Origin of the sequence: Chromobacterium indicum (assembly GCF_039708975.1) — a bacterium.
Lineage (GTDB): Bacteria > Pseudomonadota > Gammaproteobacteria > Burkholderiales > Chromobacteriaceae > Chromobacterium > Chromobacterium piscinae.
The window spans coordinates 1-53972 of the sequence record NZ_JAYFSJ010000014.1 but is presented as its reverse complement, the minus strand read 5'-3'; the positions used below and the strand labels follow the sequence as shown (position 1 = coordinate 53972).

At 64.7% G+C, this 53972-nt stretch carries 63 protein-coding genes and 1 pseudogene (1 of these 64 running past the window's edge); 44 read left to right on the top strand and 20 right to left on the bottom strand.

Annotated elements, in window-relative coordinates:
- A protein-coding gene (tal, locus tag VA599_RS18380; RefSeq protein WP_346789917.1) for a transaldolase crosses the window boundary here: on the top strand, positions 1-258 show its final stretch. The gene continues 804 nt to the left of window position 1, outside the view; only the last 258 of its 1062 coding nucleotides appear in the window; its start codon lies beyond the left edge, outside the window; its stop codon occupies positions 256-258.
- An 81-nt stretch (positions 259-339) separates the two neighbouring features.
- Here tal and VA599_RS18375 read toward each other — a convergent pair whose 3' ends face one another.
- Positions 340-870, bottom strand: a complete 531-nt coding sequence (locus VA599_RS18375) for a hemerythrin domain-containing protein (protein WP_021475526.1) — start codon at positions 868-870, stop codon at positions 340-342.
- 196 nt (positions 871-1066) lie between these two features.
- Between VA599_RS18375 and VA599_RS18370 the strand changes: the two are divergent.
- Both VA599_RS18370 and ampD read left to right on the top strand, forming a co-directional pair.
- Positions 1067-1483: pseudogene (locus tag VA599_RS18370) on the top strand (GNAT family N-acetyltransferase); the annotation flags it as partial.
- 81 nt (positions 1484-1564) lie between these two features.
- Positions 1565-2086 carry a 1,6-anhydro-N-acetylmuramyl-L-alanine amidase AmpD gene (gene ampD / locus VA599_RS18365; RefSeq protein WP_234004538.1) on the top strand — a complete coding sequence of 174 codons (522 nt, stop codon included), beginning with the start codon at positions 1565-1567 and terminating at the stop codon, positions 2084-2086.
- A 4-nt stretch (positions 2087-2090) separates the two neighbouring features.
- Here ampD and VA599_RS18360 read toward each other — a convergent pair whose 3' ends face one another.
- From VA599_RS18360 to VA599_RS18345, 4 genes are read right to left on the bottom strand one after another with little or no spacing between them, the layout of a single operon-like run.
- Entirely contained in the window at positions 2091-2546 is a 456-nt protein-coding gene (locus VA599_RS18360; protein WP_346789915.1) for a hypothetical protein, read from the bottom strand.
- Entirely contained in the window at positions 2543-3871 is a 1329-nt protein-coding gene (locus VA599_RS18355) for a chorismate-binding protein (protein ID WP_021475529.1), read from the bottom strand. Before VA599_RS18355 ends, VA599_RS18360 begins: the two co-directional genes overlap by 4 nt.
- The gene (locus VA599_RS18350; RefSeq protein ID WP_346789913.1) at positions 3868-4611 is read right to left on the bottom strand and encodes a queuosine precursor transporter; all 744 of its coding nucleotides are present in this window, start codon (positions 4609-4611) and stop codon (positions 3868-3870) included. Before VA599_RS18350 ends, VA599_RS18355 begins: the two co-directional genes overlap by 4 nt.
- Positions 4608-5135, bottom strand: a complete 528-nt coding sequence (locus VA599_RS18345; protein ID WP_346789911.1) for a helix-turn-helix domain-containing protein — start codon at positions 5133-5135, stop codon at positions 4608-4610. Before VA599_RS18345 ends, VA599_RS18350 begins: the two co-directional genes overlap by 4 nt.
- A 452-nt stretch (positions 5136-5587) precedes the next feature.
- Between VA599_RS18345 and VA599_RS18340 the strand changes: the two genes are divergently transcribed.
- A complete protein-coding gene (locus VA599_RS18340; RefSeq protein ID WP_021475533.1) occupies positions 5588-6154 on the top strand; it encodes a hypothetical protein in 567 nt (188 codons plus the stop codon).
- Positions 6155-6215: 61 nt separating this feature from the next.
- Here VA599_RS18340 and kup read toward each other — a convergent pair whose 3' ends face one another.
- Positions 6216-8081 (bottom strand): low affinity potassium transporter Kup, encoded by a 1866-nt coding sequence (gene kup / locus VA599_RS18335; protein ID WP_021475534.1) that lies wholly within the window; start codon positions 8079-8081, stop codon positions 6216-6218.
- Positions 8082-8383: 302 nt separating this feature from the next.
- Between kup and VA599_RS18330 the strand changes: the two genes are divergently transcribed.
- The 3 genes from VA599_RS18330 to VA599_RS18320 are packed head-to-tail and all read left to right on the top strand — an operon-like array spanning position 8384 to position 12080.
- Positions 8384-10090 carry a proline--tRNA ligase gene (locus VA599_RS18330; RefSeq protein WP_021475535.1) on the top strand — a complete coding sequence of 569 codons (1707 nt, stop codon included), beginning with the start codon at positions 8384-8386 and terminating at the stop codon, positions 10088-10090.
- Positions 10090-10731, top strand: coding sequence for a lytic transglycosylase domain-containing protein (locus tag VA599_RS18325; RefSeq protein ID WP_104945538.1), 642 nt, complete (start codon positions 10090-10092; stop codon positions 10729-10731). The genes VA599_RS18330 and VA599_RS18325 overlap by 1 nt, the downstream gene beginning before the upstream one ends.
- 41 nt (positions 10732-10772) lie before the next feature.
- Positions 10773-12080: an Nramp family divalent metal transporter gene (locus VA599_RS18320; protein ID WP_104945537.1), complete on the top strand. Its 1308-nt coding sequence runs from the start codon at positions 10773-10775 to the stop codon at positions 12078-12080.
- A 182-nt stretch (positions 12081-12262) separates the two neighbouring features.
- Here VA599_RS18320 and VA599_RS18315 read toward each other — a convergent pair whose 3' ends face one another.
- A complete protein-coding gene (locus tag VA599_RS18315) occupies positions 12263-12760 on the bottom strand; it encodes a MarR family winged helix-turn-helix transcriptional regulator (protein WP_021475538.1) in 498 nt (165 codons plus the stop codon).
- 251 nt (positions 12761-13011) lie between these two features.
- Here VA599_RS18315 and guaD point away from each other — a divergent pair, with 251 nt between their 5' ends.
- Positions 13012-14322 carry a guanine deaminase gene (guaD, locus tag VA599_RS18310; RefSeq protein ID WP_346789909.1) on the top strand — a complete coding sequence of 437 codons (1311 nt, stop codon included), beginning with the start codon at positions 13012-13014 and terminating at the stop codon, positions 14320-14322.
- A gap of 350 nt (positions 14323-14672) precedes the next feature.
- Here guaD and VA599_RS18305 read toward each other — a convergent pair whose 3' ends face one another.
- Positions 14673-15095, bottom strand: a complete 423-nt coding sequence (locus VA599_RS18305) for a carboxymuconolactone decarboxylase family protein (RefSeq protein ID WP_346789908.1) — start codon at positions 15093-15095, stop codon at positions 14673-14675.
- A gap of 4 nt (positions 15096-15099) precedes the next feature.
- Positions 15100-15369, bottom strand: a complete 270-nt coding sequence (locus VA599_RS18300) for a DUF2798 domain-containing protein (RefSeq protein ID WP_021475541.1) — start codon at positions 15367-15369, stop codon at positions 15100-15102.
- 98 nt (positions 15370-15467) lie between these two features.
- Here VA599_RS18300 and VA599_RS18295 point away from each other — a divergent pair, with 98 nt between their 5' ends.
- Positions 15468-16361: a LysR family transcriptional regulator gene (locus VA599_RS18295; protein WP_346789907.1), complete on the top strand. Its 894-nt coding sequence runs from the start codon at positions 15468-15470 to the stop codon at positions 16359-16361.
- 70 nt (positions 16362-16431) lie between these two features.
- Here VA599_RS18295 and VA599_RS18290 read toward each other — a convergent pair whose 3' ends face one another.
- The 4 genes from VA599_RS18290 to VA599_RS18275 are packed head-to-tail and all read right to left on the bottom strand — an operon-like array spanning position 16432 to position 18281.
- Positions 16432-16953: an RDD family protein gene (locus VA599_RS18290; RefSeq protein WP_021478378.1), complete on the bottom strand. Its 522-nt coding sequence runs from the start codon at positions 16951-16953 to the stop codon at positions 16432-16434.
- On the bottom strand, positions 16950-17345 hold the full coding sequence (locus VA599_RS18285; protein WP_021478379.1) for a DUF3106 domain-containing protein: 396 nt from the start codon (positions 17343-17345) through the stop codon (positions 16950-16952). The genes VA599_RS18290 and VA599_RS18285 overlap by 4 nt, the downstream gene beginning before the upstream one ends.
- The gene (locus VA599_RS18280; protein WP_021478380.1) at positions 17338-17718 is read right to left on the bottom strand and encodes a DUF3619 family protein; all 381 of its coding nucleotides are present in this window, start codon (positions 17716-17718) and stop codon (positions 17338-17340) included. The genes VA599_RS18285 and VA599_RS18280 overlap by 8 nt, the downstream gene beginning before the upstream one ends.
- Positions 17715-18281 (bottom strand): RNA polymerase sigma factor, encoded by a 567-nt coding sequence (locus VA599_RS18275; protein ID WP_021478381.1) that lies wholly within the window; start codon positions 18279-18281, stop codon positions 17715-17717. Before VA599_RS18275 ends, VA599_RS18280 begins: the two co-directional genes overlap by 4 nt.
- Before the next feature lie 193 nt (positions 18282-18474).
- Between VA599_RS18275 and ilvB the strand changes: the two genes are divergently transcribed.
- The 4 genes from ilvB (at position 18475) to VA599_RS18255 (ending at position 22346) form a co-directional block, all read left to right on the top strand.
- On the top strand, positions 18475-20241 hold the full coding sequence (ilvB, locus tag VA599_RS18270; protein WP_021478382.1) for a biosynthetic-type acetolactate synthase large subunit: 1767 nt from the start codon (positions 18475-18477) through the stop codon (positions 20239-20241).
- A 10-nt stretch (positions 20242-20251) separates the two neighbouring features.
- Positions 20252-20743: an acetolactate synthase small subunit gene (gene ilvN, locus VA599_RS18265; RefSeq protein WP_011134142.1), complete on the top strand. Its 492-nt coding sequence runs from the start codon at positions 20252-20254 to the stop codon at positions 20741-20743.
- A gap of 46 nt (positions 20744-20789) precedes the next feature.
- On the top strand, positions 20790-21806 hold the full coding sequence (ilvC, locus tag VA599_RS18260) for a ketol-acid reductoisomerase (protein ID WP_021478383.1): 1017 nt from the start codon (positions 20790-20792) through the stop codon (positions 21804-21806).
- Positions 21807-21983: 177 nt separating this feature from the next.
- Positions 21984-22346 (top strand): hypothetical protein, encoded by a 363-nt coding sequence (locus VA599_RS18255; RefSeq protein WP_346789903.1) that lies wholly within the window; start codon positions 21984-21986, stop codon positions 22344-22346.
- 135 nt (positions 22347-22481) lie between these two features.
- Here the strand turns inward: VA599_RS18255 and asd are convergent, their stop codons facing one another.
- A complete protein-coding gene (gene asd / locus VA599_RS18250; protein ID WP_429838884.1) occupies positions 22482-23324 on the bottom strand; it encodes an archaetidylserine decarboxylase in 843 nt (280 codons plus the stop codon).
- A gap of 216 nt (positions 23325-23540) precedes the next feature.
- A complete protein-coding gene (locus tag VA599_RS18245) occupies positions 23541-24527 on the bottom strand; it encodes a DUF2860 domain-containing protein (protein ID WP_346789899.1) in 987 nt (328 codons plus the stop codon).
- A gap of 206 nt (positions 24528-24733) precedes the next feature.
- On the opposite strand from VA599_RS18245, the gene VA599_RS18240 reads away from it, so the two are divergent.
- From VA599_RS18240 to VA599_RS18230, 3 genes are all read left to right on the top strand, one after another.
- Positions 24734-25390, top strand: coding sequence for a response regulator (locus VA599_RS18240; protein ID WP_346789898.1), 657 nt, complete (start codon positions 24734-24736; stop codon positions 25388-25390).
- Entirely contained in the window at positions 25380-26783 is a 1404-nt protein-coding gene (locus VA599_RS18235; protein ID WP_346789897.1) for a sensor histidine kinase, read from the top strand. The genes VA599_RS18240 and VA599_RS18235 overlap by 11 nt, the downstream gene beginning before the upstream one ends.
- Positions 26784-26969: 186 nt before the next feature.
- Positions 26970-28757: a 2-isopropylmalate synthase gene (locus VA599_RS18230; RefSeq protein WP_104945528.1), complete on the top strand. Its 1788-nt coding sequence runs from the start codon at positions 26970-26972 to the stop codon at positions 28755-28757.
- A 271-nt stretch (positions 28758-29028) separates the two neighbouring features.
- On the opposite strand, the gene VA599_RS18225 is transcribed toward VA599_RS18230, so the two are convergent.
- A complete protein-coding gene (locus VA599_RS18225; protein WP_021478391.1) occupies positions 29029-29472 on the bottom strand; it encodes a hypothetical protein in 444 nt (147 codons plus the stop codon).
- Positions 29473-29701: 229 nt separating this feature from the next.
- Between VA599_RS18225 and bioD the strand changes: the two genes are divergently transcribed.
- The 6 genes from bioD (at position 29702) to VA599_RS18195 (ending at position 34880) form a co-directional block, all read left to right on the top strand.
- Complete coding sequence (gene bioD, locus VA599_RS18220; RefSeq protein WP_346789895.1) at positions 29702-30334, top strand: dethiobiotin synthase; 633 nt, start codon at positions 29702-29704, stop codon at positions 30332-30334.
- 175 nt (positions 30335-30509) lie between these two features.
- Entirely contained in the window at positions 30510-31625 is a 1116-nt protein-coding gene (gene coxB / locus VA599_RS18215) for a cytochrome c oxidase subunit II (RefSeq protein WP_021478393.1), read from the top strand.
- Between the two features lie 13 nt (positions 31626-31638).
- Positions 31639-33276 (top strand): cytochrome c oxidase subunit I, encoded by a 1638-nt coding sequence (ctaD, locus tag VA599_RS18210; RefSeq protein ID WP_346789892.1) that lies wholly within the window; start codon positions 31639-31641, stop codon positions 33274-33276.
- Positions 33277-33290: 14 nt separating this feature from the next.
- Positions 33291-33833: a cytochrome c oxidase assembly protein gene (locus VA599_RS18205; RefSeq protein ID WP_346789891.1), complete on the top strand. Its 543-nt coding sequence runs from the start codon at positions 33291-33293 to the stop codon at positions 33831-33833.
- A 2-nt stretch (positions 33834-33835) separates the two neighbouring features.
- On the top strand, positions 33836-34012 hold the full coding sequence (locus VA599_RS18200; protein WP_021478396.1) for a DUF2970 domain-containing protein: 177 nt from the start codon (positions 33836-33838) through the stop codon (positions 34010-34012).
- Between the two features lie 10 nt (positions 34013-34022).
- On the top strand, positions 34023-34880 hold the full coding sequence (locus tag VA599_RS18195) for a cytochrome c oxidase subunit 3 (RefSeq protein ID WP_021478397.1): 858 nt from the start codon (positions 34023-34025) through the stop codon (positions 34878-34880).
- 6 nt (positions 34881-34886) lie between these two features.
- On the opposite strand, the gene VA599_RS18190 is transcribed toward VA599_RS18195, so the two are convergent.
- Positions 34887-35084, bottom strand: coding sequence for a DUF2909 family protein (locus VA599_RS18190; protein ID WP_021478398.1), 198 nt, complete (start codon positions 35082-35084; stop codon positions 34887-34889).
- A 103-nt stretch (positions 35085-35187) separates the two neighbouring features.
- Here VA599_RS18190 and VA599_RS18185 point away from each other — a divergent pair, with 103 nt between their 5' ends.
- The 22 genes from VA599_RS18185 to VA599_RS18080 all read left to right on the top strand — a co-directional run bounded on the left by VA599_RS18185 (position 35188) and on the right by VA599_RS18080 (position 51641).
- Positions 35188-35802, top strand: a complete 615-nt coding sequence (locus tag VA599_RS18185; protein WP_346789890.1) for an SURF1 family protein — start codon at positions 35188-35190, stop codon at positions 35800-35802.
- Positions 35789-36298 (top strand): hypothetical protein, encoded by a 510-nt coding sequence (locus tag VA599_RS18180; RefSeq protein WP_046156254.1) that lies wholly within the window; start codon positions 35789-35791, stop codon positions 36296-36298. Before VA599_RS18185 ends, VA599_RS18180 begins: the two co-directional genes overlap by 14 nt.
- A gap of 47 nt (positions 36299-36345) precedes the next feature.
- Positions 36346-37377 (top strand): COX15/CtaA family protein, encoded by a 1032-nt coding sequence (locus VA599_RS18175; protein ID WP_346789889.1) that lies wholly within the window; start codon positions 36346-36348, stop codon positions 37375-37377.
- Entirely contained in the window at positions 37374-38273 is a 900-nt protein-coding gene (locus VA599_RS18170) for a heme o synthase (RefSeq protein ID WP_046167684.1), read from the top strand. Before VA599_RS18175 ends, VA599_RS18170 begins: the two co-directional genes overlap by 4 nt.
- Positions 38273-38851 (top strand): SCO family protein, encoded by a 579-nt coding sequence (locus VA599_RS18165; protein ID WP_021478403.1) that lies wholly within the window; start codon positions 38273-38275, stop codon positions 38849-38851. The genes VA599_RS18170 and VA599_RS18165 overlap by 1 nt, the downstream gene beginning before the upstream one ends.
- A gap of 45 nt (positions 38852-38896) precedes the next feature.
- Positions 38897-39661 (top strand): flagellar brake protein, encoded by a 765-nt coding sequence (locus VA599_RS18160; RefSeq protein ID WP_235047877.1) that lies wholly within the window; start codon positions 38897-38899, stop codon positions 39659-39661.
- Positions 39662-39697: 36 nt separating this feature from the next.
- Entirely contained in the window at positions 39698-40339 is a 642-nt protein-coding gene (hisG, locus tag VA599_RS18155) for an ATP phosphoribosyltransferase (protein ID WP_021478405.1), read from the top strand.
- A gap of 90 nt (positions 40340-40429) precedes the next feature.
- Positions 40430-41734 (top strand): histidinol dehydrogenase, encoded by a 1305-nt coding sequence (gene hisD / locus VA599_RS18150; protein ID WP_346789888.1) that lies wholly within the window; start codon positions 40430-40432, stop codon positions 41732-41734.
- A 60-nt stretch (positions 41735-41794) separates the two neighbouring features.
- Positions 41795-42781 carry an ABC transporter substrate-binding protein gene (locus VA599_RS18145; protein WP_021478407.1) on the top strand — a complete coding sequence of 329 codons (987 nt, stop codon included), beginning with the start codon at positions 41795-41797 and terminating at the stop codon, positions 42779-42781.
- A gap of 79 nt (positions 42782-42860) precedes the next feature.
- A complete protein-coding gene (hisC, locus tag VA599_RS18140; protein ID WP_346789887.1) occupies positions 42861-43931 on the top strand; it encodes a histidinol-phosphate transaminase in 1071 nt (356 codons plus the stop codon).
- Positions 43932-43938: 7 nt separating this feature from the next.
- On the top strand, positions 43939-44532 hold the full coding sequence (gene hisB, locus VA599_RS18135) for an imidazoleglycerol-phosphate dehydratase HisB (RefSeq protein WP_021478409.1): 594 nt from the start codon (positions 43939-43941) through the stop codon (positions 44530-44532).
- The gene (gene hisH, locus VA599_RS18130; RefSeq protein WP_021478410.1) at positions 44529-45167 is read left to right on the top strand and encodes an imidazole glycerol phosphate synthase subunit HisH; all 639 of its coding nucleotides are present in this window, start codon (positions 44529-44531) and stop codon (positions 45165-45167) included. The genes hisB and hisH overlap by 4 nt, the downstream gene beginning before the upstream one ends.
- A 21-nt stretch (positions 45168-45188) precedes the next feature.
- Positions 45189-45929, top strand: coding sequence for a 1-(5-phosphoribosyl)-5-[(5-phosphoribosylamino)methylideneamino]imidazole-4-carboxamide isomerase (hisA, locus tag VA599_RS18125; RefSeq protein ID WP_021478411.1), 741 nt, complete (start codon positions 45189-45191; stop codon positions 45927-45929).
- 72 nt (positions 45930-46001) lie between these two features.
- The gene (gene hisF / locus VA599_RS18120) at positions 46002-46766 is read left to right on the top strand and encodes an imidazole glycerol phosphate synthase subunit HisF (RefSeq protein ID WP_346789886.1); all 765 of its coding nucleotides are present in this window, start codon (positions 46002-46004) and stop codon (positions 46764-46766) included.
- Entirely contained in the window at positions 46763-47146 is a 384-nt protein-coding gene (gene hisI, locus VA599_RS18115; RefSeq protein WP_021478413.1) for a phosphoribosyl-AMP cyclohydrolase, read from the top strand. The genes hisF and hisI overlap by 4 nt, the downstream gene beginning before the upstream one ends.
- 135 nt (positions 47147-47281) lie before the next feature.
- Positions 47282-47608, top strand: coding sequence for a phosphoribosyl-ATP diphosphatase (locus VA599_RS18110; RefSeq protein ID WP_021478414.1), 327 nt, complete (start codon positions 47282-47284; stop codon positions 47606-47608).
- A gap of 17 nt (positions 47609-47625) precedes the next feature.
- Positions 47626-47949, top strand: a complete 324-nt coding sequence (locus tag VA599_RS18105; protein ID WP_021478415.1) for a histidine triad nucleotide-binding protein — start codon at positions 47626-47628, stop codon at positions 47947-47949.
- Positions 47950-47985: 36 nt separating this feature from the next.
- Entirely contained in the window at positions 47986-48192 is a 207-nt protein-coding gene (gene tatA / locus VA599_RS18100) for a Sec-independent protein translocase subunit TatA (RefSeq protein ID WP_021478416.1), read from the top strand.
- A gap of 14 nt (positions 48193-48206) precedes the next feature.
- The gene (gene tatB, locus VA599_RS18095) at positions 48207-48728 is read left to right on the top strand and encodes a Sec-independent protein translocase protein TatB (RefSeq protein WP_104945514.1); all 522 of its coding nucleotides are present in this window, start codon (positions 48207-48209) and stop codon (positions 48726-48728) included.
- Positions 48725-49468 carry a twin-arginine translocase subunit TatC gene (gene tatC / locus VA599_RS18090; protein ID WP_021478418.1) on the top strand — a complete coding sequence of 248 codons (744 nt, stop codon included), beginning with the start codon at positions 48725-48727 and terminating at the stop codon, positions 49466-49468. The genes tatB and tatC overlap by 4 nt, the downstream gene beginning before the upstream one ends.
- Positions 49465-49812 carry a DUF2069 domain-containing protein gene (locus VA599_RS18085; RefSeq protein WP_021478419.1) on the top strand — a complete coding sequence of 116 codons (348 nt, stop codon included), beginning with the start codon at positions 49465-49467 and terminating at the stop codon, positions 49810-49812. The genes tatC and VA599_RS18085 overlap by 4 nt, the downstream gene beginning before the upstream one ends.
- A 197-nt stretch (positions 49813-50009) precedes the next feature.
- A complete protein-coding gene (locus VA599_RS18080; RefSeq protein WP_021478420.1) occupies positions 50010-51641 on the top strand; it encodes a methyl-accepting chemotaxis protein in 1632 nt (543 codons plus the stop codon).
- A 66-nt stretch (positions 51642-51707) separates the two neighbouring features.
- Here the strand turns inward: VA599_RS18080 and VA599_RS18075 are convergent, their stop codons facing one another.
- The 3 genes from VA599_RS18075 to VA599_RS18065 form a co-directional block, all read right to left on the bottom strand.
- Positions 51708-52496, bottom strand: a complete 789-nt coding sequence (locus VA599_RS18075) for a TatD family hydrolase (RefSeq protein WP_346789884.1) — start codon at positions 52494-52496, stop codon at positions 51708-51710.
- Positions 52496-53179, bottom strand: coding sequence for a hypothetical protein (locus VA599_RS18070; protein ID WP_346789883.1), 684 nt, complete (start codon positions 53177-53179; stop codon positions 52496-52498). Before VA599_RS18070 ends, VA599_RS18075 begins: the two co-directional genes overlap by 1 nt.
- Positions 53180-53293: 114 nt before the next feature.
- Positions 53294-53821 (bottom strand): P-loop nucleotide/nucleoside kinase family protein, encoded by a 528-nt coding sequence (locus VA599_RS18065; RefSeq protein WP_346789882.1) that lies wholly within the window; start codon positions 53819-53821, stop codon positions 53294-53296.
- Positions 53822-53972: the final 151 nt, after the last annotated feature.

Sequence of the window (53972 nt, the reverse complement as noted above, 5' to 3'; positions counted from 1 at the left end):
TACCGCGACGTGCTGTACGTGGAGAGCCTGATCGGCGACGAAACCGTCAACACCGTGCCGGATGCGACGATGGCCGCCTTCCGCGACCACGGCGACGCCGCGCTGACGCTGCCGCAGAACATGGATGAAGCCAAGGCGCTGCTGGCCGCGGTGGAAGCCGCCGGCATCGATTTGGCCGCGGTCGGCGAGAAACTGCAGCAGGACGGTCTGAAGCTGTTCGAGGACGCTTTCGCCCAGTTGCTGAAGCTGACCGCCTGAGCGGACCGCCGAGTCAAAGGATGAAGACAGCGACGGGCTGCCGGCGGAAGCGGGCAGCCCGTTTCGCTTGCAGAGGCGGGTTCAGCCGCTCTGGCGGCGTCTGGCCATATTGGCGCCGGCCTGGCGCAGCTCTTCGGCGCTGAGCGCGCTGGCCGCGGCGGGGAACAGCCATTCCTCCTCGGCGGCCGCGTGCTCGCGGTACTGGCGGGCGAACTCCTGCAGCTCGGTCCTGCTGATCTGGCGGATGCGTCCGTCGCGCAGCGCGACCAGGTCGTCGCGGATGGCGTTCCAGCAGGAGTGCAGGTAGCCGTGCTCGGCGGACAGCTGTTCCAGCCGCGAGGCGGCGGTGGGGAGGCGTTCTTCGAGCAGAGGAAACAGCTCTTCCTCTTCGTCGGTATGATGGGCGGGGCCGGCGACGTCGAAATAGCGGACCACGTCGTCTATGGTGTTGCGCGCGGCGTCGTCGACGCCGTGCTCCTCGATATAGGGCGGCAGCTTGTCCAGTTGATCGCAGAAACGGCGGATCTTGTCGTGACAGGCCTGCAGCATTTCCAGCGGTTGTTCGAAGCTGGGCGCGGCGGCGGCTTTGCCCAAGGTGTCGAGTGTGAGCATGAAGATGGTCTCCTGCGTGGGTTCTGGCATGATTGTGCCGCCATGCCAGGGCCGTGGACATGATGCGCCTCAAGCGGTGAGCGATGCTTTTCCGCCCGCGCGACGCGCGACGCAAGTTCTTGATACCGCTTTGCGCGATGGAACACAAGCCGGAATTGTACGAGATGATCCGATCCGAAGATGACGGAGAGATGAAATGGAGTTGCCGTTCGAAGTGACGGAATTGGCCCGCGGCGACGCGGCGTTGGCGCGGCGGGCCCTGCGGCTGCAGCTGGATGCGCACCGGCTGGAGGTGGAGTGGCTGAACTATCCGGCCCTGCCTGTGATGTGGCCGGACCTGGCGGCGTTGCATTCTTGCCGGGACCGGATTCTGGCGGCTTTCGAAGGGGATGAGCTGCGCGGCCTGCTGGTGACGTCCCGCGGCTCCGATGGCGGCATGCATATCGAGCGCACGGTGGTGGATCCGGCGCATTTGCAGCAGGGCTGGGGCTATCGGCTGCTGAACCGAGCGCTGCAGGGAGAGGAGCGCGTCAGCGTGGATACCGCCGAGGTCAACCAAGCGGCCATCGCGCTGTACCACAAGGCTGGTTTCGTGCTGGAGCAGCGTTGGAACACCACCGACGGGCTGGCGTTGTGGCGGCTGGTTTACCGGCCGTCCGCGGCGCCGGCGCTGGCCTTGGGCGTGGACGGCTGGATGCAGGGTGCCCAGCAGCTGCCGTCGCCGAACTGCGACGAGCGCAGTCCGGGCTGCGCGCCGGAGCTGCTGGTGATCCACAATATCAGCCTGCCGCCTTACCGCTACGGCGGAGCCGGCGTCGAGCAGCTGTTCTCCAACCGGCTGGACCCGGACGAGCATCCCTATTACCAGGGCGTGCACCAGCTGCGGGTGTCGTCGCACTTTTTCATCCGCCGCGATGGCCGCCTGCTGCAGTTCGTGCCGGCGGGCAAGCGCGCCTGGCATGCCGGCGTGTCCAGCTGGCGGGGGCGCGAGAAGTGCAACGACTTTTCGATAGGCGTGGAGATGGAAGGCTGCGATTTCGAACCTTTCAGCGAGGCGCAGTACCGCACGCTGGCGGCGCTGTCGCGCGAGCTGCGGCGCGCGCTGCCGCTGTCCGCCATCGCCGGCCACGAGCACATCGCGCCGGGCCGCAAGACCGACCCCGGCCCCTGGTTCGACTGGCGCCGCGCCCAGGCCGACAGCGGCCTCGGCTTCTGAACGGCTATTTCAGCGTCAGGTAGGGGCGGGGGTGGTCGTCGAAGGCCAGATCCTCGCCCGGCAGCGCGAACAGCGCGTAGCTGAAACCGAGATAGAACGCCGCCTCGTCGCTCAGTCGCGAGATGGCATCCAGATTGCCCAGCAGCTCGCGGAATGGCAGGTCCACCCGGGCGTCGCCGTCGGCGAGGAAGCCGACGCTGCGCTCGAACACCACATGTCGCGGCCGGAAGCCGCCGGAGACGGCGACGTCAGAAAAATCGTACTGGGCCAGCAGGGTGGGTCGCTTGCGCGCCACCTTGCCGGCCAGCACGCCGGCCAGCAGGATCTCGTCCCGCGGCAGCCCCTGCAGGCATTGCAAGCGGATCACCCGGTCCAGCGGGACGAGATAAGTCTTGGCGGTGTTGACCAGCCGTATCGTGATCGCGTCGGCGTCGATGTCCTCTATGGTGAGGGCGCTCACAGCACCCCCATGATCAGAGAGGCTTTGGCTTCCAGCTCGCTGCGCTCCAATTGCGGGCTGGAGTGCGCGCTCAGCGTGCTGCCCACCCGGGTGGTGGCTTTTTCGTCCGCCAGCAGCGCGGTGCGGATCATGGTGCCGAGCTCCGCTTCGCCGGCGCACAGATAGCCGAAGGCGCCGGCGTACCAGCGGCGGCTTTCATGTTCCGCGAGCAGCCGCGCGGCGGCGTCGACCGGCGTGCCGACGACGGTGGCCGGCCACAGGTGGTCGCAGATCGCGTCGGCCAGGGTCTTGCCCGGCTTCAGCCGCGCGCTGACGCTGGCCGAGGTGTGGAACACATTGGCGAAGCGCTCCACTTCCCGTTCGACGTCGACGCGGATGTCCTCGCAGCTTGCTTCCTTGGCCAGCATGTCGGCCTTCACGCATTCCTCCAGCTCGAACCTGTCCTTGTCCGACGCCAGCAGCTTTTCCACTTGCGCTTGATCTTCGGCCTCGCCGCGGCCGCGCGCGATGGTGCCGCAGATTGGGCTGGTGGAGAGGCGTCCGCCCAGCAGGCGCAGGAACATCGCCGGCGAGGAGCCGGCCAGCTGGAAGTCGCCGCCGTCGAAATACAGGTTGTAAGGCGCGGGATTGCGCGCCAGCAGGTCCTGGTGGATCTGGTAGGCGTCGCGCGCGCAGGGACGCTGGATCGCGTAGCTGGGGTTGACCGAGCGCAGGCCGCCATCGGCGATGCGCCGGCTGGCGATGGCGTACATCCGCTCGTAGGGCAGGCAGCGGCCGGCGGCGAAATCCTCCGCGTCCAGCAGCGGGCCCAGCGCCAGCGGCCAGGTTTCGCCGCCGGTGTCGGCCGGGTCCAGCAGCAGGTCGATGGCGGCGCCGTCTTCGCTCAGCCGTTCCGGCAGGTGGAACACGCCCAGCAGGCCGGCGTCCAGGCCTAGTTTGGCGTGGATCAGCTCATAGCAGAAAAAGCCGTACAGGCCGAAGCGCGGATCCGCGTCGAAGCAGGCGGGGATGTCCAGCAGCCTCTGCAGCCGGGATGCCAGCGGCGCGGCGGGGTCGAGCGGCAGCCGGAGCGCGCCGGGCGCGGCGGCGTCGGGAAGCAGGCCAAGCCGCGGTGCCAGCGCCTCGGCGATGCGGACGCCGTTGCGGCTGCGCGGGACGAGCAGAACGCGGTCGGCGAAGAGCAGTGCGCTGAGCGCGGCGCGATCGATGGCGCGGCCGTGCAGCGCGTATTTGGCGCTGTAGTCGTAGTTGCAGCGCAGCGCGAACAGCGGCGCTTGCCGGCCTTCGGCCGGCGCGGGGACGGAGTGCAGCCTGATCTTGTTCATACTTGCAGATACCGGGAAGAGAATTTGACTTTGCGGCCGCCAGAATCGCCCTCGCTCCAGGCCTGGTAGCGGTACAGCAGCAGCACGATGTATTGCGAGATCCAGGACAGGATCACGGTGGACGAGAACTTGAACATCAGGCTGAAGGCGAAGATCTTCAGGATGGTCGCGAAGGGAAAGACGCCGTAGAAGGCGATCATGAAGCAGATGGCGGTGTACACCACTTCGCCTATCACCGACGAGAAGATGTCGCGGATGAAGTACAGCCGGCTCGACCACAGGTTCTTCAGATACAGCAGGAAGCGCGTGTTGAACTGGCTGCCGATCAGGCAGCCGATCGCGAACGAGATCGAGCCGCGCACGATGTGTTCGCTGATCAGCACATAGCTCTGGTTCAGCGCCTCGCAATGGGCGCGGTCGGCCAATGGCAGCAGGCCGCAGTCGCGCTGCGACTGGCTGAGAGCGGTGAAGGAGACGGCGAACAGGATTTCGGCCAGGCAGGTGGCGAACAGGATCTGATTGGAGCGCTTCTTGCCGTAGACCTCGGCGATCGGGTTGAGCAGCATCAGGATGATGGGCATGGTGAAGGTGCCCAGGCTGGCCTCGGTGCCGAACACCTGCACCACCTTGTACGAGGTCAGGTTGGAGGCGATCGCCGAAATCAGGATCAGGAAGGACAGGATCACGATGGGATCGATGCAGGCCAGCATGCGGCCGGCCAGGTCTTTGAGCAGTTTCATGCGTTTTTCCGGAAAAGAATGCCCGCGACCGCGCCGATGGCGGCGTGGCCGGTGTCTTCCAGGCTGAGCGCGCCGTGGTCGGGATACGCCAGGCGGCCATGCTTGGGATGGTCTGTTTGCAGCAACACCACCGCGCGGCGGGGGAATACCCGCTGGCGGAACAGCGCCTGGTCTATGGCCAGCACCGTGTCGTCCAGCGCCGGCTCCAGCAGGATGAATTCGTCCCAGAGCGGCTGCCTGCCCTCGCTCAGCGCGCTCAATTGATCGAAGCCGGTGATGACCGGCGCCATCCTGGGGGGCTCGCCGCCGCCCAGATTGATGTCCAGCGCATGTCCGATCGCGTGGGCGTTGCTGAATGTCAGCTCCCGGTCTTCGAACAGGCCGCGGTGCAGCGTGGACTGCTTGATGCCGGTAATGCGCGCCAGTTCGCTGATCGATAGTTTCCGGTCACGGATTCTGCGCAGCGCGTTGAGTTTGAATTCATCCAGGACAGAATGAGGTTTGAAAAGATTTTTTGCCTGCATTTCGGATTTGGCTTAATTGGTTCTTATATAAATATTTTAAGTTTTGACATATTGGTTTAAGAGTAAATGCCAAAAGGTATTTAACGTTTTTCTGGAAAAAGACCAGGCAGCTGTGCTAGATTTGAGTTCTTATGATCTATGTCATATCCGGATTATTAGTTGTTGTTTTGAAAGAAATAAATCTGGATAGTTCTAGATGTGTTTTTCAGGATCTTCCGCTGGATGGATTTGAATTTCTCGTTTTGGCATCGAAGCCATGTCGGTTTGAAAATATCCGGGTTATTTAGCCTGTTCTGGCGAAGCCGCTTTGATTTTTTGGATTTTATGCTGCTGAAATTGCTTTGATCAATGATCAAGTCGAAATAATTGCTGTGCGCAGGGATGACAGGGATGAAATCAGTGACGGCGGGATGGTTGCGCGGCGGCATCGGCCTCCGCGGGAGGGAGGGGCGATGAGAGGCGCATTCATACAAACGGTGTCGGGACGCTATCTGAACGTGCTGGACCCCCAGCCGGACGACATCGACATCGCCGACATCGCCCATCATCTGGCGCATGTCTGCCGCTTCGGCGGCGCCTGCCGCCAGTTTTACAGCGAGGCCGAGCATGCGGTCAGGATGGCGGATATGCTGCCGCCGCGGCTGAAGCTGGCGGGCTTGCTGTATGGCGCGGCCAAGGCCTACGCCGGCGAGGTGGTGAGGCCCGACGTTCAGGACAGCCCGCCCTTGCAGCACCGGCTGACCGCGGCGGTGGAGGCGCGCTTCGGCCTGCACTTGTCCGGCGACGACCGGGCGGAGCTGGCGATGGCCGACGCTTGCCTGCTGGCGACCGAGCGGCGCGACCTGATGCCGCCGGACAATATCGAATGGCCCATCCTGACCGGGGTGCAGCCGCTGCCGGAGCGCATCTGGCCGATGACCATCGCTCAGGGGCTGGCCAGCTTTTGCGCGATGTACGAGCAATGCCGGGCCTGGTCGTCGTCGGCGCAGATACGGCTGCGCCAGCCTGCGGCGCGCTGATGCGCCGGGAAATAAAAAAGCGCGCCGTCGTGGCGCGCTTTTTTCTTGGGCGAAATCGGAGCTATAGCTCGACCTGGGCGCCCAGCTCCACCACGCGGTTGGTGGGCACCTGGAAGAAGTCGGTGGCGCGCAACGCGTTCTTGCTCATCCACACGAATACCTTCTCGCGCCAGCGGGCCATGCCGGGATGGTCGGTGGAGACGATGGTTTCGCGCGACAGGAAGAACGAGGTGTCCATCAGCTCCATCTGAAAGCCTTCCTTGGCGCACATGTCCAGCACCTCCAGCACGTTCGGGTCTTCCTTGAAGCCGTAGCGGGCCATCACCCGCCAGAACGACGCCGACATCTGGACGATTTCCAGCCGCTCCTCCTCCGCTACATAGGGCACGTCCTCGGTGCGAACCGTCATCAGCACGACGCGCTCATGCAGCACCTTGTTGTGCTTCAGATTGTGCAACAGCGCGTGCGGCACGCCGTGCAGGGTGCTGGTCAGGAATACCGCGGTGCCTTCCACCCGCGCCGGCGGATAGGCTTCCAGATTGTGGATGAAATCGTCCAGCGGCAGCGCCTGTTCGCGCAGGCGCTTGAACAGGATGTCGCGGCCCTGTTTCCAGGTGCTCATCAGCGTGAAGATGACCATGCCCATCACCAGCGGCAGCCAGCCGCCGTCGGCCACTTTATGGATGTTGGCGGCGAAGAAGGCGGTGTCGATCACGCCGAACAATAGGGTGATGCCCAGGGCCAGCGGCAGCGGCCAGCGCCAGTTCACGCGCGCGACGACGAAGAACAGCGCGGTGGTGATCAGCATGGTGCCGGTGACGGCGATGCCGTAGGCGGCGGCCAGGCTGGACGAGGTCTTGAAGGTGAGCACCACCACCAGCACCGCGACCAGCAGCGCCCAGTTGATGAAGGGCATGTAGATCTGGCCGATCTCCTTCTCCGAGGTGTGGTTCACCTCCAGGCGCGGGCAGTAGCCCAGCAGGATGGCCTGGCGCGTCAGCGAGTAGGCGCCGGAGATCACCGCCTGCGACGCGATCACCGTGGCCAGCGTCGCCAACGCGATCATCGGCAGCAGCGCCCAGTCCGGCGCCAACAGGAAGAAGGGGTTCTTGATCGCGGCCGGGTTGCTCATCAGCAGCGCGCCCTGGCCGAAGTAGTTCAGCCCCAGGCCGGGCAGCACCAGGCTGAACCAGGCGCGGCGGATCGGCGTTTTGCCGAAGTGGCCCATGTCGGCGTACAGCGCCTCGGCGCCGGTCAGCGCCAGCACCACCGAGCCCAGCGTCAGGAAGGCGTGGAAGCCGTTCTGGCTGACGAAGGTGACCGCGTGCCACGGGTTCAGCGCCTGCAGCACCGCCGGCTGCTGGATGATCTGGTGCAGGCCGAGGATGCCGAGGATGGCGAACCAGATCATCATAACCGGGCCGAACATCAGGCCGACCCTGGCGGTGCCGTGGCGCTGCAGCAGGAACAGGCCCACCAGCACGCCGACCGCCATCGGCAGCACGTAGGCCTCCATGCCGGGGGAGAGGACTTCCATGCCCTCGGCCGCCGACAACACCGATACTGCCGGCGTGATGATGGCGTCGCCGTAGAACAGCGCGGCGCCGAACAGGCCCAGCATCACGATCTTCCAGCGTGCGGCATGGGTGGTGTAATGGCGGGCCAGCGCCATCAGCGCCATGATGCCGCCTTCGCCGCGGTTGTCGGCGCGCAGCACGAAAGCCACGTATTTGATCGACACCACGAAGATCAGCGACCAGAAGATAAGCGACAGAATGCCGAAGATGTTGTCGGGCGTGGTGGGGAGGTTCTGGCTGACGAAACACTCGCGCAAGGTGTACAGCGGGCTGGTGCCGATGTCGCCGTAAACTACGCCGAGCGCGGCCAGGGTCAGGCCCGCCATCGCCTGTTTATTGTGATCCTGCATAAGCTTCCATTACGGTTGGACGCCGCCGCCGGAGGAGGCGCGGCGGCGAGGGGCCGGGTTGTTCATGGCTGGATGCCCTCTCATTGTCGACGACATGGGCAAAATAAAAAAGCCGTAAACCCCGGCAGCGCGCAGGTTACTCCAGAGCGGCGGGGCCGCCAAGTACAGCGCGGCGGGCTGTGCGCAGGATTGTTGTACTGCAACAACTGGCGAAAACCGCAAGTCGGCCGGGCGGCGCTTGGCCGGCAGGCGGGGACGACGCTACAATCGTCTACATTTAGCCGAATTTTCAAGGACGCATCATGCGCGCATCGCAGTTTTTCATTTCCACCCAGAAAGAGGCGCCCGCCGACGCCGACATCGTCAGCCAGAAGCTGATGCTGCGCGCCGGCTTTATCCGCAAACAGGCCGCCGGCATCTATTCCTGGATGCCGATGGGCCTGCGCGTGGTGCGCAAGGTAGAGACCATCATCCGCGAGGAAATGAACCGCGCCGGCGGCATTGAAGTGAGCCTGCCGGTGGTGCAGCCGGCCGAGCTATGGCAGGAAACCGGCCGCTGGGACGCGATGGGCGCCGAGCTGCTGCGCTTCAAGGACCGCCATGAGCGCGATTTCGCGCTGCAGCCGACTGCCGAGGAAGTGATCACCGACATCGCCCGCCGCGAGCTGCGCAGCTACCGCGCGCTGCCGAAGAACTTCTATCAGATTCAGACCAAGTTCCGCGACGAGCGCCGCCCGCGCTTCGGCGTGATGCGCGGCCGCGAGTTCACGATGAAGGACGCTTACTCGTTCGACCGCAGCGCCGAAGACGCCGGCAAGAGCTACGACAATATGTATGCCGCCTACCGCCGCATCTTTGACCGCCTGGGCCTGACCTACCGCGCGGTGGCGGCCGATACCGGCGCCATCGGCGGCGACCGTTCGCATGAATTCCAGGTGATCGCCGACACCGGCGAGGACGCCATCGTCTACTGTCCCGCTTCCGAATACGCGGCCAATATCGAGCTGGCCGAGGCTGTGGCGCCGGCAGGCGAGCGCGCCGCAGCGTCCGCCGCACTGAGCAAGGCGCACACGCCCAAGGTCAAGACCATCGCCGAGCTGGTGGATTTCCTCAAGGTCGACATCAAGCAAACCGTCAAGGCGGTGGTGGTGGAAGGCGAACAGGGCGAAGCGGTGCTGATGCTGGTGCGCGGCGACCACGAGCTGAACGAAGTGAAGGCGCAGAAAGTGGCCGGCATCAAGAACCCGCTGACCTTCGCCACTCCGGCCGCCATCCGCGACGCCTTCGGCGCTAATCCCGGCTCGCTGGGCCCGGTGGGCTTCAAGGGCCGCGTGATCGCCGATCGCACCGTGGCCAAGATGGCCGACTTCGTCATCGGCGCCAACGAGGATGACCAGCACTACACCGGCGCCAACTTCGGCCGCGATTGCGCCGAGCCGGAAGTGTTCGACATCCGCAACGTGGTGGAAGGCGACCCGTCGCCGGATGGCCAGGGCGCGCTGGCGATCCAGCGCGGCATCGAGGTCGGCCACGTGTTCTATCTGGGCACCAAGTATTCCGCCGCGATGAACGCCACCTTCCTGGACGAAGACGGCAAGCCGAAACCGTTCGAAATGGGTTGCTACGGCATCGGCGTGACCCGCATCCTGGGCGCCGCCATCGAGCAGAACTACGACGACAAGGGCATGATCTGGCCCGATTCCATCGCCCCGTTCGCAGTGGTGGTGTGCCCGGTGGGCTACGACCGCTCCGAAGCGGTGAAGGAAGCCGCCGACAAGCTGCACGCCGAACTGCTGGCCAAGGGCGTGGACGCCATCCTCGACGACCGCGGCGAGCGCCCGGGCGCGATGTTCGCCGACTGGGAGCTGATCGGCGCGCCGCACCGCGTCACCATCGGCGACCGCGGCCTGAAGGAAGGCAAGGTCGAGTACCAGCACCGCCGCGACAGCGAAGCCACCGCCGTCGCCGCCGATGCTATTCTGGAGCATCTCCTCTCCAAGCTGGCCTGATGAAGACGCGCCTCCTTTTTCTACTGCCGTTCTGCCTTGTGCTGGCGCATGCGCCGGCATGGGCCGGCGCGCAGAAGGAGGAGGCGCTGTCGGCCAACGTCGCCTCGGCGATGAGCCGTTCGATCTCCGACGTCAACGCGCCCAGGCTGGTGTTCGACGATCCGCGGCTGGGCCAGGCCTGGCTCGCGGAGATGTCGACGCGGCTGCAGAAGAAGATTCCCGACGCCTGGATGCGCGAGCGCCTGCTCACCGCCATCCAGTACGAATCCACCCGCGCCGGGCTCGATCCGCAGCTGGTGCTGGGCCTGATCCAGGTGGAGAGCGGCTTCAACAAGTACGCGATTTCCGGCGCCGGCGCGCGCGGCCTGATGCAGGTGATGCCGTTCTGGCCGCGCCACATCGGCACGCCGCGGCATAATCTGTTCGACCTCAGCACCAATCTGCGTTACGGCTGCACCATCCTGCGCCACTATCTCGACATCGAGCGCGGCGATCTGTACCGCGCGCTGGGCCGCTACAACGGCAGCCTGGGCAAGCCGGAGTACCCCGATCTGGTGGTCGGCGCCTGGAAGCGCCGCTGGGCGTGGACCGCGCCGCCGTCGTTGAAGATGGCCGGCGACAGCCTTCCGCGCGCCCGCTGATCCGCGCTATGCTGCCGGTGGACTGACTCCTTCCGGCCGCCATGTTCTCCCTTCCCCGCACCGCCACCGCGCCGTTCTGCCCATCCGAGGTCAACGGCAGCATCCGCATAGACCCGAACGCTTCCTTCGGCCAGCGCTTGCGCCGCTTCGCCGGCCCCGGCCTGCTGGTCGCCGTCGGCTATATGGACCCGGGCAACTGGGCGACCGACATCGAGGCCGGCTCGCGCTTCGGCTATCAGCTGCTGTGGGTGGTGATGCTGTCCGGCGTCGCCGCGATGCTGTTGCAGATGCTGGCGGCGCGGCTGGGGCTGGTGACCGGCATGGATCTGGCGCAGGCCAGCGCCGCGCGCTACGGCCGCGCCGGCCGCTTGCTCCATTGGCTGAGCGCCGAAGTGTCCATCATCGCCTGCGACGTCGCCGAAGTGCTGGGCTGCGCCTTGGCGTTCAAGCTGCTGTTCGGCGTGCCGCTGCTGTGGGGCGTGGGGTTGACCGCGTTCGACACGCTGATCGTGCTGGGGCTGAAGGGGCGGGGCTTCCGCCAGCTGGAGGCCATCGTGCTGGGGCTGATCGCCACCATCACGCTGTGCTTCCTGGCGCAGTTGGCGCTGCTGGACACCCATTGGCCGGCGGTGGCGGCGGGCTTGGTGCCCAGCTTGCCGGCGCAGGGCATGGACAAAGCCGTGGTGCTGGCGCTGGGCATCGTCGGCGCCACCATCATGCCGCACAACCTCTATCTGCACTCGTCGGTGGTGCAGACCCGGCGGGTGGACGGCGGCGGGGACGGCGCGCTGCGGCAGACGCTGCTGCTGTGCCGGATCGACACCATAGGCTCGCTGTTGCTGGCGATGCTGGTCAACGGCGCCATCCTGGTGCTGGCGGGCAGCGCCTTCCATGCCGCCGGCCACACCGCGGTGGCCGACATCGCCGACGCCCACGAGCTGATCCGCCCGCTGGCCGGCCCGCTGGCGGCGCTGCTGTTCGGCGTCGCCTTGCTGGCGGCCGGGCAGAGTGCCACTTTGACCGGCACCGTGGCCGGCCAGGTGATCATGGATGGCTTCCTCAAGATCCGCATCCCCTGCTACCAGCGGCGGCTGATCACCCGTGCGCTGGCCCTGCTGCCGGCGGCGGCCGGCATCGCGTGGCTGGGCGAGCAGGCGGTGGGGCCGCTGCTGGTGTGGAGCCAGGTGGTGTTGAGCCTGCAACTGCCGCTGGCGATGTGGCCGTTGCTGCGGATGACGGGGGACAAGGCGCTGATGGGCGCGCACGCCGCGCCGTGCTGGGTAGTCGTCTGCGGCTGGGGATTGTTCTGGCTGATATTGGCCGCCAATTGCGCGCTGCTTTTCGGTTGAGCGGCTGGGAAACGCTCGATGCGGCGTTGCGCCTCCTTGTCGTGCGATGGGCACTGCCTGCGTCGGCGCGCCTTGCCTCGGGCGTTTCCCAGCCGCTCAGGGGAAAGGCCGTTGCGGCGTTGCGCCGTCTTGCCGGGCGACGGGCAAAACAAAGGCCGCCCGGAGGCGGCCTGTTCTGCGGATCAGTCTTCCTGCGCCTGCAGCATCTTTTTCAGCAGGCGCGACAGGGTCTGGCGTTCGTCGGCGTCCAGCATCTCGATCAGCTCGGCCTCGGCGGCCAGGTGGTGGCCGGCGGCATCCTCGATCACCTGCAGGCCCTTGGGCGTCAGCGTGACGATCACGCCGCGGCGGTCGTCCGGATCCGGCGAGCGGCTGACCAGGGCGGCTTCTTCCAGCCGGTTGATGCGGTTGGTAAGCGCGCCGGAGGAGATCAGCACCATGCCTTGCAGCTGGTTGGGCGACAGCTGGTAGGGTTCGCCGCCGCGGCGCAGCGCCGCCAGCACGTCGAATTCGCCTACATTGAGATTATGGCGGGCCAAATCCTGCAATACCCGGCGGGTGATGAAGTACTCCATCCGCACAATGCGGCCGATGACCTGGGTGGCTGAGGTGTCCAGGTCGGGGCGGACTTCGTTCCAAAGGGCGACGATGCGGTCAATCTGGTCGGGTGCGTGCTGCATGCTGCGGGTTCCTGAGCAAAGGTAAATGCGGCAAATCCGGTCGGGCGCAAGAGTATCACGACTTAAAAATATACTATCTTCATCTAAAGACAATTGCCGCGCATCAGGCACTGGCCGTTTATCCAGGGCGAACTTGCTTCGGGGAGGGAACGAAGCTATATTTACACGTAAAGATTCTTTATGTGAAGATAATGTCGGGCTCAGCAATCTCTGCCCGGCGCGAAGGCCGCACAGCGCGGCGGGAGCAGAGTGTGAAAACAGCGGTACGCGGCGATGTGCTGACTTTCCGGGGCAATCCGTTCCGGGAGGCCGAGCGCGACAGCCTGGTGTTCCAGCGCGACGCGCTGGTGGTGATGGAGAACGGACGCATCGCGGCCTGGGGCCCGGCGGCCGAACTGCTGTCGTCGCTGCCGCCGGACGCGCGGATCGAACACTATCCCGACCACTTGATCCTGCCGGGCTTCATCGATTGCCACGTTCACTATCCGCAAACCGAGATGATGGCCGCCTTCGGCGAACAGTTGCTGGACTGGCTGAACCATTACACCTTCGTCACCGAGCAGGGCTTCGGCGACGCGGACCACGCGCGCGAAGTGGCGCGGGTGTTTCTCGGCGAACAGCTGCGCAACGGCGTCACCACCGGCTGCGTGTTCGGCACCGTCCATGCGGCGTCGGTGGACGCGTTGTTCGAAGAGGCGTCGCGCCACGATCTGCGCATCCTGGCCGGCAAGGTGTGCATGGACCGCAACGCGCCGGACGCGCTGCTGGACACGCCGCTGACCGCGTACGAGGAGTCGCGCGCGCTGATCGAGCGCTGGCACGGCAAGGGACGCGCCGAGTACGTGATCACGCCGCGCTTCGCGCCGACCTCCAGTCACGGCCAGCTGGAAATGCTGGGGGCGCTGGCGGCGGAGTTTCCCGACATCGCCATCCAATCGCATATTTCCGAGAACCTGGACGAGATCGCCTGGGTCCGCCAGCTGTTCCCCGGCTGCCGCGATTACGCCGGCGTCTACCAGCGTTACGGCCTGCTGCGGCCGCGCGCGATCTACGGCCACGGGGTGCATCTGTCTGACGCTGAACTCGAGATGCTGCATGACAGCGGCGCCTCGCTGGCGCATTGCCCGACATCCAATTTCTTCCTCGGCTCCGGCTGCCTGAACCTGCGCCGCTGTGTCGAGGCGGAGAAGCCGGTCAAGCTGGGGTTGGGCACCGACCTGGGCGCCGGCACCAGTTTCTCGATGCTGCAGACGATGAACGCCGCCTACATGGCGTCGCAGACCCACGGCAAGCCGCTGACCGCGGCCCAGGCTTTCTATCTGGCCACCCGCGGCGGCGCGGAGGCGCTGGGCATCTCGGACAAGGTGGGCGGCATCGAAGCCGGCATGGAGGCCGATCTGGCGGTGCTGGATCTGCGCTCCACCCCACTGCTGGATTTCCGCATGCGGCACGTCCGCGACCTATCCGAGGCGCTGTTCGTGCAGATGATGCTGGGCGACGATCGCGCGATTGCCGCGACCTATGCAGCCGGCGCGGCGGTGTACCGCAGGGACGAGCGCTGAGTGCGAAAGCCGGTCGCCGTTGGGTTGTGGGTAAGTTTCAAGACGGAGCGCCGCTGTGGATAAGTCGGTCGGCATCATGACAAGTGTTCATACGCATTTCTTATCGTGATAGTCCGATGTATACCGTAGCGGATTGCCGCCGCCATCCCCCGGATCGCGGCGGCAAGATTGGCTCCCCTATTTGCAGGCGCTGGACACCCTGATCGGTTTTCACGGTGTTCAACCGCAGCCGGCCTGGGGGCCGGATCAGATGGCCGCGCTGGATGGGCTGAAACAGTGGCGGGACAGCTTGGGGCAGGCCGGCGAACGGGTTCTCCAGCCGCCGGCGATGCCTGACAGTCCCGATGGCTTTATTGCCGCGTCGCCACCGCCACCCGGGTGAAGGCGTTCATCAACGCGATGGCCAGTGTCAGATCGGCGATTTCCGTGTCGTTGAAATGCTCGCGCAGCGGCCGGAAGACGCTGTCCGGCGCGCGGGTTTCGCCTATCCGGGTCACCGTCTCGGTCCAGGCGATGGCGGCCTCCTCGCGCGGGCTCAGCGTGTCCGCCACGTCCCATCCAGCCAGCATGTCCAGTTTTTCCTGGCTTTCGCCGCGGCGGCGCAGCGCCTGGCTATGCAGCTTCAGGCAGAAGGCGCAGCCGTTCAGCTGAGCAACGCGCAGGTAGGCCAGTTCGATCAGCGGCAGCCCCAGGCTGCTTTCCGCCAGCGCGTTCTTGCAGGCGAGCAGCCCCTGGTAGGCCTTGGGCGACAGCTGGGCATAGTCGATTCTCATGATTTCATCCTCTCGGTTTCAGCGCCGGCTGGCTGCCGGCGGCAGGGTCGCGCCTGTTCAGCAGGCGCAGGGTCAGTTTCTGCACGGCCGGCGCCAGCAGCAGCACCGAGCCCAGCGCCACGGGCCAGGCTTCGGCGAAGGCGAGCAGCCACCAGCCGGCAAAGCCCGAATGAAGTCCGTGATTCAGGGCGGTGAACCAGGCAGTCATCACCAGGGACATCGCCGCCGACATCAGCGAAGAGAACAGCAGGCGTTGGCGCAGGGCGGGGCTCATGGCGCGCTCCATTCGGGTTAGCGATGAGGCGAGTCTAGTCAAAAGCGCATTATGAAAATAGAATCAAAAAATCAATTTCAAATTCCATTTTTGCAATCATGTTGGATGATCTGGACTTGTTCGTGGCGATCGTGGACGCCGGCAGCCTCAGCGCGGCGGCCGGCCGGCTGCGGATGCCGGCCCCGACGCTGACGCGTCGCCTGCAGGCGCTGGAGGCGCGGCTGGGCTGCAAGCTGCTGAGCCGCAGCGCGCGCCGGCTGGCGCCGACCAATGAGGGCTGGCAGTACTACGAGCGCTGCAAGCCGCTGTTGGCGGCGTTGCGGCAGGAGACGGCGTCGCTGGACGGGGCCTTGAACCGGGTGGGAGGGGTGGTAAGGCTGCTGGCGCCGCTGAGCATGGCCAACGACATGCTGGTGCCGGTGTGGGCTAGCCTGCTGCGCGAGCATCCGCGGCTCCGGCTGGAGTTGAAGCTGAGCAACAGCCTGGACGACTTATACAGCGGCATGGCCGATCTGGCCTTGCGGGTGGGAGAGCAGTCGGACGCCTCGCTGCGGCAGCGCAGGCTGGGCGAGGTGCGCACCATACTGACGGCATCGCCCGCCTATCTGGCCGCGCATGGCGCGCCCGAGCGGCCAGCGGACCTGGCCGCGCATCGTTTGCTGCTGGCCGAGCCATTCGAGCGCTGGAAGCTGCGGCGCCGGGACAGCGGCGAGGAGGCCGCCTGGCCGGCCGAGCCGGGGCTGCTGGCCAACGACATGCTGCTGACGCGCCGGCTGGCCGAGGGCGGCGCCGGCATCGCGGTCAGCCCGCTCAGCATCTGCCATCGGCAACTGGCGGATGGCCGTCTGGTCCGGGTGCTGGAAGAATGGGAAATCGCCACCCGGCCGGTCTACGCCGTGTGGCCGGAGCGGCGCGTCTTGCCGGCGCGGGTGCGCGCGGTGCTGGACGCGCTGTTGGAATTTTCCGAGGATCTGCCGCAACTGCGTGGTTGACAAGCATCGGCGTGCGTTCGAGGCCGCGCGCGCCAATGCATGCAGCACCGGCGGCGCGGCTCTGCCGCGCTTACTTCCCGCCGCGCGGCGGCTTGGGCAGCAGTTCCAGCCGGGTGCCGGACAGGCGGTCGTGCAGGTGGCGGCGGTCCTTGTCGTAATAGCGGGCCAGGAAAGGCAGCAACCACCAGACCAGCGCCAGCCATTTTGCCGCCGGATGGTCGCCGTAGCTGCGCTGCCAGCCCAGGTAGGAGATCACCGGCAGGCCGACGAACAGCATCGCCGCGACGATGAAGCGCATCAGCGATTGCTGCCAGTTCAGCAGCCGGCCATCGGCGGTCACCAGCCGGATGTGCCAGGTTTTCATCGCGGCGGTCTGGCCGCCGCGGGTCCAGCAGTAGCCGAAATAGGCGAACAGCACGCCGGCGGCGGTCAGTTGGATCAGGCTGTGCAGCAGCCAGGAATCCTGGCCCAGCGCCAGTTGCAGCGGCGTGAGCGCGGCGCTGGTGATCAGCAGCATGGCGACGATCAGCAGCGATTCATAGAACAGGCTGGCCAGGCAGCGGGCGAGGCCGGGAGTGGCGTTATCGGTCATGGGGAGGAGGCGAGTGGTTTGGCGTCGCGCGAGCGCAGCCGGCTCAGCGCCTGTTCGCGCTGGGCGGGAGGCAGTTGCTGCAGTTTCTTCCAGTTGGCGCGGATTTCGTCGCGCTGGGGTTCGCTCAGCTCGGTCCAGGCCTTCAGCCGGCGTTGCAGCCGCTGCTGTTGGCCGGATGTCAGCTCGGCGAAGCGCGGAACGATGGTCAGCAAATCCTGTTTCTTGTCGGGTGCGTAGCGGTTCCAGTCGGCGGCCAGCGGCGCCAGCACCTGCTGCTGCTCGCTGTTCAGTTGTTCCCAGCGCGGATCCGCGAGGGGGGAGGAGTGGACGAAGTTGGGAATCAGCAGGCCGGCCAGGCAGATCGCCTTGGCCAGCCATCCGGCCTTATTCATGCAACCCCCGGCTGAAATGCGGCTCCAGCAAGGAATCCAGCGGCAGGTCCTGGGACAGCACGGTGGCGTCCACCGCGTCGGTTTCGGCCATCAGGCCTTCCACCAGCATCAGGCCGACGCCGGTGACGACGGCGAAGCCCAGAGCGGCGCTGCCGCGCTTCAACAGCAGGGTGTGGCGTTGCGCCCAGAGCAGGATTTTCTCCTGCAGGCCGCAGTTTTCGGCGGCGCGCTGTTCGAAGCGGCGCATCGCGGCGGATCGAGCGTCCCTCAGGCGGGCAAGCTGCCGGGGCGTCGGATCGGAATGGGGATTGTCCAGTATGCGGGCGATATGGACGGGCAAATGGTCCCCCTGCCCGTCATTGGCGTGTTTCATAGCAAAACTCCCTTCTGCGCAAGAATGGCCGCCAGGGTGTGGTTGGCTCGCGAGCAGTGCGTTTTCACGCTGCCCTCGGAGCAACCCATGACCAGAGCGGTTTCGGCAACATCCAGTCCTTCCCAGTAACGCAGCAGAAACGCTTCGCGTTGACGGGCGGGCAGTAGTTGCAGCGACGCGTCTATCATCAGCGCCACTTCCTTGCGTTGGTACCACTGCTCCGGATTGGTGTGCGCCTCGTCGGCGGCGACATCCAGCGTTTCGAGCGGGTCGAGGGAGTCGTCTTCGGCGTGGGTGGGGATCAGCGACGACAGCAGCGTGCTGACGAAGCTGCGCACCTTGCTGCGCCGGTAGTGGTCGCGGATGGTGTTCTGCAAGATGCGCTGGAAGATCAGCGGCAGCTCGTGCGCGGGCGCGTGCGCGTAGCGGTCGGCCAGCTTCATCATCGAGTCCTGCACGATGTCGAGCGCATTGTCTTCATGCCGAACCGCGTACAGCGCCTGCTTGAAGGCGCGCTTCTCCACCGACTCGAGGAAGTCGGCCATTTCCTTGCGGCTTGCCATCTGTGCATTTCAGGTTGATGCCAACCAAAGATGGTAGCAGAGCATGATTCACTAGGCTAGTGGCAGTTTTTCTTCTGAAATAACCGTGGCTTAGCGGTATTTTGCACCTGCACAAAATCACTTGACCGTACTTTGAGCAATAAGCTAAGGTCTTTGAGCAAACGGGATGAAATCAACACGAAATAGAGGCGATATGCAGATATCGGGCGCCGAAATAGTAGTCCGCTGCCTGCAGGAAGAGGGGGTCGAATTCGTCTTCGGCTACCCAGGGGGCGCAGTACTGGAAATCTACGATGCCATCTTCCGACAGGACAAATTCAAACATGTGCTGGTGAGGCATGAACAGGCGGCCGTCCACGCCGCCGACGCCTATTCCCGCTCCAGCGACAAGGTAGGCGTGGCGCTGGTGACCTCCGGTCCCGGCGCGACCAATGCCGTGACCGGCATCGCCACCGCCTACATGGACTCCATCCCGATGGTGGTGATCTCGGGCCAGGTGCCTTCTCCGGCCATCGGCCTGGACGCGTTCCAGGAAGTGGACATGGTGGGCATCACCCGTCCCTGTGTGAAGCACAACTTCCTGGTCAAGGACGTGAACGAGATCGCCGCGACCATCAAGAAGGCGTTCTACATCGCCATGAGCGGCCGACCCGGCCCGGTGGTGGTGGATATCCCCAAGGACATTACCCAGGCGCGCGCCGAGTTCCGCTATCCGGACAGCGTGCACATCCGCTCTTACGTGCCGGCCACCCGCGGGCACAGCGGACAGATCAAGAAGGCAGTGAACCTGCTGCTTGAGGCCAAGCGTCCTTATATCTATGTCGGCGGCGGAGCGGTGCAGGGCCGCGCCGAGGCCGAGGTGACCGAGCTGGTGCGGTCCCTGAACCTGCCGTGCACCAACACGCTGATGGGCCTGGGCGCTTATCCGGGCTCGGATCGCCAGTTCCTGGGCATGCTGGGCATGCACGGCACCTACGAAGCCAATATGGCGATGCAGTACTGCGACGTGCTGATCGCCGTGGGCGCGCGCTTCGACGACCGCGTGATCAGCGTGCCCTCGCATTTCCTCGGCCAGCCCAAGAAGATCATCCACATCGACGTCGATCCGTCGTCGATCTCCAAGCGTGTCAAGGCCGACATCCCCATTGTCGGCGACGTCAAGCTGGTGCTGCGCGAGATGCTGGACCAGCTCAAGCAATCCGGCCAGAAGCCGGACGGCTCGGCATTGAACCAGTGGTGGAAGCAAATCGAGGAATGGCGCGGACACGACTGTCTGCTGTACACGCCATCCGACGAGCTGATCAAGCCGCAGATGGTGGTGCAGACGCTGTATGACATCACAGGCGGCCAGGCCATCGTCACCTCCGACGTTGGCCAGCACCAGATGTGGGCGGCGCAGTACTACAAGTTCGACCGGCCCAAGCAATGGCTGAACTCCGGCGGCCTCGGCACCATGGGCTTCGGCCTGCCGGCGGCCATCGGCGCGCAGCTGGCCAATCCCAACGCCCAGGTGGCCTGCATCACCGGCGAGGGCTCGATCCAGATGAACATCCAGGAGCTGTCCACCGCCAAGCAGTACCACACGCCGGTGAAGGTGGTGGCGCTGAACAACCGCTACTTGGGCATGGTGCGCCAGTGGCAGGAGTTCTTCTACGGTACCCGCTACTCCGAGTCCTACATGGACGCGCTGCCGGACTTCGTCAAGATCGCCGAGGCCTACGGCCACATCGGCTTCAAGGTGGAGAACCCGGCCGACGTGGAGCCGGTGCTGCGCGAGGCGTTCAGCGACAAGCTGAAGGAGCGCCTGGTGTTTCTGGACTTCCGCACCGACCAGTCGGAGAACGTGTTCCCGATGATCCAGAACGGCAAGGGCCTGGATCAGATGGACCTGCCGGCGCACATGCGCGCCATCCAGCAGGTGCCTTTCGAGAACAACCGTGACTACGGCAATATGTGCTAAGGCGGCCGGCATGCGACACATCCTATCCATACTTCTGGAAAACGAGGCGGGCGCGCTGTCGCGCGTCGTCGGGCTGTTCTCGGCCCGCGCCTACAACATCGATTCGCTGACAGTGTCCACCACCGAGGACCCGACATTGTCGCGGATGACCATCGTCACCCACGGTTCCGACGAAGTCATCGAGCAGATCACCAAGCAGCTCAACAAGCTGATCGAGGTGGTCAAGGTGATAGACCTCAACGAATCCGAACACATCGAACGCGAGATGATGCTGATCAAGGTCCGCGCCGTAGGCAAGGACCGCGAGGAGATGAAGCGGATGGCCGACATCTTCCGCGGACGCATCATCGACGTGACGGAAAAGACTTACACCATCGAGCTGACTGGTACGAGCGACAAGCTCGGCGCCTTTATCGAGGCGGTGGACCGCACAGTGATCCTGGAAACGGTCCGTACCGGCGCATCCGGCATCGGTCGAGGCGAGCGGGTTCTGAAAATTTAAGCAGGGGCTGCAAGCCCCTTGGCAAACAAATACCAAGGATAAAGAAATGAAAGTTTATTACGACAAAGACGCCGACCTCTCCATCATCAAGGGCAAGAAAGTGGCCATCATCGGCTACGGCTCGCAAGGCCATGCCCATGCGCAGAACCTGAAGGAATCGGGAGTCGACATCGTTGTCGGCCTGCGCAAGGACGGCGCGTCGTGGAAGAAGGCCGAAGCGGCCGGCCACAAGGTCAAGGAAGTGGCCGAGGCGGTGAAGAAGGCCGACGTGGTGATGATCCTGCTGCCGGACGAGTCCCAGCCGGATGTCTATCACAAGGACATCGCGCCCAACCTGAAGAAAGGCGCGGCGCTGGCCTTCGCCCACGGCTTCAACATCCATTACAACCAGATCGTGCCGCCGGCCGACGTCGACGTGATCATGGTGGCGCCGAAAGGCCCGGGCCACACCGTGCGTTCCGAATACCTGAAGGGCGGCGGCGTGCCGACCCTGATCGCCGTCTACCAGGACAAGTCCGGCAAGGCGCGCGACGTGGCGCTGTCTTACGCCGCGGCCAATGGCGGCACCAAGGGCGGCGTGATCGAGACCAACTTCCGCGAGGAAACCGAGACCGACCTGTTCGGCGAGCAGGCCGTGCTGTGCGGCGGCGCCGTCGAGTTGGTGAAGGCCGGCTTCGAGACGCTGGTGGAAGCCGGCTACGCGCCGGAAATGGCCTACTTCGAGTGCCTGCACGAGCTGAAGCTGATCGTCGACCTGATGTACGAAGGCGGCATCGCCAATATGAACTACTCCATCTCCAACAACGCGGAGTATGGCGAGTACGTGACCGGTCCGGAAGTGGTGACCTCCGCCACCAAGGAAGCGATGAAAAAGGCGCTGTACCGCATCCAGAGCGGCGAATACGCCAAGATGTTCATCCTGGAAGGCAAGACCAACTACCCGTCCATGACGGCCCGTCGCCGCCTGACCGCCGCCCACCCGATCGAGAAGGTCGGCGCCGAGCTGCGCGCGATGATGCCGTGGATCGCCAAGAACAAGCTGGTGGACCAGTCCAAGAACTGATCGATCAACGGTCTGTTGTTGATGACGAAGCCGGGCGAGAGCCCGGCTTTTTCACGTAAATAATATAAAGAAATAAGTATAGAAATAAATTTTGTAAGAAATGTTAGTTTTCATTAATATTGTAGATTCCGAGTAATTGATCTACTGCTGAAAAGCTGTTGAAACCAAGATAAGTTTATGAAACGCAAGATAAATTTTTTGTTGTTGGCGGGCGCTGTTTTAGGATTGTCGGCCTGTTCTTCGTTCAAGGCCACGATCCTGCCGCAGCAGGAAGGCAGCTTTACTGCGGTGGCCACGGCGGCTTCGTACAAGGATGCGGTGGACAACGCAGTCGGCAAGGCTGGCGAGGTTTGCAAGAAGCAAGACAAGAAGCTGGTCATCCTGGATAGGAAGGAAGAATCCAAAGACCAGGGGGACGGCGAGGTGATGAAGGCGGCGAAAACCGCTACGGACATCGTGCTCAAGCTGGGCACGCTGGGCATTGTTTCCCGTGGCGGCGATGAAGACTACAAGGTCACGCTGCAGTGCAAGTGCGAGTAAGCTAGGGCATCGCTTCGCGTACGCTCTGCCGGCCTTGGCCAGCGGCTGTGGCGGCTTGGACAAACGGCTGTCCGTATCGCAGCGGGCGCTGCGTACAAAGGACAGCCGTTTTGCGTTCTAATCCGCGGCGCGGCTTTACGACGCCATCGCCTCGCCCAGCCGCACCGGGCTGGCGGCCTGCCATTGCGGATTGAACTTGAGCGGGCCGGCCGGATACAGCAGCACCACGGTGGAGCCGAGCAGGAAGCGGCCCATTTCCTCGCCCTTGGCCAGGCGGATGTCCTGGCCGCGGTAATCCCATTTTTCCACGGCCGGCCGGCGCGGCGGGTTGACCACGCCATGCCAGACGGTGGCCATGCTGCCGACGATGGTGGCGCCCACCAGCACCATCACGAACGGTTGTCCCTGCTCGTCTTCGAATACGCACACCACGCGCTCGTTGCGCGCGAACAGCCGGTCCACGCCGCGGGCGGTGGCGGGATTCACCGAGTACAGCTCGCCGGGAACGTAGGTCATTTCCAGCAGCCTGCCGGCGCAGGGCATGTGGATGCGATGGTAATCGCGCGGGCTGAGGTAGATGGTGGCGAAGTGGCCGTCGGCGAAGCGGGCGGCCAGCTCGGCGTCGCCGGCCAGCAGCGCCGCGGCGCTGTAGTCGCGGCCCTTGGCCTGGAAAATGCGGCCGCTGTCTATCGGCCCCAGCTGGCTGACTGCGCCATCCACCGGGCAGACCAAACGGGCGTCGGCCAGCGTCCGCGCGCCGGGCCGCAGCGCGCGGGTGAAGAAGTCGTTGAAGGTGGCGTAGGCCGCCGGGTCGCTGTTGGCGGCTTCGCTCATGTCGACGTGGTAGCGGGCGATGAAACGGCGAATGGCGGCCGTGGTGACGCCGCCGCCTTTCCAGCCGGCGAAGCAGCCGGCCAGCCGGGTCAGCGCCAGTTTGGGCAGGATATGTTGAGACAGCACGAACAGGCGCTCGGACACGGGCATTTCCTGATGATGAGTTTAACCGCACATTATATCGCAGCTAAGCGAGGCTGGCCCGCCGTCTGCCGACGACGCGGCGCTTTCGCGCGGGCCATGCCGATTTCCCCTGATGGCCGAGCGCGCGACAGAAGGCGCCGCAGCCATCTGGCGCCGCGCTGAATGGCTGGCCGCCAGCGTGCGCCTTGGCGACGATAGCCGCGCGTTTCGGCTGGATCAGAAATGGTAGCCCATGCCGATGGATACCTCCCGGATATGCTCGTTGAAATAAGCGAGGTCCGAGTTGGAGCGGCCATAGTTGCCGCTGAGAAAGGCGGACCAGGCCTTGGCGCCGAACAGGTTTTTCCGGGTCAGGCCCAGGCTGAGCAAAGCGTTGCGGCTATCCGCTTTCTGACCGGCGAAGACCGGATTGCCGGCTTGATAGCGGGTGCGGAGCGCGACGAGTGAAGTCGTTGCGTCCCAGTCCGCGCCTTGGTAGGCGTAAGCCAATTGCATCCCGTAGCGTCGGGTGCTCATCGCCTTGCCGTCAAGATCCGCGCGCGCGTATATCAGGCCGGGGGTCAGCGTATGCGCGCCCTGGCTGTCCAGTTTCCAAGTGTAAGCGGCTTGGACGCCGTAGTTGTTGCCATTGCGCTGCAGCAGGGCTTGATCGGCCAGCGTCAAGCCTTGCGCCTGTCCGCTTTGCTCATTGCCCAGCTTTTGCTTGGCGTAGCTGAAACTGGCGCTGAACGGCGTATTCAGGATGTTGGACCAGCCCAGCGCCAGACCCGCGCTTTTCAGCCTGCCGTCCTGACGGGCGGCATTCAAGGCATAGGGGTCCAGCCAGACTTCGCTCTGGCCATAAGTCAGCGCCGCCGACACCGCTCCGGCTTGCGGCAGTTGCTGGCGCACGCCGAACTGCATGCCGCCTCCCGCTGCGAAAGTGCTGGTATTGGAAGGCGAGATGAAGAGCCGGGTGCCTGTGCCGGCGAAGCCATAGCTCCATTCGCCGTCGAACAGGGGGGCGGTGCCGGATTGCGAGGCCGGCGATTGCGTCAGGCTGGCGGCGCTGGGGCGGCCGTCGTTCGGCGCCTTGAGGAAATTGCTGGCCAGTTGATAGTGGCTGACGCCTAGCTGGAAGGTCCCGGAAAAACCGTCTTGTTCATTCTCGGCGGCGGTTGCCAGCAAAGGTGCGAGCAGTATCAATACGGCATGATGTTTCATCGGATATTCCTTTGGATGGAGTGAAAAGAGCGGGGCGCCGGGCGGGCAATTCATCCTGGCCTTGAATGGCCAAGCCGATTGTCTGTCTTGAGCGCGCGACCATATACTCCATGGCCAGCGCAAAGAGAAGGCATCCCGTTTGCATGGCGCAAGTATGCGTATGCCAACCTTTTGCTAAGCCAAAGATTGTCGTGGTGAAGACGAAAATGCATCTATTGATTGTTGAGGATGACTTGGACCTGGGCCGGGCTTTGCAGGCCGCGTTGAAAGCCGAAGCGGTGACGACCGAATGGGTGCGCCAGCTGGCGGATGCGGACGCCTTGTTCGAGCCGGACCGGTTCGATTGCGTGTTGCTGGACTTGGGCCTGCCGGACGGCAGCGGCTTGGCATTGCTGCGCGCCTGGCGGGCCAGGCAGATCGACGTGCCGGTGATCATGATCACGGCCAGCGCCGATTTGAACGATAAATTGGCGGGTTTGGACGATGGCGCCGACGATTATCTGTGCAAGCCGTTCGCGGTGTCGGAAATGGTGTCGAGAGTGCGGGCGGTATGCCGCCGCAGCGCCCGCCAGGCCAGCGAAGTCTGGAGCCTGGGCGCGCTTAGCCTCAAGCCCCGCGTGCACTTGGCTTGGCTGGACGGCCTGGAATTGGATTTGTCGCCTCGCGAATTCCGCTTGCTGGTGGAGCTGGCGCGCGACCCCAGCCGCATCGTGTCGAAAACGGTGCTGGGGCAACGCCTGGAGCCGCTTGGCGATATTGTCGACGGCGCGACGATAGAGGTGCACTTGTCCAATCTGCGCCGCAAGATAGGCGCCGAACGCATCCGCACCGTACGCGGCGTGGGCTATCAATATGTGGTTTAAATGGCTGGCGGACAGTTTGGCGCCGTCGTTGACGAGGCGGGTCTTGCTGGCTTTGCTGCTAGCTTTCGCCTTGATATGGCTGGCGCTGGTCGGGCGGGAATACCATGAGTCGAGGTCATCGGAATCCCGCCGTCAAGTTTTGTGGAGAGTGGCCGATCTGATTTCCGTGGCGCTGTCGCCTGACAGAATGGAGCTCAATCGGCAAGCCTTGGAGACGGCGGATCGCTTGTTCAACGCATCGCGGCGCATCAATGTGGCTTCCAAGGTCGAGGTCGATTACCCGGGCGATTTGTTGATTTCCGCGCGCACGCGGCAAGGCGAGCGGATCTATGCTTCGCCGGGCATCCCAGCCATCGCGCTGCCGGCGCGCGATTTGAATAAGGGCGTGGTGCAGCTGCAAGGAAAAGCGTATCGGGTGGAGGAGCGTCTCTATCCTGCTGGATATTTGACTTTGTTCGAGCCGGTGATTCCTGATGAGGAAGTGCTGCCTTTCCTCACTAAGCAATTTATCACGCCCCTGGCCATCTCCTTTTCGTTCATCCTGCTGCCGCTGTGGTTCGCCATTTCGCGCGGCTTGCTGCCGCTGAGGCGCTTGGCTGATTACCTGAACCATCGCGCCTCCGATGATTTTTCTCCTTTGTCCATGCGCTTGCCTTATCGGGAGTTGAAGCCGATTGTCCTGGCGCTGGACCAGTTGCTGAGGCGCAGCCGCGACAGCATCGCTCGCGAACGCGCCATCGTGCAGGATGCCGCGCATGAGATGCGCACGCCGTTGGCGGTCATTTCCACGCAGGCGCATGCCTTGGCCCGCGAGGAGGATGCCGAGGCCAGGCAGCAAAACCTGGCCGCTTTGGAGCAGGCGGTGGCCCGCCATTCCCATTTGGTGCAGCAGCTGTTGCGGCTGGCGGCGCTGGAAGGCGTGGAGAGCGAGCGCCGGCAACAGGTCGATCTGGTCGAGGTGACGCGCAATGCCTTGATCGGCTTGTCGCCGCGGGCGGAAGAAAAGGGCATGGAGCTGGAGCTGGACTCGCCTGATGGCTTGCTGGCCAGCCTGGCCTTGGTTTCCTTCCTCTCCATTGTGGACAATTTACTGTCCAATGCGGTGGCGTATGGCCGAGCCGGCGGTCGCGTCCGGGTGCGCCTTGCCGCCGTAGATGGACGAATCGAGTTGGCGGTGGCGGATGACGGGCCTGGCATCGCCGCGGAGGACAGGCCGCATCTGTTCGAGCGTTTTTACCGGGGCAAGGCGGCATCTGCTCCGGGTTCCGGCCTGGGGCTCGCCATTGTTTGGCAGGCGGTGCGGGCGCAGGGCGGCAGCATCCGGATAGCGGAGGGGCTGGAGGGGCGGGGCGTGACGTTTCATGTCAGTCTTCCTTGGTGGTCGCCAAATTAGAGTCTTGGCAAGGTTTGTCCAGGCGCCTGCGGGAGCCTTTTTTTTACGGTTAAATTCTACAATTTGTCTAAAAAATAAAGTTGGACATGTGTTGTGACGAATTTGATACAGATTTTTTCTGTCAAATTTGACCTTGTGTCTCATGTTTGAGTAGTCTGATTCAAAACATGCTGCAGGAGCACATTGATGCAAGTGGATATCGAACGACTGGTCGCGGACTTCGGCGGGCCGAGCCATCTGGCCGACGAACTGAACCGTCTGTTCCCCGACGAGCCGGTGAGCCGTGCAGCGATATACAAATGGAGAGAACGCGGCAGCCTGCCGCTGACCCAGTTGAGCCGGTTGGCGCAGCTGGCCGCCGGACAGGGCAGGCGCTTTGATTTCAACGACTATCTGGTCGGAGAGCCGAACCAGGCGGCAGGGAGAACTATCGACATGGGCGAGCGCCTCTACATTTTCGACACCACCTTGCGCGATGGCGAGCAGTCGCCGGGCGCCTCGATGACCAAGGAAGAGAAAATCCGCATCGCGCGCCAACTGGAGCGCCTGGGGGTGGACATCATCGAAGCCGGTTTCGCCGCCGCCAGCCCCGGCGATTTCGACGCTATCCGCGCGATCGCCGAAACCATCAAGGATTCCACCGTCTGTAGCTTGGCGCGCGCCAACGAGCGCGACGTGCGCGCCGCCGGCGAAGCGATCAGGCCGGCCGCGCGCGGCCGCATCCACACCTTCATCGCCACCAGCCCCATCCACATGGAAAAGAAGCTGCGGATGAGCCCGGACGAAGTGGTGGCGGCTGCGGTGAAGGCGGTAACGATCGCCCGCGAATACACTGAAGACGTCGAATTCTCCGCCGAGGACGCCTTGCGTTCCGACATCGACTTCCTGGCCCGCATCTTCGGCGAAGTGATCAAGGCCGGCGCCACCACGCTGAACGTGCCGGACACCGTCGGCTACGCGGTGCCGCGCTTGACCGAAGCCTTCTTCCGCGAGCTGATCGCCCGCACCCCGGGCGGCGACAAGGTGGTCTGGTCCACCCATTGCCACAACGACCTGGGCATGGCGGTGGCCAACAGCCTGGCGGCGGTGCTGGGCGGCGCGCGCCAGGTGGAGTGCACCATCAATGGCCTGGGCGAGCGCGCCGGCAACGCCAGCCTGGAAGAAATCGTGATGGCGGTGAAGACCCGCCGCGACGTGTTCGGCGTGGATAGCCGCGTCGACGCCACCCAGATCGTGCCGGCATCCAAGCTGGTGTCCACCGTCACCGGCTATCCGGTGCAGCCGAACAAGGCCATCGTCGGCGCCAACGCCTTCGCCCACGAGTCCGGCATCCACCAGGACGGCGTGCTCAAGCACCGCGAAACCTACGAAATCATGTCGGCCGAATCGGTGGGCTGGAGCGCCAACCGCCTGACCCTGGGTAAATTGTCAGGCCGCAACGCGTTCAAGACCAAGTTGTCCGAGCTGGGCATCGTGCTGGACAGCGAGGAGGCATTGAACGCCGCCTTCGCCCGCTTCAAGGAGCTGGCCGACAAGAAGCGCGAGATCTTCGACGAAGACTTGCACGCGCTGGTATCCGACGAGATGGTCAACATCGAGCGCGAGGACTACAAGCTGGTGTCGCTGAAAGTGGTCAGCGAAACCGGCGAGCCGCCGTTGGCCAGCATCGTGTTCGTCGAGCACGGCGAGGAGCAGCGCGGCGAGTCCAGCGGCTCCGGCCCGGTGGACGCGGCGTTCAAGGCGATCGAAGCGGTGGTCGACAGCGGCGCCGAGCTGGAGCTGTATTCGGTGAACGCCATCACCAAGGGCACCGAGTCCCAGGGCGAGGTGACGGTGCGCCTGTCGCGCGGCGGCCGCATCGTCAACGGCCAGGGCGCAGACACTGACATTATCGTCGCCAGCGCCAAAGCTTATCTGTCGGCGCTGAACAAGCTGACTGTAGAGGAGAAGGTGAGCGCTCAGGCCGTGGTCTGAGCCGATAAAGATTCCCGGCGCGGCGGTCCGTGGCCGCGGGGAGGCGGCAAGGTTTTACATCCCGTTCTTGTCGTTGCGCCCCGCGGCCCGAGCCGCCAAGCCAAAAGGCTTTCACTCCATCCCGCGTGAAATCCTGCGCAGGCCTATCCGGCCGAACTCATCGCGCCCACGCCCAAAAGGCCGACGGCACGACGCCGACCCACAAGGTCGGCGTTGGCACGTCGAGGGCGCGGTCCCGAACTGCCGCGAAAGCCATAGCGGCTGCGGGTTGCTATGCCGCCAATGCCGCTTGGGCAGGCTGCAACAGCCTGCGGTAGCCGGCCATTTTCACCCAGTGCGCGATCCACAGCGCGAGAGCGGGGAGCGCGGCGAGAAGATTGACGTAGGGAATGAAGCACAGCACTTGCAAGATCACCAGCGCCAGGCTGATGCCGAAGCCGCCGTCGCCCGGCAGCTGCCGCTGCGCCAGCTCCTTCCGCAGTGCGCTGGACAGCAGCAGGATGTAGATCATGTACCAGACCAGCCCCAGGCCCGGTATCAGCGCCAGCCAGATCAGGCCGCCGGCCAGCGGACGATGGGTTTCTCCGACGGCGTTCATCGTCTGATGCAGGGTCAGGAAATAGAAGATGCTGACTGCCAGCACCAGCGCGCCCACCACCACCAACACCATGATGCCCATACCGGCCAGCGCGGCCAAAGCTTCGCTCTCTTTCATGGCGAGTTCCTAAAAAAGTTGGGAATTGCGATTTTGGCATGGCGCAAGCAGGCCTTGACCTGGCTACCTGATCTTTATGCTTGATGGGTTGTGTGTTTCCGTCGAGAGCGGAGGCCGTGGCCAGTGGACGCCGGAAGTATTGAAAGATCGGCGCGGCCTGGTGTAAAACGTCGGTCCCGGCCCGCATTCATTCGGCGCTTGGGCGGGACAACCATAATCGGGAGCGAGCATGAGCCAAGGCTATTTCATCACCGGCACCGACACCGAGATCGGCAAGACCCATTCCGCCGTCGAGCTGATCCGTTCGTATCGAGAGCAGGGCAAGATCGTGTTGGCGATGAAGCCGGTGGCGTCCGGTTGCGAAATTCTGCCGGACGGCGGCTGGTGGAACGACGATGTGGCTAGGCTCACCGCGGCGACCGGCCAGACCGATCTGGAACTGATGAATCCCTATCGCTTCCTGCCGCCGGTGTCGCCGCATATCGCCGCGCGCGAGGCCGGCGTGGAAATCGAGCTGCCGCGCATTGTCGATCATTGCCGGCGTTTGCGGGAACAGGCCGACATCGTGCTGGTGGAGGGCGCGGGCGGCTGGCTGGCCCCGCTGTCCGACAGCCTGTTCATGTCCGATATGGCGCAAGCGTTGGCGCTGCCGGTGATCCTGGTGGTGGGCATGCGGCTGGGCTGCATCAACCACGCCTTGCTGACGGCGAAGGCGGTGCGAGACAGCGGGCTGGAGCTGGCCGGCTGGGTGGCCAACTGCGCGCAGCCGCCGCAGGCGGCCTACGCGGAGAACCTGGCCACGCTCAAACGCCACATTCCGGCTCCGCTGCTGCTGGAAATCCCCTACCGGCCGGCGGCCTGAGCGTCTTCCCATGGACGGCGGCCGCCGTCCATGGCCCCGGTCCGCGCGCATTGCGCCGCGTCATGACGCATTCTTGTTTTTCTTGACATTGCTCCTACGATGAAAACATGCCGGCGACAAGCCGGTGCTTGTGCATGCAGTGCATTGTGTCGGTCGTCTTGACCTAGGGGGCAACATGTCTTGTTTGCGCATTCCGCTATGCCTGCTGCTGGCCGTCCAGAGCGCGGCCGCGGCCGAATTCAACCTGCAGCCGCCGGTTACCCCGCTGGCGCGTACCGAATATCACCTGCACACCATGCTGCTGATCGTCACCGGCGTGATCTTCGCCGTGGTGTTCCTGGTGATGCTGTATTCCATCTTTCATCACCGCAAATCGGCGGGCAACGAGGCCAAGCAATTCCACGAGAACACCACGGTGGAGATCATCTGGACCGTGGTGCCGCTGCTGATCCTGGTGGTCATCGCGGTTCCCGCCACCCGCGCGGTGCTGGCGCAGAAGAGCACGCGCAGCGAGGACATGACCATCAAGATCACCGGTTACCAGTGGAAGTGGCGCTATGACTACCTGGACGACAATTTCGGCTACGTCAGCCATCTCGCCACTCCCAGGGAAGCGATCGAGGGAACCATCCAGAAGCCTGCCAACTACCTGCTGGAAGTCGACGAGCCGCTGGTGGTGCCTACCGACCGCAAGATCCGCTTGCTGCTGACGGCGAATGATGTGATCCACTCCTGGTGGGTGCCGCAGCTGGGCGTCAAGCAGGACGCGGTCCCCGGCTTCCTGCGCGACAGCTGGATGCTGATCGAGAAGCCCGGCGTCTATCGTGGCCAATGCTCGGAGCTGTGCGGCAAGGACCATGGCTTCATGCCCATCGTGGTGGAGGCCAAGTCGCCGGCCGATTATGAGAAATGGCGCGCGGCCAAGCTCAAGCAGATGGCCGCCGCCGCCGACGATCCCAACAAAGTGTGGAAGCTGGAGGACCTGAAAGCGCGCGGCGAGAAAGTCTACGCCCAGAACTGCGTGCCCTGTCACCAGGCCAACGGCAAGGGCATCCCGGGCACTTTCCCGGCGCTGGACGGCTCGCCCATCGTCACCGGCGACAAGGCCGGCCACATCGAGATCGTGCTGTTCGGCGGCAAGAAGAATCCGGCGATGGCGGCCTGGGGCAAACAATTGTCCGATACCGACATCGCGGCGGTGATCACCTACGAGCGCAACAGCTGGGGCAATCATACCGGCCAGGTCGTGCAGCCCAAGGAAGTGAAGGCTGCGCGCGGCAAGGCGGCATAAGGAGTCGGACCTCATGGCAATCGCGGAAACCACCCACGCCGGCGGCGCCCACCACGGCAAGCCGCATGGCATCGCCCGCTGGCTGATGGCCACCAACCACAAGGACATCGGCACGATGTACCTGTGGTTCTCGTTCACGATGTTCCTCACCGGCGGCGTGCTGGCGCTGTGCATACGCGCCGAGCTGTTCAGTCCCGGCCTGCGCTTCTTCCAGCCGGAGCTGTTCAACCAGCTGACTACGCTGCATGGCCTGATCATGGTGTTCGGCGCCATCATGCCGGCCTTCACCGGCATGGCCAACTGGATGCTGCCGCTGATGATAGGCGCGCCGGACATGGCTTTCGCGCGGATGAACAACTGGAGCTTCTGGCTGCTGCCGCCGGCGGCGCTGCTGCTGCTGATGTCGTTCGCGGTGCCGGGCGGCGCGGCGGCGGCGGGCTGGACGCTGTACGCGCCGCTGTCCACTCAGATGGGCATGGGCATGGACATGACCATCTTCGCCATCCACATCCTCGGCATCAGCTCCATCATGGGGTCGATCAACATCATCGTCACCATCCTCAATCTGCGCGCGCCGGGGATGACGCTGATGAAGATGCCGATGTTCGCCTGGGCCTCGCTGATCACCGCCTACCTGATCATCGCCGTGATGCCGGTGCTGGCCGGCGCGGTGACCATGGTGCTGACCGACCGCCACTTCGGCACCCATTTCTTCAATGCGGCCGGCGGCGGCGACCCCATTCTTTACCAGCACGTGTTCTGGTTCTTCGGCCACCCCGAGGTCTACATCATGGCGCTGCCGGCTTTCGGCATCGTCAGCCAGGTGATTCCCACCTTCGCCCGCAAGCCGCTGTTCGGCTACACCTCGATGGTGTACGCCACCAGCTCCATCGGCATCCTGTCCTTCATGGTGTGGGCGCACCACATGTTCGTCACCGGCATGGCGGCCACCGCGCAGCTGTTCTTCATGTACGCGACCATGCTGATCGCGGTGCCCACCGGCGTGAAAGTGTTCAACTGGATCGCCACCATGTGGGAAGGCGCGATGAGCTTCGAGACGCCGATGCTGTTTTCGATAGGCTTCATCCTGCTGTTCACCATCGGCGGCCTGTCCGGCATCACGCTCAGCGTGGCGGCGGTGGACATCCAGTTGCACGCCAGCTACTACGTGGTGGCCCATTTCCACTATGTGCTGGTGGCCGGCGCGTTGTTCAGCCTGTTTTCCGCGATCTACTACTGGTTCCCCAAGATGAGCGGCCGGATGTACAACGAGAGGCTGGGCAAGCTTCATTTCTGGTGGTCGATGATCTGGTTCAACGTCACCTTCTTTCCGATGCACTTCCTGGGGCTGGCCGGGATGCCGCGGCGGATTCCGGACTACGCGCTGCAATTCACCGACTTCAACCGCATCGCCAGCGTCGGCGCCTTCATGTTCGGCCTGGGCCAGCTGATCTTCCTGTACAACATCCTGCATGCGCTGCGCCACGGCGAAAAAGCGCCGCACAAGCCCTGGGAGGGCGCCAACACGCTGGAGTGGGAGCTGCCGACTCCGGCGCCCTACCACAGCTTCGAACAGGCGCCGCGGGTCGAAGTTGGCGAAAACGGCGTGATCCTGTCCTGCCTGGAGGGCGGTGAGGGGCATTCGCACTGAGAGGGGAGGCGGGCATGGACGCGATGGCGATGCGGCGGCGGAATCTCCGGCTGGTGAAGCGGCTGGTGCTGATCGCCGCGCTGATGTTCGCTTTCGCCTGGGCGATGATTCCGCTGTACCGCATCGTGTGCGAAAAAACCGGCCTCAACGACGTCGTCAAGGCGGATGAGCTGCAGAAGGAGGACCTGATCGCCGGCGACGGCGAAGTCAGGATGACCTTCGACTCTACCGTGCAGGCCGGGCTGCCGTGGCAGGTGCAGCCGATGACAACCCACCTCAAGGTCAAGCCGGGGACCTTCGTCCAGGTGCAGTACCGGATCACCAACGCCAGTTCGCGCGCGGTGGTAGGCCAGGCGCTGCCGCGTTATTTGCCGGCCGAGGCCAGCGAGTATGTCAAGAAGCTGGAATGCTTTTGCTTTACCCAGCAACGCTTCAAACCGGGCGAGACCCGCACCTTCCCGGTCGTGTTCGTGATAGACCGCAAGCTGCCGGCCTCGATCACCAGCATCACACTGGCCTATACCGTGTTCGACGTGCCGGGCCAAGGGAAGGGATAGCCATGAGCTGGGGACAAGGGGTCAAGGCAGTGCTGGGCGCATTCATCGGCGTGCGCAAGGGGACGGCCTCGCAGGTCGACCAGGCGCTCAAGCCGTGGCAATTGATTGTCACCGCGCTAGCGTTGGCGGCAGGGCTGATCGCAGCCCTGCTGCTGCTGGTGTCCTGGGTGACCCGCTAGGAGGAATGAGATGGCAAGCGTAGAAGAGCAGGACCGTTATTTCGTGCCGACGCCGTCGCGCTGGCCCATGGTGGGCTCGCTGGCTCTGTTCTGCATCGGCCTGGGCGCGGCGTTCGCCGTCAACGGGATGCTGCTGGGCAAGGTGTCGCTGGCGCTCGGGATGCTGATCCTGGTGGCGATGCTGGTGGGCTGGTTCGGCGACGTGATCCGGGAAAGCCGGCTCGGCGTCTATCTGGGGCGGGAGGACATGTCCTTCCGCTGGGGCATGGGCTGGTTCATTTTCTCCGAGGTGATGTTCTTCGGCGCGTTCTTCGGCGCGCTGTTCTGGGTGAGAACGGTGTCGGTGCCGGAGCTGGGGTCGCTGGACTACAAGATCCTGTACCCGGATTTCGAAGCGTCCTGGCCGTTGTCCACCGGCCCGGGCATCACCCAGGCTTATCAGGCGATGGAGGCCTGGGGCTTGCCATCGCTGAATACGATGATTTTGTTGAGTTCAGGCGCCACCGTCACCTGGGCGCATTGGGGATTGCTGCAGGAGAAGAGAAGCCAGTTCACGCTGGGGCTGCTGTTGACCGTGGTGCTGGGCTGCACCTTCCTGGCCTTGCAGATGCACGAGTATGGGCACGCCTTCAGCAAGCTGAACCTGACGCTGGCCTCGGGCGCGTACGGCATGACTTTTTTCATGCTGACTGGTTTCCATGGCCTGCATGTGCTGCTGGGGTCCATCATCCTGTTTGTGGTGTGGCTGCGCAGCATGCGTGGGCATTTCGACGCCCATCACCATTTCGCTTTCGAGGCGGCCAGCTGGTACTGGCACTTTGTGGACGTGGTGTGGCTGCTGCTGTTTATCTTCGTTTACTGGCTATGAGGGAAATTAGACATGGTGCGGGCGCCACCAGCCGAACAGCGCGCCCAGCAACAGCAGCAGGAATAATCCAATGGACAGTCCAACCCGCAGGGTCAGGGAGCGCACCAGGCGCTGAGAGCCGTGTTCGGCCTTCATCAGCCCGGTCAAACCCCAGAACAGGGCCAGGACGATACAGGCAAGCAACAACAGGATGACGAGTTTCATGACCGTATCCTCCACGCAAACTGATCCGGAAAACAAGCCAAAGTCTAAATGGCAACGAACGCTGTGGCTGTTTCTGTTGGTAATCAACTTATTACCATATGTATTGGCAGTATGGCAGTGGCAAAGGGGGCAAGACAAGGAGGCGCTGCTGAACTCACTGACCAGCGCGATGAGCGTGGCGCCGGTGGATTTGGTCTACCGCGAAGCGGAGCCGCCGCCGGAGTTCACCCGGGTCAGGCTGAACCGGGCCGAGCCGGCCGGACCGGTGATCGAGCTGCGCAACAGCTTCATGGCCGGCCAGGCAGGGAGGCGCATCCTGCAGCCTTGGCGGCAGGGGGATGATCGTTCGCTGGTATTGCTGGATCTGGGATGGCTGGTCGACGGCGCCCCCTTGCCGGTTTTCCGGCCGGAGCAGGTGCAGGCCCAGGGTTATCGGATGCCGACGCCGCGCCATTTCGTGCTGTCTGGCGCGGTCAAGGGCGCCGAAGGTCCTGTCGACGCGGTGGACGAAGCGGTCTTGCACCGCCGATATCCCGGGCATTGGTTCCAGGGCGTGGTGGTGCTGGAAAGCTCCCCTGAGCCGCTGTTGCACTGGCCGGTGGTGCCGGAGTTCATGCCAGACCGCCACTATGCTTACGCGCTGCAATGGTTTCTGCTGGGCGTTTGCATCAGCGGGGCCAGCTGGCTGATGTGGAGGCGCAGGCATGAAATCCATTAACCGAGGGCGAGTGGCATTGCTGGCGATGGGCTTGCTGTGCCTGGCGCCGGTGCTGGCCGCGCTGTTGGCTTATTGGTTGTTGCCGCCCCAGGGCGGGCGCAGCTATGGCCAATTGCTGCCCACCCATCCTTTCGCCGCCGCGGCGCAGCCGCAATGGCCGCGTGGAAAGTGGGTGCTGGCGGCGGTTTTGGGCACGGAGTGCCATGGGCGTTGCCAGCAGCGCTGGCATGCGATGCGCCAGATAGAAAGGGCGCAGGGCGAAGCGGCTGGTCGCCTGACCAGAGTGGCCTTGCAGGTTTCGGAGCAGGCGCCGCGGCTGGATGTGCCGCACCGGCTGCCGCACTCGACGGAGTCGGCCTTGCCGGCCGGCAACCTGGGCTTTTATCTGGTCGATCCGTTGGGCAATCAGGTGATGTTCTATCGGGACGGCGCGGATCCGCGCTTGATCATCGATGAAGTGGCCAAGGTGTTGAAGGTGAACAACGGGCTGGGCTGAGCCGGCGGCTGACCGGCGGACACGCTGTGCACTGGGGGGCGCTCGCCATGCGGAAACTGGTTTGGCTGGCTTTGCTGCTGGCCGTCGTCGTGGTGCCGTTCGGCGCCTATGTCAGATTGTCCCACGCGGGCCTCGGGTGCCCGGACTGGCCGGGCTGCTACGGCCAGATTTCACCGGCGCATGCGGCCGACAGCATACTCCAGGCCCAGGCGCTGTCGCCGGAAGGCCCGGTTAGCCTGGGCAAGGCCTGGCGCGAGATGCTGCACCGCTATCTGGCGGGCAGCCTGGGCGCGCTGATCGCGCTGATCGCCTGGCGGGCCTGGCGGGAAAAGCGCCAGCGTCTGCCGGCGGGGCTGTTGCTGGCGGCGCTGGGCTTGCAGGGCCTGTTGGGCATGCTGACCGTCACCTTGCTGCTCAAGCCCGTCATTGTCACTTCCCATCTGTTGGGCGGCATGGCGGTGCTGCAGATTCTCGTCTGGATGGCCTTGTCCCCGGGCTTGCCGCCTGTCGCGGTTCCCGCAAGGCAAGTCAGGCTTGCCGCTTGGCTGGTCTCGGCGCTGGCGCTGCAACTGGCGCTAGGCGGCTGGGTGTCCAGCAACTACGCGGCGCTGGCTTGCCAAGGCTTTCCCGCCTGCAACGGCGAAAGCTGGCCGGCGCTGCGTTTCGATCACGCCTTCCATCTGTTGCGCGAATTGGGCGAGGCGCCGGACGGCAGCCTGCTCGACTTCGCCAGCTTGGTGACCATACATTGGCTGCACCGGCTGGGTGCGCTGCTGGTGTCTCTATTGCTGTTGTCGCTGCTGTGGCTGGGCTGGCGGGAGCGAGCGCTGCGGCGGCACCTGCTGTGCCTGGGCATGGCATGGGCGGTCCAGGTGGGTCTGGGCGTCGCCAACGTGCTGCTGCAACTGCCGTTGCCGCTGGCGGTGGCGCATAACGCCGGCGCGGCCTTGCTGCTGGCGACGTCCTTGCTGCTGTTGTCCCGGCTGCATGCGAGGGAAACGGAAAGGCGGCGCGTGGCCTGGCCGAGGCTGCCGTTTTTCCATCACGAGCGTTTGAGCGGGCCGGGAGAGGGGCGATGAGCGCCGTCGGCCTGCCGTTGTGGCGGCAACACGCTTACGCCTTGTGGCAGCTGTCCAAGCCGCGGGTGGTGGCGCTGATCGTGTTCTGCGCGGTGATCGGCATGTTCCTCGCCAGCCCGGGCGTGCCGGATGCCGCGGTGGTGGCGCCGGCCACGCTGGGCATCGCGCTGGTGGCCGGCGCGGCGGCCATGGTCAACTGCCTGGTGGAGCGCGGCGTTGATGTCAGGATGCGGCGCACCGCCTGGCGGGCTACGGCCACCGGCGAGGTGGGCGCGCGGGAGACGCTGCTGGCGGCGCTGGCGGTCGGCGGCATGGGGCTGGCGCTGCTGCTGGCCTGCTGCAATGCGTTGACCGCCTGGCTGACCCTGGGAACTTTTGTCGGCTACGCCATTGTCTACACTTTGTTGCTCAAACCGAACACACCGCAGAACATCGTGATCGGCGGTGCCAGCGGAGCGATGCCGCCGGTGCTGGGGTGGGTGGCGGTCAACGGCGAAATCGACGCGTTCGCGCTGGTGCTGTTCCTGATCATCTACACCTGGACGCCGCCGCATTTCTGGGCGCTGGCGCTGTACCGGCGCGACGATTACGCCCGCGCCGGCTTGCCGATGCTGCCGGTCACCCATGGCCAGCGCTACACGACGCTGTCCATCGTGTTGTACGGTTTTTTGCTGACGGCGGTCACGCTGTTGCCAGTGGCGCTGGGCGAGGCGGGGGCAATATATCTTGGCGCGGTTTTGCTGCTGGACGGCAGATTGTTGTTCCTTGCCGTCAGGCTGCATCGCCAGTATGCTGACACTTTGGCGCGCCGCCTGTTCGCTTGGTCCATCTGGTATCTGACCTGGCTGTTCGCGGCGCTTTTGCTTGACCATTACTACCTGATTCCATTGAGCTGATGTCCCGACTCCTGAAGTGCCTGCTAGGCTTGTTCGCCGCGTTGGTTTTGTCCGCCTGCGCCCAGAAAATCGATTTCAAGGGCACCGCCATCGAGGATGCCTCGATGGGGGGCGATTTCAAGCTGACCGATTTCCACGGCAAGCCCCGCAGCCTGGAAGAATTCCGCGGCAAGGTGGTGGCGCTGTTCTTCGGCTATACCAGTTGTCCCGACGTTTGCCCGACCACGATGCTGGAGTACGCGTCGGTGATGAAGCAGTTGGGCGCCGACGGCGACAAGGTGCAGGTGATGTTCGTCAGCGTCGATCCCGAGCGGGATACGCCCCAGGTTCTGGCCGGCTACGTGCCGCATTTCGACAAGCGATTCATCGGCCTGACCGGCGCTGCCGGCGACATCGAAAAGGTGATGAAGCAGTACAAGGTTGTCGCACAGAAGGTGAAGAACGAGGAGGGCGGCTACACCGTCGACCACAGCGCCGGTTCCTATCTGCTGGACAAGGAAGGCAAGCTCAGGGTGTACGAGGCCTACGGCACCCCGGCGGCCAACCTTGCTTCTGATATCCGGCAGTTGTTACGCTAAACTTGGCGTATCACTCAACCCCGCAGACATGAAGGCCGGAATATCGTGAGCAACGACAATACGCCAGCCATGCCGGCAAGTTCGCATCAGCCGCTGGATCTGGCCAAGTTCACCCTGAGCTCGCCGACCGAGATCGCGCAGCATCTGACCAATATCGCCAAGCACGGTCATATGGTGACGGTTTTTGCCAACAAGGGTAAAAACTTCATTCTGACCCGGCTGTTGGAGGTGGATTACCAGGCCGGCGTTTTCGTTTTCGACTGGGGCGCAGAGGAAGAAACCAATGCCCAGGTTCTGAACAGCGAGCGCAATGTCTTCGTCTGTTCTCCCGAGGGCGTCAAGACCCAGTTTGTCACTGGCCAGATCAGCCGGGTGATGGTGGACAACCGGCCGGCCTTCCAGTGCCGGCTGCCGGAGCAGGTGATCAAGCTGCAGCGGCGCGAGTTTTTCCGCATTCAGACGCCGCTGGGCCAGCCGATTTTTTGCCATATCAGCGATTTCGGCCAGCGGGAGATCGATCTCGCGTTGTTCGACATCAGCCTGGGCGGCCTGAGCCTGTGGCTGCCGGGCGTAGATACGCCAGGCTTCGACATCGGCCAGCAGTACCGCCAGTGCTCGATCGATCTGAAACCGTTCGGCACGCTCTCGCTGGGCGTCGAGGTGCGCCACCGCCTGACCGCGCGGATGCGCAACGGCAACGAGGCGATGCGGGTGGGATGCTCCTATCTCAACCTGACGCCGCCGATGGAAACCATCATCCAGCGTTATGTCGGCTTCCTCGAGCGCGAACGCCGCGCGATGGTGGGTTGACCGGACTTATCGAAATCCTTTTCGCAGTAGAACATCATGAAGCTGACCATTGCCCTGTCCAAGGGCCGCATCTTTGAAGAAACGCTGCCCTTGCTGGCGGCTGCCGGCATCGTGCCGGCGGAAAACCCGGAATCCTCGCGCAAGCTGATCATCGGCACCAACCACCCGGACGTGCAACTGGTGATCGTGCGCGCGTCCGACGTGCCCACCTATGTGCAGTACGGCGCGGCCGATCTCGGCATCGCCGGCCGCGACGTGCTGATCGAGCATGGCGGCGCCGGCCTGTACCAGCCGCTGGACCTCAACATCGCCAAATGCAAGATGATGGTGGCGGTGCAGGAAGGCTTCGATTACGACGCGGCGGTGCGCCGCGGCGCGCGGCTGAAGATTGCCACCAAATATCCGCAGATCGCCCGCGAGCATTTCGCCAAGAAGGGCGTGCACGTCGACATCATCAAGCTGTACGGCTCGATGGAGCTGGCGCCGTTGGTTGGCCTGGCCGACGCCATCGTCGACCTGGTGTCCACCGGCGGCACGCTGCGCGCCAATAAGCTGGAGGCGGTCGAGCACATCATCGACATCAGCTCGCGCCTGGTGGTGAACCAGGCCGCGCTGAAGCTCAAATACGACGCGATCCAGCCGGTGCTGGACGCTTTCGCCGGCGCCGTGCCGGCCTGACCGTTTCCAACTCATGACGCTCCGCCGGTCAACCGATTGCCGGCGGCCGGCGTTGCCCATTCTTCAAGCTCCAAGCATCAGAGAATCATCATGTTGAAACTGTCCTCCTCCCAGCCCGACTTCGCCGCGCGCCTGAAAGCGCTGCTGGCCTTCGAAACCGCGCAGGACCCCGCAGTCGACGCCGCCGTGGCGTCCATCTGCGCCGATGTCCATCATCGCGGCGACGCGGCGCTGGTGGAGTACACCAACCGTTTCGACCGCATGCAGGCGGCGGGCATGGCCGACCTGACGCTCAGCCGCGAGCAGCTGGAAGCCGCGTGGGGACGTTTGCCGGCCGATGTGCGCGACGCGCTGTCCGCCGCCGCCGACCGCGTGCGCCGCTACCACGAGAAGCAACTGGCGCATTCCTGGAGCTATGAGGACGAAGACGGCACCTTGCTGGGCCAGCAGGTGACGGCGCTGGACCGCGTCGGCATCTACGTGCCGGGCGGCAAAGCCGCATACCCGAGCTCGGTGCTGATGAACGCGCTGCCGGCCAAGGTGGCCGGCGTCGGCGAAATCATCATGGTGGTGCCGACGCCGGGCGGCGAGCGCAACGACCTGGTGCTGGCCGCGGCCTACATCGCCGGCGTCGACAAGGTGTTCACCTGCGGCGGCGCCCAGGCGGTGGCCGCGCTGGCCTACGGCACCGAGACCGTGCCGCAGGTGGACAAGATCACCGGCCCGGGCAACGCCTACGTCGCCGCCGCCAAGCGCCGGGTGTTCGGCGTGGTCGGCATCGACATGGTGGCCGGCCCGTCGGAGATCCTGGTGATCTGCGACGGCGACACGCCGCCTGACTGGGTGGCGATGGACCTGTTCAGCCAGGCCGAGCATGACGAGATCGCCCAGGCCATCCTGCTGTGTCCGTCAGCCGATTACATCGAGCAGGTGGAGGCCAGCATCCAGAAGCTCATGCCGTCCATGCCGCGCCGCGCCATCATCGAAGCCAGCCTGGGCAACCGCGGCGCGCTGATCCAGGTGGCGAACCTGGCCGAGGCCTGTGAGATCTGCAATTACATCGCTCCGGAGCACCTGGAGCTGTCGGTGGCCGATCCGGACGCGCTGCTGCCGCAGCTGCGCCACGCCGGCGCCATCTTCATGGGTCGCTTCACCTCGGAAAGCCTGGGCGACTATTGCGCCGGTCCGAACCACGTGCTGCCGACCAGCCGCACCGCGCGTTTCGCCAGCCCGCTGGGCGTCTACGACTTCCAGAAGCGCAGCAGCCTGATCCGCGTGTCGCAGGCGGGCGCGCAGAAGTTGGGCCGCATCGCCAGCCTGCTGGCGCACGGCGAAGGCCTGACCGCGCATGCCCGCGCCGCCGAGCTGCGGCTGGAGGATGGGAAGCCGGGCTAGGGCATTTCCGCGCGGTCCTCTACCCTGAAAGCTGGCAAGGCCGGCGGAGGAGTGGGAGCGATGGCGAGGATAGGCGTGTGGCTGGCGGTTGGCCTGCTGTGCTTGGCCGCGTCCGCGTTCGGCGCGGAAAAGAAGGTGTTCCTGCTGGAGAGTTATCACAGCGATTACCAGTGGGATCATGACTACCGCGCGGCGCTGTACGAAAAGCTGTCCGGACGGTGCGAACTGGCGGTGTACACGCTGGACAGCAAGCGCCTGCCGCGCGAGCAAGTGCTGATCCGGGCTGAGGAGGCGCGCAAGCGCATCGCCGCGTTCCAGCCCGATCTTGTCATCGTTGGCGACGATGCCGCGTTACAACTGGTGGGGAGCAAGCTGGCCGAGGCCGGCGTTCCGGTCATCTATCTTGGCATCAACAACAATCCGCGCAACTATTTCCAGTCCACGCCGAGCAATATCAGCGGCGTGCTGGAGCGGCCGCTGATCCTGCGCAATATTTTCGAGCTGGGGCGCATGGTGCCCGGCTTGAAGCGCGCGCTGGCCCTGTTCGACAGCGACTTGACTTCGCGCATCATCCGCGACGAAGCCTTCGTCGGCCGGGACAACATCCGGCTGGGCGGCATAGACGTCGACATCGCGCTGCCCTACACCTTCGCCGAGTGGCAGCAGCGTGTCCTGCAGGCGCCGCAGCGCTACCAGGCGATCTGGGTAGGACTGTATTTCACGCTGCGCGACGACAACGGCAAGGTCGTGCCTAGCGACGAAGTGATGCGCTGGACCGCGGCCAACAGCAAATTGCCGATGTTCGCGTTCTGGAATTTCGCGGTAGGCAAGGGCAAGGCCATAGGCGGCCGGGTGCTGACCGGGCGCGAGCAGGGGCTGGAGGCTGCGCGGATGGCGCAGGCGATGCTGTTCGAGAACCGCAGCCTGTCCTCATTGTTCCCGGTCACGCCGTCGGAAGGCGAATATCTGTTCAGTCGCAGCGAACTGGCGCGTTCCGGCCTGTCGCTGCCGCCGCAGGTGGCGCGCAAGGCGCATTGGGTCGAGTAGCCCAAAACCGGCGAAACTTGTAGGATGGACGTTCCGGCCTGGCGCGCGCCGCGCGGCCGGCAAGGGGCGAGAAAGAGACATGAAACTGACTGTGCAACAACTGGTGCGGCCCGAGATCGCCGCCATCGGGGCCTACCACGTGGCCGACGCCTCCGGCTTCATCAAGCTGGACGCGATGGAAAACCCGTGGCCGCTGCCGGTCGAGCTGCAGCATGAACTGGCCGCCGAGCTGGCCCAGGTGGCGCTGAATCGCTATCCGGACGCCAACGGCGGCGGCCTGAAAGACGATCTGCGCGCCGCCTTCGCCATTCCCGCTGCGGCCGACGTCGTGCTGGGCAACGGGTCGGACGAGCTGATCACGCTGGTCACCCAGGCGCTGGCGCGTCCCGGCGCCAAGCTGTTGGCGCTGGAGCCATCGTTCGTGATGTACAAGATGAACGCGCTGTTCTCCGGCCTGCAGTACGTCGGCGTGCCGCTGAGCGGTGATTTCACGCTGGATCTGCCGGTCACGCTCGCCGCCATCGAGCGCGAGCAGCCGGCGGTGGTGTTCGTGTCCTACCCCAACAATCCCACTGGTCCGCGCTACGCCCGCGACGAGGTGATGGCGATCTGCCGCGCCGCGCCGGGGCTGGTGGTGGTGGACGAGGCCTATCAGAGCTTCGCCTCCGACAGCTTCATGGACCTGGCCGGCGAGCTGGACAATCTGCTGGTGATGCGCACGCTGTCCAAGCTGGGCCTGGCCGGCATCCGCCTCGGCTATGCGGCGGCCAGCCCGGCGTGGATCAATGAATTGAACAAGGTGCGGCCGCCGTACAACGTCAATGTGCTGACCCTCGCCGCCGCCCGTTTCGCCCTGAAGCATCTGGACGTGTTCAACCGCCAGGCGGCCGAGCTGCGCGCCGAGCGCGCGAAACTGTCGGCGGCGCTGGCCGCCTTGCCTCAGTTGGCGGCGTTTCCGTCCGAGGCCAATTTCGTCACCGTCCGCGCGCCGGACGCGCCGGCCCTGTTCCAGCACTTGAAGGCGTCCGGCATCCTGATCAAGCAACTGCACGGCAGCCACTCGCTGCTGGCGAACTGCCTGCGCCTGACCGTGGGCAGCCCGGACGAAAACGCCGCGCTGCTGTCCGCCATCCAACGTTTTTTCGCCTGAAGCCGCAATGAGAACCGCAACCGTCACTCGCAACACGCTGGAAACCCAGATCACCGTCAGCCTGAATCTGGACGGCACCGGCGTCGGCCGCTTTGAAACCGGCGTGCCCTTCCTCGACCACATGATGGACCAGATCGCCCGCCACGGCCTGATCGACCTGGACGTCAAGGCGGTGGGCGACCTGCATATCGACGCCCACCACACGGTGGAAGACATCGGCATCACGCTGGGCCAGGCTTTCGCCAAAGCCATCGGCGACAAGAAGGGCATCCGCCGCTACGGCCACGCCTACGTGCCGCTGGACGAGGCGCTGAGCCGGGTGGTGATCGACCTGTCCGGCCGCCCGGGCCTGGCCTACAACGTCGACTACACCCGCGCCAGCATCGGCCAGTTCGATGTGGACCTGTTCTCCGAATTCTTCCACGGCTTCGTCAACCACAGCATGGTTACCCTGCACATCGACAATCTGCGCGGCCACAACAGCCACCATCAGGCCGAGACCATCTTCAAGGCTTTCGGCCGCGCGCTGCGCATGGCTTGCGAGCACGATGAGCGCATGGCCGGCATCACGCCGTCCACCAAAGGGACGCTGTCGGCATGAAGGTTGCAGTGATTGATTACGGCATGGGCAATCTGCACTCGGTGCTGAAGTCCCTGCAGGCCGCCAACGAAAACGGCGCCGATATTTTCCTGACCCGCGACCCGGAAGCGGTGGTGAAGGCCGACAAGGTGGTCTTCCCCGGCCAGGGCGCGATGCCCGACTGCATGCGCGAGCTGAACCGCCACGGCCTGGCCGAGGCGGTGCGTGAAACCACGCAGAGCAAGCCGTTTTTTGGAATCTGCGTCGGCGCGCAGCTATTGTTCGAACATAGCGAGGAAGGCGACACCGCCGGCCTGGGCCTGTTCCCGGGCGACGTGCGGCGTTTCGCCGACGATCTCGTCGCCGGCGGCGAGCGGCTGAAGGTGCCGCACATGGGCTGGAACCAGGTTTACCAGACCCGGTCCCACCCTTTGTTCGCGGGCATCGCCGACGGCGAGCGCTTCTATTTCGTCCACAGTTACCATTTCGCGCCGGCCGACGCGGCGCTGACGCTCGCGGAAAGCGATTATCCGCAGCGGTTTGCTTGCATCGTCGGGCGTGGCAACATATTCGCCACGCAGTTTCACACCGAAAAGAGCCACCGGGCCGGCCTTCAGATGATGAAGAACTTCCTGGTCTGGGACGGCAATGTTTAACTTACGAATACACCTAGCACCATGCTGCTGATACCCGCGATAGACCTGAAAGACGGTCAATGCGTACGCCTGAGACAGGGCGCGATGGACGACGCCACCATTTTTTCCGACGATCCGGTCAAGGTTGCCGCCCACTGGCGCGACCAGGGCGCGCGACGCCTGCATCTGGTGGACTTGAACGGCGCCTTCGCCGGCAAGCCGAAAAACCTGTCGGTGATCCGCGACATCCTCGGCGAGGTCGGCACCGACATGCCGGTGCAGCTGGGCGGCGGCATCCGCGATCTGGACACCATCGAGGCCTACCTCGACATGGGCCTGTCCTATGTGATCATCGGCACCGCCGCGGTCAAGACGCCGGGCTTCCTGCACGACGCCTGCGACGCCTTCCCCGGCCAGGTCATCGTCGGCCTGGACGCCAAGGACGGCATGGTGGCGATCGACGGCTGGGCCAAGATCACCAACCATAATGTGATCGATCTGGCCAAGCGCTTCGAGGACTATGGCGTCAACTCGGTGATCTACACCGACATCGGCCGCGACGGCATGATGACCGGCGTCAACATCGACGCCACCGTCAAGCTGGCGCAGGCGCTGACCATCCCGGTGATCGCCTCCGGCGGACTGACCAACCTCGACGACATCCGCGCGCTGTGCGCGGTGGCGGACGAGGGCGTGGAGGGAGCGGTCACCGGCCGCGCCATCTACGAGGGCAGCATCGATTTCGCCGCCGCGCAGACGCTGGCGGACGAACTGGCCGGCTGAGCCGGCTGACCGCGTGGAAGCGGCGGGCATGTCCCGCCGCTTCGGCGCGCCTGAAGCTTTCTGGAAACGCACATGCTTGCCAAACGCATCATCCCCTGTCTGGACGTGACCGCCGGCCGCGTGGTCAAGGGCGTCAACTTCCTGGGCCTGCGCGACGCGGGCGACCCGGTGGAGATCGCCCGCCGCTACAACGAGCAGGGCGCCGATGAACTGACTTTCCTCGACATCACCGCAAGCTCCGACCAGCGCGACATCATCCTGCACGTCATTGAGGCGGTGGCCGAGCAGGTGTTCATCCCGCTGACCGTCGGCGGCGGCGTGCGCAGCGTCGCCGACATCCGCCGCCTGCTCAACGCCGGCGCCGACAAGGTCAGCATCAATACCGCGGCGGTGACGAATCCCGAGTTCGTCCGCGAGGCGTCCGATCACTTCGGCAACCAGTGCATCGTCGTCGCGCTGGACGCGAAGGCGGTGACGCCGGAGAACGACCGCTGGGAAATCTTCACCCATGGCGGCCGCAACCGCACCGGGCTGGACGCCGTCGAATGGGCGCGCAAGATGCAGGTGCTGGGCGCCGGCGAAATCCTGCTCACCAGCATGGACCGCGATGGAACCAAGGTTGGCTTCAACCTGCCGCTGACGCGCGCGGTGTCCGACGCGGTCAACATCCCCGTCATCGCCTCCGGCGGCGTCGGCAATCTGCAGCATCTGGTCGACGGGGTGAAGGAAGGCCACGCCGACGCGGTGCTGGCGGCCAGCATCTTCCACTTCGGCGAATACACGGTGACGGAAGCCAAGCAGGCGATGCGCGCCGCCGGCATCGAGGTGAGGCTATGAGCTGGCTGGACGAAGTGAAGTGGGACGACAAGGGCCTGGTGACCGCCATCGCCCAGGACGCGGCCAGCGGCCGGGTGCTGATGGTGGCGTGGATGAGCCGCGAAAGCCTGCAGCTGACCGCCGACACCGGCATCGCCCACTACTGGAGCCGCTCGCGGCAAAAGCTGTGGAAGAAGGGCGAGGAGTCCGGCCATCTGCAGCACGTCAAGGAGCTGCGCCTGGATTGCGACGGCGACGTGATCGTGATGCAGATCGAACAAATCGGCGGCATCGCCTGTCACACCGGACGGGAGAGTTGTTTCTACCGCCGTTTCGAGAACGGCGGCTGGACGACGGTGGACGCGGTGCTGAAAGACCCGCACGCGATCTACCATCCCTGAATTGCGGCCGGTCAACGCCGGCGCCGCCGGCCGGGTTACAATGGCGGACCGGTTTTGCCAGAATGTCATGCCCGCGCCGTATACTGGAAGGCTGGCGGGCATCAGAGCCTGAACAGGGCTCGAAAGGATAAGGATATGACCCCGGACGTGTTGAAGAACATAGCCGATACGCTGGAAGCCCGGCGCGAGGCGGCGCCGCAATCGTCCTACGTGGCTTCGCTGTTCCATAAGGGCGAAGACGCCATCCTGAAGAAGGTGGCGGAAGAGGCGGCCGAGACGCTGATGGCGTCCAAGGACAAGGACAAGCTGCATCTGGTGCGCGAAGTGGCCGACTTGTGGTTCCATACCATGGTGCTGTTGACATATCATGGCCTGCGCCCGGAAGACGTGGTGATGGAGCTGCATCGCCGCGAGGGCATTTCCGGCCTGGACGAGAAGGCCGCGCGCAAACCCACAGCCTGAATGACGGAACACTCACGATGAGCGATTGCCTTTTCTGCAAGATCGTGGCGGGCCAGATTCCCGCCAACAAGGTTTACGAAGACGACGACGTGCTGGCCTTCCACGACATCCGTCCGATCGCGCCGGTGCATTTCATGATCATTCCCAAGCGCCACGTCGACTCGCTGGCCCATTGCGGCCCCGAGCACGAGGCGGTGCTGGGCAAGATCCTGACGCTGGCGCCCCGGCTGGCCAAGGAGCAGGGCCTGGAGTCCGGCTTCAAGACCGGCATCAACACCGGCCGCGGGGGCGGCCAGGAAGTATTCCATCTGCACGTGCATGTGTTCGGCCACAAGGGCTGAGCGCGGCTCCCGTTTTTTCATCAAGGAAGAGTCACAATGGGTTCTCTGAGCATCTGGCATTGGCTGATCGTGCTGCTGATCGTGGTATTGGTGTTCGGCACCAGGAAGCTGCCCGGCATCGGCAAGGACCTCGGCAACGCGGTCAAGGGCTTCAAGGAAGGCATGAACGAAGGCGCCAAGGAAGGCCAGCCGCCGGCCAAGGACGCCGGCCGCATCATTGACGGCGAAGCCGACAAGAAATGACGTGGTGACGCGGCGTGTTTGACATCAGTTTCGGCGAATTCGCCCTGATCGGCGTGGTGGCGCTGGTGGTGCTGGGCCCGGAGCGTCTGCCCGCGGTGGCGCGCACCGTCGGCGCGTTGCTGGCCCGCGCCCAGCGCTTCGTCGCCAATGTGAAGGCGGACATGCAGCAGCAAGCCAATCTGCAGGGGCTGGATTCCATCCGGCAAGACCTGCAGGAGGCGGCGCAAAGCTTCCGCGGCCAGCTGGAGGCCGAGGTGCAGCAGGTCCGCGACACGATAGACCAGGGCGCCGCCGACGCGCGCGCGCTGGCCGATGAGGCGGCGGAGCCTTTCCACGAGGCCGAGCGCACGATACACGGCGGACCTGCGCCGGACGCGGAGGCCGAGGCTCATGAAGCCGAGGCGCATCCGCCCGAGGCGGCTCCGGCCGCGCCAGCCGATGTCCCGCCGCGCGACGAAAACCAGCTGGACCTGTTCGACGACGCTTCGCCGAGCAGGCCCGCCTCCCAACCTTCCGCAACACAAGCCCGCGAATGAACGAACAACCGCTGCTCGCGCACCTGATCGAGCTGCGCACCCGGCTGGTGCGCGCGCTGCTCGGCATCGCCCTGGCGTTTCTGGGGCTGTTCCACTGGTCATCCGACATCTACCACCTGCTGGCCAAGCCGTTGCTGGACGCGTTGCCGCAGGGCGGCAGCATGATCGCCACCGAAGTGACGTCCACTTTCTTCGTGCCGATGAAGGTGACCATGCTGGTGGCCTTCCTGGTTTCGCTGCCCAACACGCTGTACCAGATCTGGGCCTTTGTCGCGCCCGGCCTGTACAGCCATGAGAAGAAGCTGGTGCTGCCATTGGTGCTGGCCAGCCTCTTGCTGTTCCTCACCGGCATGGCCTTCGCTTATTTCCTGGTGTTCCCGGTGGTGTTCCACTTCATGTCGGCGGTGACGCCTGCCGGCGTCAGCATGATGACCGACATCGACAAGTACCTGTCCTTCGTCCTGGGCATGTTCCTGGCTTTCGGCACCACGTTCGAGGTGCCGGTGGTGGTGGTGTTGTTGACGCGGATGGGGGTAGTGACGGTAGCCAAGCTGCGCGAGGCGCGGCCTTATGTGATCGTCGGCGCTTTCGTGGTCGCGGCCATTGTCACGCCGCCGGACGTGTTGTCGCAAACGATGCTGGCGGTGCCGCTGTGGCTGCTGTTCGAGGCCGGGGTGCTGGTGGCGGCGCTGCTGGAGCGCAAGGCGCGCGCCCGCGAACAGGCGGAGAGCGCGCCATGAGCCGCGAAGCCTGCCGCGCCGGCGCGTCCGCCGCGCTGATCGCCCTGATCGCGTTGACGCTGGCCTGGGAGCTGTGGCTGGCGCCGCTGCGCGCCGGCGGCTCCTTTCTGGCGTTCAAGGCCTTGCTGTTGCTGCTGCCGCTGCGCGGCATCCTGGCGGGGCGGCTCTATACCTATCAGTGGTCGAGCATGTTCATCCTGGGATTTTTCATCGAGGGCGTGATGCGCGGCTGGGCCGACCATGGCCTGTCGCAGCGATTGGCATGGTGTGAAGTCCTGATTAGTACACTATTCTTCATCTGTGTATTGGGATACGCCAGGAGCTTCAAGAAGCTCAAGGCCTGAGGCTCGCCAGAATCAAGGAAGACCGGCATCCCATGATGCCGGTTTTTTTTTGAGATTTTTGCCACTGATATCGCGTGAACTTAGCCGTTCAGAATGCCGCGGCTGGCAGGCCGACGGGACGCTCATCTAGAATCGCTGCACAAAACGGATCGGACTCAGTCCGGCCACTTTCATCTCATCGGGTGTGGGGAAGTACAATGCGGAATTTTTCCATCGCGGCCAGGATTACCCTCGGCTTCGGGCTGCTATTGGCAGCCCTGGTTCTCACCGGCGTGTTCACGCAGTTGGGTTTGAACAAGATTTCGACGCGGGTGGCGGAAGTCAGCTCGCACGAGTTGGTGTTCTACACGGACATCGTCGATTTGCAGCGCGGCATGGGCAATTTGCGCCGCTTCGAGAAAGACTATTTCATCAATATCTCCAGCGACGCCAAGCGCGCCGAGTATCTGGGCAAGTGGAAGGACGCGCTGGCCGGGGCGCAGAAGTCGATCCAGCAGGCGGGCACGCATCCGCTGGACGACGGCGCCAGCCAGAAGCTGGCCAAGCTCGGCACGTTGCTGGCCGGCTACGCCGACGGTTTTGGCAAGGTGTCGGCCCAGGTGGAGGCCAAGCAGTTGACCGCCACCGCCGACGCCAACCACGAGCTGGACAAGTACAAGGAAAATATCCACCAGATGGAAGGCGCGACCGAGGAGCTGGCCAAGGCCGCGGCGGACGCCGTCGGCCTGCTGGACGACCAGATTGACGCCACCGCCACCGCGGTGCGCAGCCAGTTGATGACCGAGATCATCATCGCGCTGGGCGTCGGCGTCTTGTTCGCCTGGTACATCATTTCCTCCATCCGCCAGCCGCTGCTGAAAATGCGCGACGCCAGCCAGGAGCTGGCCGACCAGCGCAATCTGCGCTTGCAGTTGCCGGATTTCGGCCAGAACGAGTTGGGCAGCGTCGGCGGCTCGCTGGGCAAGCTGGTGGACAGCGTCAGGTCGGTTGTCGAGGAGTCGCAGCAACACTCCGCCAGCCTGGCGAAAGCGGCCGGACAGCTGTCCGGCGTCAGCGAGCACGTGTCGTCGGCTTCCGTTCACCAGTCGGAGGCGGCGTCCAGCGGCGCGGCGGCGATCGAGCAGATGTCGGTCAGCATCAATCTGGTGGCCGACAGCACCCAGGACGTCGAGCGCCAGGCGAGGCTGACCATGGAGCAGGCCAGCGCCGGCACCGAGCTGGCGCAGAAGGCGGCCGGCGAGATCCGCCAGATCGCCAGCACCATCACCGAGACCGCGACGGTGATGGACGGCTTGAACCAGCGCTCGTCCGACATCAGCGACATCGTCCGCGTCATCCACGACATCGCCGAGCAGACCAATCTGTTGGCGCTGAACGCGGCGATCGAGGCGGCGCGCGCCGGCGAGATGGGCCGCGGCTTCGCGGTGGTGGCGGACGAGGTGCGCAAGCTGGCGGAACGCACCAGTCAGGCCACCACCGAGATCTCCAGCCACATCGACGGCGTGCTGGCCGACACTCAGCGCGCCTACCAGAGCATGCAGCAGGCCAACAGCCGCATCGAAAACGGCGTGGTCAGCGCCTCCAGCGTCGCCGACGCGCTGGGCCAGATCCGCGAGCTGGCCCAGCAATCGGTGCAGCGCATCGCCGACATCGCCAACGCGATCAAGGAGCAGAGCCTGGCCAGTCAGTCGGTGGCGCGCAATGTCGAGCAGATCGCCCAGATGAACGGCCAGACCACCGAGGCTGCTACCGAGGCCAGCAAGCTGGCCACCGAGCTGAGCGGCTTGTCCGAGGAGCTGGACGCCTGCCTGCAGCGTTTCCGCACCTGAGTCCGGCGCGCGCGGTGACAAACCAAAGCCCCGGCTGCGCGCCGGGGCTTTTTGTTTGCCAGCGCGTCAGGGCAGGGCCAGCGCCGCCAGCGTGTTGTCGCGCAGCGCGCGCCGCAGCTGCGCGGTGTCCATGCCGCGCAATCCGGCCAGCACCTCGACGAAACGGGCCAGCTGGAAGGGTTCGTTCGGCGCGTCCTGCGCGTATTCTGGGCGGATGTCCGGCGCGTCGGTTTCCAGCACCAGGCTGGAGAGCGGCAGGGTGGCGGCCAGCGCTCGGATGCGGCGCGAGCCGCTGTAGGTCATCGCGCCGCCGAAGCCCAGCTTGAAGCCCTGGCGGATGAAGGCTTGCGCCTGTTGCTCGCTGCCGTTGAAGGCATGGGCGATGCCGCATTCCACCTTCTGCTCGCGCAAGTATTTCAGCACCCGGTCCACCGAGCGGCGCACATGAAGCACCACCGGCAGGCTGTGTTTGCGGGCCAGCTTCAGCTGTTCGACCAGCAGCGTCTCCTGCCGTTCCGGGTCCAGTTCGGGCAGATAGAAATCCAGGCCGATCTCGCCGACGGCGACCGGCGCGTGCCGCGCCAGGTACTCGTCCAGCAGGGCCAGGTGCTCGTCAAGATGCCGGTCCAGGTAGATGGGATGCAGGCCGAAGGCGATCCAGCAGCCATAGCGCTCGCGCATCGCCAGCACGTCATCGAAGGTGCCGGCCATCACCGCCGGCACCAGCAGCTGGCCGACGCCCGCCGCGCGCGCGCGCGCCGCTACGCCATCCACGTCCGGCGCCAGCTCCGGCGCGTCCAGGTGGCAGTGGCTGTCTATCAGGCAGTCTTCGGCCGGCAGCGGATCGAAGCGCATCACAGTTTCCAGGTGAAGCCCAGCAGCGTCTGCCAGCCGGCGGTATGCTCGCCGGTGTTTTCCGCCGCCCAGCGGCTGCCGGCGCCCAGGTCCAGCGTCCAGTGGCGGGAGAGTGGGTGCGACATCACCAGCAACAGATTGCTTTGCTCCAGCTGCCAGCCAGATCCGTCGTCATGGTGATTCAAACCCAGCCGGCGCTTCTGGTTGGCCAGACTGGCCCAGCCCAGCACTGAAAACTTCTGGCCCATCCAATCGCCCAGCGGCGCGTCCAGCGTGGCTACCAGCAACTGGCCGGGATGGCTGTCGCCGATGCGGCTGGCGTAGCCGAAGGACAGGCTGCCGTCGCGCGGCAGGTCGAAGCCGTAGCGCGTCAGCGCCAGGCTCTGCGACACCCCGCCGCCCAGGCTCCAGGCCGGCTCGTTGGCCACGCCCAGCGACACCCATCCCGCGGGCGCCGGCAGCGCCCAGCCGCCTTCGCCATCCTGCACATAGAGCGCGCCGAAACGGGTGCGGTATTGCAGGTCCACGCTGGGTTGCAGCCGCGAGGAGTTGCCGTAGGACGTTTGCCGCGTCATCAGCTCGGTGCTGATGGACAGATCGAAATCCTTGCCGTCTTCGGCATGGCAGGACAGGGCGGCCAGCGACAGGCAGAGCAGGCTGGCGACGGTGAGCGGGCGTGGCATCGGAGCTCCGGTATGGGAAAGGGCCGCGGCGCGGCCCGGTTCAAGCGATTATTTTAGCCAACTTGGCGACGAAGCGCGCCAGATGCGGGTCGCTGTCGGCGCGCAGGCCGCTAGTCATCCCGCGGACTTCGGCCATCTTGTTTCGATCTCGGCGGCAATCCGTTCCGCCGCCTGCTCCGCGGCGAGCAAGCAGGCGTCTATGCGCAAATCCGCGGTATCCCAGGTTTCATAGCTGCGGCGAACCACGGTCTCCCAGTCCGGCAGCCGGTGGCCAGGGATGTCGGCGGCGCGGGACTCCAGCTGGGCTCGCTGCTCGGTCTGGTCCGAACAGACGATTTCCACCTCCAGCAGGCGCGCGCCGGCTTCCTTGGCCGTTGCGCGCCAGGCTTCCCGGGTGATGGGGAGAGGATTGACCGAGTCGGCGACGACGATATGGCCCAGGCGCAGGTTGTCCGCCGCCAGCGCATAAGCGGCCAGATATCCTTCGGGGCCGATCTGGGCGAGGCTGCCGGCGCGCAGCAGCGCCTGCTCGATCGTGTCGATGCGCAGATGCGTCGCGGCCAACTTGCCGGCAAGCAGCCTGGCGATGGTGGTTTTGCCCACGCCGGGCAAGCCGCCTAGGGCGATCAACAGGCCGCTCACGCGTCTTCTTCCTCCGGCTGCAACTGCTGCAGCAGGTAGAGCTTGTGGTAGATGCCGCCGTGCCGCATCAGCGCGTCATGGTCGCCGGATTCGGCGATGCGGCCGTGGTTGAGCACGACGATGGCGTCGGCGTCGCGGATGGTGGACAGGC

Coding starts and splice junctions, on each gene's coding strand:
- hisH (WP_021478410.1), top strand. CDS start 44,529: ATGAAGGTTGCAGTGATTGATTACGGCATGGGCAATCTGCACTCGGTG.
- VA599_RS18105 (WP_021478415.1), top strand. CDS start 47,626: ATGAGCGATTGCCTTTTCTGCAAGATCGTGGCGGGCCAGATTCCCGCC.
- VA599_RS18230 (WP_104945528.1), top strand. CDS start 26,970: ATGCAAGTGGATATCGAACGACTGGTCGCGGACTTCGGCGGGCCGAGC.
- VA599_RS18075 (WP_346789884.1), bottom strand. CDS start 52,496: ATGCGCTTCGATCCGCTGCCGGCCGAAGACTGCCTGATAGACAGCCAC.
- hisG (WP_021478405.1), top strand. CDS start 39,698: ATGAAGCTGACCATTGCCCTGTCCAAGGGCCGCATCTTTGAAGAAACG.
- VA599_RS18255 (WP_346789903.1), top strand. CDS start 21,984: ATGAAACGCAAGATAAATTTTTTGTTGTTGGCGGGCGCTGTTTTAGGA.
- VA599_RS18330 (WP_021475535.1), top strand. CDS start 8,384: ATGCGCGCATCGCAGTTTTTCATTTCCACCCAGAAAGAGGCGCCCGCC.
- VA599_RS18235 (WP_346789897.1), top strand. CDS start 25,380: ATGTGGTTTAAATGGCTGGCGGACAGTTTGGCGCCGTCGTTGACGAGG.
- VA599_RS18300 (WP_021475541.1), bottom strand. CDS start 15,369: ATGAGCCCCGCCCTGCGCCAACGCCTGCTGTTCTCTTCGCTGATGTCG.
- VA599_RS18295 (WP_346789907.1), top strand. CDS start 15,468: ATGTTGGATGATCTGGACTTGTTCGTGGCGATCGTGGACGCCGGCAGC.
- VA599_RS18180 (WP_046156254.1), top strand. CDS start 35,789: ATGAAATCCATTAACCGAGGGCGAGTGGCATTGCTGGCGATGGGCTTG.
- ilvN (WP_011134142.1), top strand. CDS start 20,252: ATGCGACACATCCTATCCATACTTCTGGAAAACGAGGCGGGCGCGCTG.
- bioD (WP_346789895.1), top strand. CDS start 29,702: ATGAGCCAAGGCTATTTCATCACCGGCACCGACACCGAGATCGGCAAG.
- VA599_RS18350 (WP_346789913.1), bottom strand. CDS start 4,611: ATGAAACTGCTCAAAGACCTGGCCGGCCGCATGCTGGCCTGCATCGAT.
- tatA (WP_021478416.1), top strand. CDS start 47,986: ATGGGTTCTCTGAGCATCTGGCATTGGCTGATCGTGCTGCTGATCGTG.
- VA599_RS18375 (WP_021475526.1), bottom strand. CDS start 870: ATGCTCACACTCGACACCTTGGGCAAAGCCGCCGCCGCGCCCAGCTTC.
- VA599_RS18245 (WP_346789899.1), bottom strand. CDS start 24,527: ATGAAACATCATGCCGTATTGATACTGCTCGCACCTTTGCTGGCAACC.
- VA599_RS18340 (WP_021475533.1), top strand. CDS start 5,588: ATGAGAGGCGCATTCATACAAACGGTGTCGGGACGCTATCTGAACGTG.
- VA599_RS18320 (WP_104945537.1), top strand. CDS start 10,773: ATGTTCTCCCTTCCCCGCACCGCCACCGCGCCGTTCTGCCCATCCGAG.
- VA599_RS18285 (WP_021478379.1), bottom strand. CDS start 17,345: ATGAATAAGGCCGGATGGCTGGCCAAGGCGATCTGCCTGGCCGGCCTG.
- VA599_RS18080 (WP_021478420.1), top strand. CDS start 50,010: ATGCGGAATTTTTCCATCGCGGCCAGGATTACCCTCGGCTTCGGGCTG.
- VA599_RS18175 (WP_346789889.1), top strand. CDS start 36,346: ATGCGGAAACTGGTTTGGCTGGCTTTGCTGCTGGCCGTCGTCGTGGTG.
- VA599_RS18280 (WP_021478380.1), bottom strand. CDS start 17,718: ATGAAACACGCCAATGACGGGCAGGGGGACCATTTGCCCGTCCATATC.
- VA599_RS18305 (WP_346789908.1), bottom strand. CDS start 15,095: ATGAGAATCGACTATGCCCAGCTGTCGCCCAAGGCCTACCAGGGGCTG.
- VA599_RS18325 (WP_104945538.1), top strand. CDS start 10,090: ATGAAGACGCGCCTCCTTTTTCTACTGCCGTTCTGCCTTGTGCTGGCG.
- VA599_RS18190 (WP_021478398.1), bottom strand. CDS start 35,084: ATGAAACTCGTCATCCTGTTGTTGCTTGCCTGTATCGTCCTGGCCCTG.
- hisF (WP_346789886.1), top strand. CDS start 46,002: ATGCTTGCCAAACGCATCATCCCCTGTCTGGACGTGACCGCCGGCCGC.
- hisI (WP_021478413.1), top strand. CDS start 46,763: ATGAGCTGGCTGGACGAAGTGAAGTGGGACGACAAGGGCCTGGTGACC.
- VA599_RS18200 (WP_021478396.1), top strand. CDS start 33,836: ATGAGCTGGGGACAAGGGGTCAAGGCAGTGCTGGGCGCATTCATCGGC.
- VA599_RS18315 (WP_021475538.1), bottom strand. CDS start 12,760: ATGCAGCACGCACCCGACCAGATTGACCGCATCGTCGCCCTTTGGAAC.
- VA599_RS18240 (WP_346789898.1), top strand. CDS start 24,734: ATGCATCTATTGATTGTTGAGGATGACTTGGACCTGGGCCGGGCTTTG.
- VA599_RS18070 (WP_346789883.1), bottom strand. CDS start 53,179: ATGCCACGCCCGCTCACCGTCGCCAGCCTGCTCTGCCTGTCGCTGGCC.
- VA599_RS18145 (WP_021478407.1), top strand. CDS start 41,795: ATGGCGAGGATAGGCGTGTGGCTGGCGGTTGGCCTGCTGTGCTTGGCC.
- VA599_RS18170 (WP_046167684.1), top strand. CDS start 37,374: ATGAGCGCCGTCGGCCTGCCGTTGTGGCGGCAACACGCTTACGCCTTG.
- hisB (WP_021478409.1), top strand. CDS start 43,939: ATGAGAACCGCAACCGTCACTCGCAACACGCTGGAAACCCAGATCACC.
- coxB (WP_021478393.1), top strand. CDS start 30,510: ATGTCTTGTTTGCGCATTCCGCTATGCCTGCTGCTGGCCGTCCAGAGC.
- tatC (WP_021478418.1), top strand. CDS start 48,725: ATGAACGAACAACCGCTGCTCGCGCACCTGATCGAGCTGCGCACCCGG.
- hisA (WP_021478411.1), top strand. CDS start 45,189: ATGCTGCTGATACCCGCGATAGACCTGAAAGACGGTCAATGCGTACGC.
- VA599_RS18205 (WP_346789891.1), top strand. CDS start 33,291: ATGGACGCGATGGCGATGCGGCGGCGGAATCTCCGGCTGGTGAAGCGG.
- VA599_RS18195 (WP_021478397.1), top strand. CDS start 34,023: ATGGCAAGCGTAGAAGAGCAGGACCGTTATTTCGTGCCGACGCCGTCG.
- ctaD (WP_346789892.1), top strand. CDS start 31,639: ATGGCAATCGCGGAAACCACCCACGCCGGCGGCGCCCACCACGGCAAG.
- kup (WP_021475534.1), bottom strand. CDS start 8,081: ATGCAGGATCACAATAAACAGGCGATGGCGGGCCTGACCCTGGCCGCG.
- VA599_RS18290 (WP_021478378.1), bottom strand. CDS start 16,953: ATGACCGATAACGCCACTCCCGGCCTCGCCCGCTGCCTGGCCAGCCTG.
- VA599_RS18225 (WP_021478391.1), bottom strand. CDS start 29,472: ATGAAAGAGAGCGAAGCTTTGGCCGCGCTGGCCGGTATGGGCATCATG.
- VA599_RS18165 (WP_021478403.1), top strand. CDS start 38,273: ATGTCCCGACTCCTGAAGTGCCTGCTAGGCTTGTTCGCCGCGTTGGTT.
- ilvB (WP_021478382.1), top strand. CDS start 18,475: ATGCAGATATCGGGCGCCGAAATAGTAGTCCGCTGCCTGCAGGAAGAG.
- VA599_RS18275 (WP_021478381.1), bottom strand. CDS start 18,281: ATGGCAAGCCGCAAGGAAATGGCCGACTTCCTCGAGTCGGTGGAGAAG.
- hisD (WP_346789888.1), top strand. CDS start 40,430: ATGTTGAAACTGTCCTCCTCCCAGCCCGACTTCGCCGCGCGCCTGAAA.
- VA599_RS18355 (WP_021475529.1), bottom strand. CDS start 3,871: ATGAACAAGATCAGGCTGCACTCCGTCCCCGCGCCGGCCGAAGGCCGG.
- VA599_RS18345 (WP_346789911.1), bottom strand. CDS start 5,135: ATGCAGGCAAAAAATCTTTTCAAACCTCATTCTGTCCTGGATGAATTC.
- ilvC (WP_021478383.1), top strand. CDS start 20,790: ATGAAAGTTTATTACGACAAAGACGCCGACCTCTCCATCATCAAGGGC.
- VA599_RS18110 (WP_021478414.1), top strand. CDS start 47,282: ATGACCCCGGACGTGTTGAAGAACATAGCCGATACGCTGGAAGCCCGG.
- hisC (WP_346789887.1), top strand. CDS start 42,861: ATGAAACTGACTGTGCAACAACTGGTGCGGCCCGAGATCGCCGCCATC.
- ampD (WP_234004538.1), top strand. CDS start 1,565: ATGCAGGGTGCCCAGCAGCTGCCGTCGCCGAACTGCGACGAGCGCAGT.
- VA599_RS18085 (WP_021478419.1), top strand. CDS start 49,465: ATGAGCCGCGAAGCCTGCCGCGCCGGCGCGTCCGCCGCGCTGATCGCC.